42 protein-coding genes and 1 riboswitch (1 of these 43 only partly in view) are annotated in these 41,471 nt (G+C 32.7%); of the genes, 12 read left to right on the top strand and 30 right to left on the bottom strand.

Features of this window, described 5'->3' with window-relative positions; all coding sequences use genetic code 11:
- The first annotated feature begins 550 nt into the window (after positions 1 to 550).
- Positions 551 to 1,774 carry an L-lactate MFS transporter gene (locus BLV37_RS04830; RefSeq protein WP_244270470.1) on the top strand — a complete coding sequence of 408 codons (1,224 nt, stop codon included), beginning with the start codon at positions 551 to 553 and terminating at the stop codon, positions 1,772 to 1,774.
- A gap of 46 nt (positions 1,775 to 1,820) precedes the next feature.
- Here the strand turns inward: BLV37_RS04830 and BLV37_RS04825 are convergent, their stop codons facing one another.
- The 7 genes from BLV37_RS04825 to BLV37_RS04795 form a co-directional block, all read right to left on the bottom strand.
- The gene (locus tag BLV37_RS04825; protein WP_091728038.1) at positions 1,821 to 2,693 is read right to left on the bottom strand and encodes an alpha/beta hydrolase; all 873 of its coding nucleotides are present in this window, start codon (positions 2,691 to 2,693) and stop codon (positions 1,821 to 1,823) included.
- A gap of 41 nt (positions 2,694 to 2,734) precedes the next feature.
- Entirely contained in the window at positions 2,735 to 3,718 is a 984-nt protein-coding gene (locus BLV37_RS04820) for an NUDIX hydrolase (RefSeq protein ID WP_091728036.1), read from the bottom strand.
- 167 nt (positions 3,719 to 3,885) lie between these two features.
- Positions 3,886 to 4,983 carry a GerAB/ArcD/ProY family transporter gene (locus tag BLV37_RS04815; protein WP_091728035.1) on the bottom strand — a complete coding sequence of 366 codons (1,098 nt, stop codon included), beginning with the start codon at positions 4,981 to 4,983 and terminating at the stop codon, positions 3,886 to 3,888.
- 27 nt (positions 4,984 to 5,010) lie between these two features.
- Complete coding sequence (locus BLV37_RS04810) at positions 5,011 to 5,241, bottom strand: hypothetical protein (protein ID WP_091728033.1); 231 nt, start codon at positions 5,239 to 5,241, stop codon at positions 5,011 to 5,013.
- Positions 5,242 to 5,244: 3 nt separating this feature from the next.
- Positions 5,245 to 6,441, bottom strand: coding sequence for a Ger(x)C family spore germination protein (locus BLV37_RS04805; protein ID WP_091728032.1), 1,197 nt, complete (start codon positions 6,439 to 6,441; stop codon positions 5,245 to 5,247).
- A gap of 17 nt (positions 6,442 to 6,458) precedes the next feature.
- Positions 6,459 to 7,994, bottom strand: coding sequence for a spore germination protein (locus tag BLV37_RS04800; RefSeq protein WP_091728030.1), 1,536 nt, complete (start codon positions 7,992 to 7,994; stop codon positions 6,459 to 6,461).
- A gap of 144 nt (positions 7,995 to 8,138) precedes the next feature.
- Positions 8,139 to 9,632: an amidase family protein gene (locus BLV37_RS04795; protein ID WP_091728028.1), complete on the bottom strand. Its 1,494-nt coding sequence runs from the start codon at positions 9,630 to 9,632 to the stop codon at positions 8,139 to 8,141.
- A gap of 217 nt (positions 9,633 to 9,849) precedes the next feature.
- Between BLV37_RS04795 and BLV37_RS04790 the strand changes: the two genes are divergently transcribed.
- Together BLV37_RS04790 and BLV37_RS14990 are read left to right on the top strand one after the other, a co-directional pair.
- Positions 9,850 to 10,941 (top strand): XdhC family protein, encoded by a 1,092-nt coding sequence (locus BLV37_RS04790; protein WP_208975201.1) that lies wholly within the window; start codon positions 9,850 to 9,852, stop codon positions 10,939 to 10,941.
- Positions 10,942 to 10,975: 34 nt separating this feature from the next.
- Positions 10,976 to 11,128 carry a hypothetical protein gene (locus tag BLV37_RS14990; RefSeq protein ID WP_176967875.1) on the top strand — a complete coding sequence of 51 codons (153 nt, stop codon included), beginning with the start codon at positions 10,976 to 10,978 and terminating at the stop codon, positions 11,126 to 11,128.
- A 35-nt stretch (positions 11,129 to 11,163) separates the two neighbouring features.
- Here the strand turns inward: BLV37_RS14990 and BLV37_RS04785 are convergent, their stop codons facing one another.
- From BLV37_RS04785 to BLV37_RS04770, 4 genes are all read right to left on the bottom strand, one after another.
- On the bottom strand, positions 11,164 to 11,520 hold the full coding sequence (locus BLV37_RS04785) for a GIY-YIG nuclease family protein (protein ID WP_091728027.1): 357 nt from the start codon (positions 11,518 to 11,520) through the stop codon (positions 11,164 to 11,166).
- Between the two features lie 2 nt (positions 11,521 to 11,522).
- The gene (locus tag BLV37_RS04780) at positions 11,523 to 11,798 is read right to left on the bottom strand and encodes a hypothetical protein (RefSeq protein WP_091728025.1); all 276 of its coding nucleotides are present in this window, start codon (positions 11,796 to 11,798) and stop codon (positions 11,523 to 11,525) included.
- Positions 11,799 to 11,926: 128 nt separating this feature from the next.
- Entirely contained in the window at positions 11,927 to 12,763 is an 837-nt protein-coding gene (locus BLV37_RS04775) for a family 1 encapsulin nanocompartment shell protein (RefSeq protein ID WP_091728023.1), read from the bottom strand.
- A 12-nt stretch (positions 12,764 to 12,775) separates the two neighbouring features.
- Positions 12,776 to 13,141: a demethoxyubiquinone hydroxylase family protein gene (locus BLV37_RS04770; protein WP_091728020.1), complete on the bottom strand. Its 366-nt coding sequence runs from the start codon at positions 13,139 to 13,141 to the stop codon at positions 12,776 to 12,778.
- A gap of 218 nt (positions 13,142 to 13,359) precedes the next feature.
- On the opposite strand from BLV37_RS04770, the gene BLV37_RS04765 reads away from it, so the two are divergent.
- On the top strand, positions 13,360 to 14,073 hold the full coding sequence (locus BLV37_RS04765; RefSeq protein ID WP_091728018.1) for an EcsC family protein: 714 nt from the start codon (positions 13,360 to 13,362) through the stop codon (positions 14,071 to 14,073).
- On the opposite strand, the gene BLV37_RS04760 is transcribed toward BLV37_RS04765, so the two are convergent.
- The 8 genes from BLV37_RS04760 to trhA form a co-directional block, all read right to left on the bottom strand.
- Entirely contained in the window at positions 14,042 to 15,433 is a 1,392-nt protein-coding gene (locus BLV37_RS04760) for an MATE family efflux transporter (RefSeq protein ID WP_091728015.1), read from the bottom strand. The two genes, BLV37_RS04765 and BLV37_RS04760, sit on opposite strands and share 32 nt — an antisense overlap.
- A gap of 52 nt (positions 15,434 to 15,485) precedes the next feature.
- On the bottom strand, positions 15,486 to 16,190 hold the full coding sequence (gene sfsA / locus BLV37_RS04755; RefSeq protein ID WP_091728013.1) for a DNA/RNA nuclease SfsA: 705 nt from the start codon (positions 16,188 to 16,190) through the stop codon (positions 15,486 to 15,488).
- An 18-nt stretch (positions 16,191 to 16,208) separates the two neighbouring features.
- The gene (locus BLV37_RS04750; protein ID WP_091728010.1) at positions 16,209 to 17,084 is read right to left on the bottom strand and encodes a radical SAM/SPASM domain-containing protein; all 876 of its coding nucleotides are present in this window, start codon (positions 17,082 to 17,084) and stop codon (positions 16,209 to 16,211) included.
- Positions 17,085 to 17,108: 24 nt separating this feature from the next.
- Positions 17,109 to 17,657: a hydrolase gene (locus BLV37_RS04745; RefSeq protein WP_091728007.1), complete on the bottom strand. Its 549-nt coding sequence runs from the start codon at positions 17,655 to 17,657 to the stop codon at positions 17,109 to 17,111.
- A gap of 115 nt (positions 17,658 to 17,772) precedes the next feature.
- Positions 17,773 to 19,023: a DUF438 domain-containing protein gene (locus BLV37_RS04740; protein WP_091728005.1), complete on the bottom strand. Its 1,251-nt coding sequence runs from the start codon at positions 19,021 to 19,023 to the stop codon at positions 17,773 to 17,775.
- Positions 19,024 to 19,066: 43 nt separating this feature from the next.
- Entirely contained in the window at positions 19,067 to 19,294 is a 228-nt protein-coding gene (locus BLV37_RS04735; protein WP_091728002.1) for a DUF1858 domain-containing protein, read from the bottom strand.
- A gap of 158 nt (positions 19,295 to 19,452) precedes the next feature.
- Positions 19,453 to 20,265: a Nif3-like dinuclear metal center hexameric protein gene (locus BLV37_RS04730; RefSeq protein ID WP_091728000.1), complete on the bottom strand. Its 813-nt coding sequence runs from the start codon at positions 20,263 to 20,265 to the stop codon at positions 19,453 to 19,455.
- Positions 20,266 to 20,303: 38 nt separating this feature from the next.
- The gene (gene trhA / locus BLV37_RS04725; protein WP_091727997.1) at positions 20,304 to 20,990 is read right to left on the bottom strand and encodes a PAQR family membrane homeostasis protein TrhA; all 687 of its coding nucleotides are present in this window, start codon (positions 20,988 to 20,990) and stop codon (positions 20,304 to 20,306) included.
- A gap of 396 nt (positions 20,991 to 21,386) precedes the next feature.
- Here trhA and BLV37_RS04720 point away from each other — a divergent pair, with 396 nt between their 5' ends.
- Positions 21,387 to 23,492: a zinc ribbon domain-containing protein gene (locus tag BLV37_RS04720; RefSeq protein ID WP_091727994.1), complete on the top strand. Its 2,106-nt coding sequence runs from the start codon at positions 21,387 to 21,389 to the stop codon at positions 23,490 to 23,492.
- Between the two features lie 63 nt (positions 23,493 to 23,555).
- Here BLV37_RS04720 and BLV37_RS04715 read toward each other — a convergent pair whose 3' ends face one another.
- The 5 genes from BLV37_RS04715 to gcvT form a co-directional block, all read right to left on the bottom strand.
- Positions 23,556 to 23,744 (bottom strand): hypothetical protein, encoded by a 189-nt coding sequence (locus tag BLV37_RS04715; protein ID WP_091727992.1) that lies wholly within the window; start codon positions 23,742 to 23,744, stop codon positions 23,556 to 23,558.
- A gap of 185 nt (positions 23,745 to 23,929) precedes the next feature.
- Positions 23,930 to 25,387, bottom strand: coding sequence for an aminomethyl-transferring glycine dehydrogenase subunit GcvPB (gene gcvPB / locus BLV37_RS04710; RefSeq protein WP_091727989.1), 1,458 nt, complete (start codon positions 25,385 to 25,387; stop codon positions 23,930 to 23,932).
- Position 25,388: 1 nt separating this feature from the next.
- The gene (gcvPA, locus tag BLV37_RS04705; RefSeq protein WP_091727986.1) at positions 25,389 to 26,729 is read right to left on the bottom strand and encodes an aminomethyl-transferring glycine dehydrogenase subunit GcvPA; all 1,341 of its coding nucleotides are present in this window, start codon (positions 26,727 to 26,729) and stop codon (positions 25,389 to 25,391) included.
- A gap of 1 nt (position 26,730) precedes the next feature.
- Positions 26,731 to 27,114 (bottom strand): glycine cleavage system protein GcvH, encoded by a 384-nt coding sequence (gcvH, locus tag BLV37_RS04700; RefSeq protein ID WP_091727983.1) that lies wholly within the window; start codon positions 27,112 to 27,114, stop codon positions 26,731 to 26,733.
- Positions 27,115 to 27,162: 48 nt separating this feature from the next.
- Positions 27,163 to 28,269, bottom strand: coding sequence for a glycine cleavage system aminomethyltransferase GcvT (gcvT, locus tag BLV37_RS04695; RefSeq protein ID WP_091727980.1), 1,107 nt, complete (start codon positions 28,267 to 28,269; stop codon positions 27,163 to 27,165).
- Between the two features lie 223 nt (positions 28,270 to 28,492).
- A riboswitch (glycine riboswitch) is annotated at positions 28,493 to 28,584 on the bottom strand.
- Between the two features lie 501 nt (positions 28,585 to 29,085).
- Here gcvT and BLV37_RS04690 point away from each other — a divergent pair.
- Positions 29,086 to 29,472: a pyrophosphohydrolase domain-containing protein gene (locus tag BLV37_RS04690; protein WP_208975200.1), complete on the top strand. Its 387-nt coding sequence runs from the start codon at positions 29,086 to 29,088 to the stop codon at positions 29,470 to 29,472.
- A 105-nt stretch (positions 29,473 to 29,577) separates the two neighbouring features.
- On the opposite strand, the gene BLV37_RS04685 is transcribed toward BLV37_RS04690, so the two are convergent.
- Genes BLV37_RS04685 through BLV37_RS04675 form a run of 3 tightly spaced genes read right to left on the bottom strand, consistent with a single transcriptional unit; the run spans position 29,578 to position 31,007 of the window.
- Positions 29,578 to 30,096: an ECF transporter S component gene (locus BLV37_RS04685; protein WP_091727974.1), complete on the bottom strand. Its 519-nt coding sequence runs from the start codon at positions 30,094 to 30,096 to the stop codon at positions 29,578 to 29,580.
- A gap of 60 nt (positions 30,097 to 30,156) precedes the next feature.
- The gene (locus BLV37_RS04680; protein WP_091727971.1) at positions 30,157 to 30,573 is read right to left on the bottom strand and encodes a DUF3842 family protein; all 417 of its coding nucleotides are present in this window, start codon (positions 30,571 to 30,573) and stop codon (positions 30,157 to 30,159) included.
- Between the two features lie 2 nt (positions 30,574 to 30,575).
- Entirely contained in the window at positions 30,576 to 31,007 is a 432-nt protein-coding gene (locus tag BLV37_RS04675) for a DUF1893 domain-containing protein (RefSeq protein WP_091727968.1), read from the bottom strand.
- Between the two features lie 277 nt (positions 31,008 to 31,284).
- Between BLV37_RS04675 and BLV37_RS04670 the strand changes: the two genes are divergently transcribed.
- The 5 genes from BLV37_RS04670 to BLV37_RS04650 all read left to right on the top strand — a co-directional run bounded on the left by BLV37_RS04670 (position 31,285) and on the right by BLV37_RS04650 (position 37,156).
- The gene (locus tag BLV37_RS04670) at positions 31,285 to 32,418 is read left to right on the top strand and encodes a sodium/glutamate symporter (protein ID WP_091727965.1); all 1,134 of its coding nucleotides are present in this window, start codon (positions 31,285 to 31,287) and stop codon (positions 32,416 to 32,418) included.
- Between the two features lie 254 nt (positions 32,419 to 32,672).
- On the top strand, positions 32,673 to 34,118 hold the full coding sequence (cls, locus tag BLV37_RS04665; RefSeq protein WP_091727962.1) for a cardiolipin synthase: 1,446 nt from the start codon (positions 32,673 to 32,675) through the stop codon (positions 34,116 to 34,118).
- Positions 34,119 to 34,197: 79 nt separating this feature from the next.
- Positions 34,198 to 34,977 (top strand): short-chain-enoyl-CoA hydratase, encoded by a 780-nt coding sequence (locus BLV37_RS04660; RefSeq protein ID WP_091727959.1) that lies wholly within the window; start codon positions 34,198 to 34,200, stop codon positions 34,975 to 34,977.
- A 45-nt stretch (positions 34,978 to 35,022) separates the two neighbouring features.
- Complete coding sequence (locus BLV37_RS04655; RefSeq protein WP_091727957.1) at positions 35,023 to 35,868, top strand: 3-hydroxybutyryl-CoA dehydrogenase; 846 nt, start codon at positions 35,023 to 35,025, stop codon at positions 35,866 to 35,868.
- Positions 35,869 to 35,920: 52 nt separating this feature from the next.
- Positions 35,921 to 37,156: an amidohydrolase family protein gene (locus tag BLV37_RS04650; protein WP_091727954.1), complete on the top strand. Its 1,236-nt coding sequence runs from the start codon at positions 35,921 to 35,923 to the stop codon at positions 37,154 to 37,156.
- 218 nt (positions 37,157 to 37,374) lie between these two features.
- On the opposite strand, the gene BLV37_RS04645 is transcribed toward BLV37_RS04650, so the two are convergent.
- Positions 37,375 to 39,729: a bifunctional diguanylate cyclase/phosphodiesterase gene (locus tag BLV37_RS04645; protein ID WP_176967874.1), complete on the bottom strand. Its 2,355-nt coding sequence runs from the start codon at positions 39,727 to 39,729 to the stop codon at positions 37,375 to 37,377.
- A 242-nt stretch (positions 39,730 to 39,971) separates the two neighbouring features.
- Between BLV37_RS04645 and BLV37_RS04640 the strand changes: the two genes are divergently transcribed.
- Positions 39,972 to 40,724, top strand: a complete 753-nt coding sequence (locus tag BLV37_RS04640; RefSeq protein ID WP_091727949.1) for a YwaF family protein — start codon at positions 39,972 to 39,974, stop codon at positions 40,722 to 40,724.
- Positions 40,725 to 40,780: 56 nt separating this feature from the next.
- Here the strand turns inward: BLV37_RS04640 and BLV37_RS04635 are convergent, their stop codons facing one another.
- A complete protein-coding gene (locus tag BLV37_RS04635) occupies positions 40,781 to 41,437 on the bottom strand; it encodes an S-layer homology domain-containing protein (RefSeq protein ID WP_091727946.1) in 657 nt (218 codons plus the stop codon).
- Positions 41,421 to 41,471, bottom strand: partial view of a WG repeat-containing protein gene (locus BLV37_RS04630; RefSeq protein WP_091727943.1) — the 3' portion only. The gene runs 1,854 nt beyond the window's last position; only the last 51 of its 1,905 coding nucleotides appear in the window; the start codon falls outside the window, past its right edge; its stop codon occupies positions 41,421 to 41,423. The genes BLV37_RS04635 and BLV37_RS04630 overlap by 17 nt, the downstream gene beginning before the upstream one ends.

The following is a 41,471-nucleotide window of genomic DNA, read 5'->3' as shown; positions in this document are numbered from 1 at the left end:
GAATCCTATAGTACGCAATATCAATTCTATTACTAATTTAAATACTTTAGGTCATATTACACTTTTATCCTTGGCTCTTGCGGCTATTGCTGATAATCAAAAGGATAAAATTAGGTCCTTAACTAAGTTTAAAAAAGCTTCATAGTAATTTCAGAGCCTACTCTTTTGGTTTTTAGAATTCAGAAATACCAACCTTAGCTTTGCTATGCACTTTTTGTTTTATTTTCTTTTAAAATTTCCATTTTCAAGACAAAACCTATTATTTTATGTCTGTTCCAGATGAGTATATATTTGATATTTAATTTTAAAGTTTCTCTAGTCAAATTTTATTAATTATGCTCATCTCTAAATATATAGATAACTGTCTATATATAGTATATTCTTAGACATAGATAAGTGTCAATATGTTTATTTATTTTTTTATATATCTTTATCGATTATCTATTCATGGGTTTATTATCTCTTTGTAAAAAATAATAAAGATTATCTACACTTCAAACAAAATCTAGTATAATAGGAGTAAAGAATATATGATAGGTGGATTGAACATATGAGAACAATGAAAAACAAAGGATTTGTTGTTTTATGGGCAGCTGTGGGAATTAACTTTTTAACAGGTATGCTCTATACATGGAGCGTTATAAGTAAGGCCTTAATTAATGTCCTAGGCTGGACTAGTAAAGAAGCCTCTCTTCCTTACACTATATCTACTATTTTCTTTGTAATATCCATGGTCATATTTGGAAAGGTACAGGATAAAAAAGGACCTAGAGTAACTAGTACAATAGGCTCTATTTTAGTAGGATCAGGATTTATATTGTCAGGCTTTACTCACAGTCCCATAGTTATGCTTTTTACTATTGGTATCATAGCTGGCTCAGGTATTGGAATAATAACTGTATCTACAACACCTCCGACGGTAAAATGGTTTTCTCCTGAAGAAAAAGGAAGAATTACTGGAACAGTTGTGGCTGGCGTTGGTCTTTCCTCAGTTTTTTACTCACCACTAGCTAACTATCTTCTCACAAAAGTGGGTATTAATAAAACATTTATTATTATTGGTTCTTTAGTATTAGTAATTACAACAATTTTATCTCAACTATTAGCAAATCCACCAGAGGATTATGTGGTTGAATCTAACAGTTCTAAAAAATTAGTAAAAATACAAAAGGTCAAGGATTTTACAGGTAAGGAAATGTTAAGGACCCCTTATTTTTACAAGCTATGGATTATGTTTTCTTTTTCTTCATCTGCTGGACTTATGATTATAGGCCATATTTCCACAATATCTAAAACTCAAGTTAATTGGGAGGGTGGATTTATTCTAGTCATGTTTTTAGCTATTTTCAATACACTAGGCAGATTTTTGGGTGGAATATTCTCTGATAAAATCGGCAGAAATAATTTAATGAGAATAATGTTTATGCTTCAAGGACTCAATATGGGTTTGTTCCCTTTTTATAAAAGTATAACTCTTTTATTTGTAGGTGCCTCTATAGCAGGCTTATGTTATGGTGCTGGATTTTCTGTTTTCCCTTCTGCAATATCTGATACATATGGCACTAAATATTTTGGTATCAATTACGGCTTAATCTTTACAGCATGGGGAATTGGAGGGATAATAGGTCCAATGACAGGGGCTACCATATATGATTTTACAAATAATTATAATATGGCTTATTTAGTAGCAATGGTGCTATTAATAATATCTTCTGCTATAGCTTTTACTATTAAAGCTAATGAATTAGGTTCTAAAGCAATAGAGGAAGCTTAGGTGCTTTAAAACCTTGTAGAAAGAAACATCTATGATTATTTTATAATCATAGATGTTTTTTTAAAAAATCTAATACTTGCTCAAACACTTTTAAGGTTGTTGGATTTTTCATGTCATTATCGAATAAATGACCTTCTTTCTCCAGCTTTATGAATTCCGTATCTACTCCATGCTCTTCGAGCCTTTTTGCCATTTTTAGTGACTCTTCATATGGTACGTCTGTATCTTTAGCTCCATGAATCAAGAGTGTAGGAGGGAAATCTGAATTTACATTGTGTATTGGACAAAAAGGCATTATATTTTCCTTCTGGAACAGAGTATGGTATCCGCTTACCTCCCTTGTCCATATTCCTTTTTGTCTTAAATATAGATAATATAAAAATCTATCTCTTCCTCCTTCTGTTGCAGCTTTGTCTCCAATAACATTGTAAGCTTCTTCCTTTGTCACTAAGGGCATATTGCAATAATACTGACTAGGCTTTCCATACCAATCAGCAAGTATATCTCCATATCCATAAAAGGATATTATTGCATTAGGTTTGTCCTCATAGGTCCCCAAAAGCAAACCAAGATAGGCACCTGCAGAGTGTCCTACTATTGCAATTCTTTTAGGGTCTATCCCTAAAACCTTTTCTCCTTTTTCCTTAGCCCAGCTTAAAGCATCTTTAATATCTTCAAATATATCTTTTAGTTTTGTTTCAGGTGCCAATCTATAATCTATAGAAGCAACCGAATATCCTGCCTTATTGTATAATCTAATCTGTTCAGAAATAATATCCTTTCTTGAGCCAAATATTAATGCTCCACCGTGAATGTATATTATTAGAGGTGAGTTTCTAATATTGGAGCTATAATAATCTAAGCAAATAGAACAATCATCAGTTTTTTTGTAAATATATGTTTCTGTAGATTTTAGCATTTATTTACCTCCAAAATATTTCTAAGTCTATTAAGCTAATATTATATAAATATTTCTTTAATATTATATAAATTATCCCTCTTTATATAGGTTATTATAGTCATATTATCATTAATGACTTTTTTCTCTTGGCTTTGAACATATCCCATTTTCTCGTAAATATAACAGTTTCGCTTTTCAGATTGTATGGTTTCAAGCTCCCAGGATTCCGCTTGGGGATACATGCTTTCTAAACGTTTCATTACCTCTTGACAAATGCCTTTGCCTTCATATTCTTGGAATATGTTTATTATATGAAACTTCATTATGCCTAGTGCTTTTTCATAGACAAACACACTACCTACTAAAGTATTTTGAAAGAGAATCTTGTAATAATCTCCTATATCAAACCTTCTTAAAAATCTTTCCTTGCTTTGAGTTACAGGACTTGTGTCATAATCCTGATATTTTTCGTATAAGGGCATAAATATCTCTCTTTGTAAATCTAATAGGGTTTCTGCCTCATCAATTGTTGCTTTTTTTAGTACTAATCCAGAGTTTAGTAATTCATATAGTCTATCAAAATAACTATATTGTATAAATTCGCCTTCAAATGCCATTTGCTTCATTTCTTCGTAGCTAACCCATTTTACATCTGCAACCTCTTCGTATTGAAGCTTTAATTCCTTAATATCTGCATTTTGTCTAATGAGCCAAACATCATCAAATCCACGGTGAAATTTAATAGTAAATAGAAACTCTGACTTATCCATATCTAAATCTAGGCCTATTTCCTCTTTTGCTTCTCTAACTGCTGCTTCTTCACTACTCTCGCCTAATAAGGCAGAACCTGCAGCTGCGCAATCCCACATATTTGCCCAGCCTTTTTTCCAAGGCTGTCTCTTCTGTATTAGAAACTCTCCATCATCATTAACTATCCAAACATGTACAACAATATGATAATCTCCTTCTCTCATTGGATTAGATCTATCATGTGTCCTATTAGTTTTATGCCTGTATTTATTATAAATATCCCATAGCTCCATAAGGCCTTCCTCCAAGATTTTATTCTGCCTTGTCATAATATCAATTTGTAACACTCTCAAGATGTACTTTTTCATAAATTATATCATATTTAATTTGGCTAGGAAACTTGTCCGCTTTACAAGAAGCATGTTTTCTTTTATTGAGAAAATCATCTGTCCTAGATATTTTAAGCACTTTGTTTCTTTTTCTTTAATAATCCTAGAATTATTAATAGTAAAGGCAGTAACAATCCAAAAGTCATTACAATAGATATCCATGTTAAGGAATCCCATTCGTATTGATAGGCTGTATCAGGAAAGGCTATCAAGGATAAACCTAGCACAAATATTCCTAAGGGGGTAACTATATACTTATAATCTTTAAGATTAAATACATTGTATATGCCTATCAAGGCTGCATTCATATATAGGGATGTTCTGTAGAAAATTGATATCATCCACATTATAGCTATTATTGGCTCCATTCTTTGAAAGAAATTTAATACATTGACTTTTTTTGCTAAGAGATAGGTGGGAAACTCAGATTGCGCAGTTATTTTATGACCTAATACAAGTATACAAAACAGGGTAGTTATGAACATAACAGCCCCACCCATTATATAGCCCGTAATGAAGCTTTTCCTATAATTAGTTGCAGGCTCTACCCAATCAGAGGGAATCATTAATAGTATAATCAAAGGAAGACAAAGAATAGATATTTGAACTACTGCTGCACTTAAAATAGGTTTGAGACCATATTCAAAAATAGGCTGTAAATTTTCAAGCTTGGATTGAGGAGCTATCAATATAGTTACTAATATAAATAAAAAAATAATAGTAGGAAATAGAAACTGAGCAGAACGTGAAATAGTCTCTAATCCAAGTCTTGCTCCATAAATAACCACAACCGTATATATAATATGTATAGCATAAATAGGTACTTCTGTTAATACTTGAACCTTCAGAAAGTTACCTAAATACCAGATTGTTTGTGATGCTGTAATAATAAATATAATAACTAAAAAAATATTAACAGCAGTCCCTAGCCATTTACCAAATATATACAGGATTGTTTCAAAAAAGTTTTTTTGTGGATATAGCTTAGCTATAGATGTGTATAGTAATATAATTAGGACGCCCACTCCTATGCCTATTAGCGGCACCATCCATGAGTCTTGTTTTGCTCTATTAGCTACAACTCCTGGTGTTACTAAAATAGTTGTGCCTATTGTAAAAACGGCTACAATAATAGAAAATTGCTTGCTGCTTATTCTAAACCTTTCCATAAAAACATTACCTGCTTTCTCATATTACTAAAGTATTTTTGATATTAATCTATTTAAAGGATTAAACATACTTTCAAGTATGCTTGCAGTACTTGGAACCTTAATATCTAAGCTTATAAGCGAAACTAATATAATACCTGCAATGAGAAAAACCACATATAGCTTTAGCTCCTTTTTCAGGTTTTTCTTTCTCATGCTTGGTACTTCTATTGCTAAGATTATAATTCCTATAATAATGAATAATAATATTTTAAGCATATCCTACTCCATTTCTCTCTCTTCTAGTACCATAGTGGTTGTTCCTGTTTGCTTAATTTCAACATCTACAGTTATGTTTACAGTTATATTTTTAAACCTATTACTCCAATCTTCTTTTAGATCATTCCATATCTTGGGATGTTTTCTGTATATTGCCTCTCCAAACCCAAAAATATCAGTATTAAGCTCTTCTTGAGCTTTTTTTATAACTGCTCTGCATTCTCTTTGGATATTATCCTCTGCCATTTTTTCTATTTTGTTTATATTGTCCTCCTTGGTTAAATCCATATCAATCTGGATCTCCCCTATACTGGCTTTTGCTTTAATATCTACATTTATTATTGGCATACCCTCATATAACTCTACTTTTATCTTAGATTTTGCTTCCTTTATCTCTAAGGCTATATTTCCTTTCTCAAATTCCTCTAATGTTTCAATTGTGCTTTCAATGTTGCTAGTAATATATGAGTATCCCTTACATTCATCGTTTTCAAGCCAACCAACAAGCTTATCTTTTTTAAATGCCGCTAAGTATTGTAGCCTCAAAAGATCAGGTGGTGATACTTTATCTAGGGTTCTAACATCTTTTCCTTTTTCATCTTCACCTGTTTCTACAATTCCAGCTAGGACAAGACTTTGCCCTTTAAAGCTTAATATTCTAATAAGCTCATCAAGCTGAACTTCTTTAGTATGCCCCCAAACCTTTTTAGACACCTCTATCGAATCATGTATAAAGTTTGCAGGTATATTTTCTATAGGAGTTAAAGTATCTAATATATTATATGCAGTACTATTCTTAGCAACTAAAATATAAAAGTCCGTACGAAGTTCATGGTCTCTTGAAATAAAATCTATTATATTTTTAATACCACTTCTAGCTATTTCCTCTCCAAGAACTAGGACCTGAACATGAGACAAATATAGTTTTCTAGTTGCTTCCCTAGACATAGTTCGGATACCCTCAAAGATAGTTGGTGCTGTAACTGTACGAACAACTACAGGTGATTTTCCTTGGGAGTATTTTTGAGAGATTTCGCTTGGAATAATAATCTGTGCAGTTATCCTGTATTGACTATCCGCCTTATCTATTCCAATTGCAGTTATTATTGCTAGTCTGTTTATTTCGTTACTGCTTTGGCAGCCGCTTAGGCTCATGTTTAGTATAATAATTAATAAAAGAAAAACAATTCTTCTGCTCATAGTATTTCCCCTAAAGATTATTTTTTATTTCTAGGCTTATGAGGAGCATCCTCACCTTGTCTCACTAGGTTTTCCTTACTAATACTTTTAGGTCTAAGCTTCGTCTTACATATTAAGGCTCTAAATATGCTGTCCTTCATCTCATATCCAACAAAGGGGGATATAGGTGATGTATATGGTACACCAAAGGATCTTAGGCTGCATAAATGTAGCGTTAAAACTATTAACCCCATGACTATGCCATAAAGTCCAAAGGTAACAGATAGTATAATGAAAGCAAATCTCAATAATCTGGCTGATAAAGCCATTTTGTTATCAGGTGTGGCAAAGCTGCTTATAGCTGTAAGAGAAACTGTAATCACCACAAAAGCAGATATAATCCCTGCTTCTACAGCAGCTTGGCCAATAACTAATACACCTACTATGGATATGGTAGAACCAACAGTTCTAGGCATTCGTGTACTAGATTCTCTTATAATCTCAAAAGCGATTTCCATTATAAATATTTCTATGAATACAGGAAAAGGGATGCCCTCTCTTTGTGCTGCTATACTTATAAGCAGTGGAGTAGGGAGCATTTCTTGATGAAATGTAGTCATAGCAATATATAAGGCTGGAGTAAGCATGGTTAAAAGATATGCTAAATATCTTAGCATACGAATAAAAGAACTTGTGATGAAATAGTCATAATAATCCTCACTTGCCTGAAAAAATTGGATCAATACAGAAGGAGCTGTTAGTATAAAGGGAGAGCCATCAACGGCTATGGCTACCCTACCTTCGAGCAAATCAGCAACTAAGGTATCAGGTCTTTCTGTACTAAATATTGTGGGGAATGGTGTGTAAGGTTCATCCTGTATCAGCTCCTCTATATAGCCACTATCTAATATACCGTCTATATCTATTCTCCCTAAGCGAACACGTGCCTCTTCAACTATTTTTTCATCTGCAATCCCTTTTATATATACCAATCTAACATCTGTTTTTGTAATCCTTCCTATTAAGTATTTTTCTATCCTTAAGTTTTTATCCTTAACCCTTTTACGAATAAGAGACAGATTTACTCCTATATCCTCTACAAAGCCTTCCTTTGGACCACGAATAACCGGTTGAGATGTTGGCATTTCAACCTTCCTGCCTTCACTATGGCTAGTATTAATTGATATTGACTTTTCATAGCCTTCAAGCATTATAATTGTACTTCCTAATAAAATGTCTAGTATAATTTTTTCAAGGCTAAAGACTTCCTTTACTTCTCCAGCAGATAAAGGAAAAGACATTAAGTATTCTAGCAGGTTCTTTTTCATGAAGGTAGACCTATCCACATCTACTATATTATTACTAATTTCAAGCATGAAATCTTGAACAAACCTTTTATCCACTAGCCCATTTATATAAATCATAGCTGCCCTTGAATCAGAGTTTATACCTAAGTTAAATTGTCTAATAGTCAAATCACTGCTATTTCCCATCTCTTCTTTAATATATTTGATATTATTCTCAAGATTTTTACTTATGATTATACTGTTATTATTATTTTGTTTTTCTGTCATTGCTATGACCTCTTTTATATTATTTGAAAACCAGCTGTTTATTCTATTTTAGTTTTTTCATAATTAGATTTTATATTCAAAAACATAAATAACCCTACTATAAAAACCTATAGTAGGGTTATTTTTTCATTTATATCTATTTAATTAACCTTTCAAACAAGGTGTGCTAACAGGAACCTTACGATAATGTGTTGCTTGCTCAAACCCATATGCAATTTCTATTAGCTTTCCTTCATCCCATTCTCTGCCTAAAATTTCTAGTCCTACAGGAACTCCAATAGGTGCTTCTTCTGTTGGAGTTGTAAATCCAGCAGGTACTACACAAGAAGGGAATCCTGTTGCTGAGCCTAGTACACCATTTCTCTCTGCTTGTGGCTCTCCAACCTTTACTACAGGTCGTTTTTGATGAGGAAATGCTATTGCATCTAAATCGTATTCTGCCATAATCCTCATTACGAGGTCTCTAAGCTCCATTCTCTTTATAAGACGTTGATTGTATTCAGGAGTATTTATATCTAAAGTTTGGGCAAACTTAATGTTTTCCTCTATTCCTTTATGATATTTACCTGATTCTATAACATCCTCAAGAGAATTAACCTTTGCACGTGCTCCTAGATCCTTTAGGTATACATTTAGATGTGATTTTAAATCGTAAAGATGTACACTTACCTCTTTAACCAAGCTATCTGCATCTATGTTTTCTTCAATTGGCACTAAGGTTGCCCCATTTTTCTTCATTTCTTCTAATCCATTATTAACAACCTTGTTAACTTCCTCGTGTATATGACTTTTACCAAAGAAGCTTTTTAATACCCCTATCCTTTTGCCTTTTAAGCCATCTTTGTTTAAAAAAGCTGTATAGGTTTCTGGTTTATGTCCAATGGACCAAGCTGTTTGAGGATCTGCAGGGTCATATCCTGCTATTGCATCTAATACCTTAGCAGTATCTTCTACTGTACGCATAATAGGTCCAGAAGTATCTTGAGTCATTGAATAAGGTACTATTCCATCTCTACTAACTAGCCCTACAGTTGGTCTAAGTCCTACTAAGCTACAAGCTGATGCAGGAGAACGTATTGAGTTAATAGTGTCTGATCCTATACCTATAAGGCCAAAGTTTGCAGCCACTGCAGCACCTGTCCCGCCGCTAGAGCCTCCTGGTGTTCTAGTTAAATCATATGGATTTAAGGTTTGACCTAAAATAGAGCTAACTGTTTCTCCCCATACTGCAAACTCATGTAGATTTACCTTTGCAATAATAAGAGCTCCCGCTTCTTTTAATTTTTTAGTAATGAAAGCATCGTCCTCTGGAGTTACACCTTCTAAGCTAAGTGAGCCTGCTGTAGTTGGCATGTCTCCTGTATCTACATTATCCTTTAGTAATACTGGTATCCCATGAAGTGGCCCTATAAATCCTGACTCCTTAAACTTTTTATCTAGCTCATCTGCAATTTCTAGCACCTTCGGGTTTATCATAATTACTGAATTGAGAGCAGGTCCTTTTTGGTCATATGCCTCTATTCTTTCTAAATACATCTCTACCAATTGACGGCAAGTCAGCTCTCCTCTTTTCATTGCATCATGAACTGATGAAATAGTAGCTTCCTCCAAAATAAAGCCTTTTTTTTCTGTACTCATAACGTCACCTACCTAAATATATTTTTGAATCTATGTTAACAAAAAACGTTTACACCTGTCCTTACATTTATTATATATTTATTTCTCTTATATAATCAATGTTATTTGGGTACAAAAAAGGTAGAGGATACTTATAAGGTTTCCATAATAGAATAAAAATCCTATCCCCTAATTTTATTCTATGATAAGATGTTTATAATAAAATCAATTTAATTGGATGGTGAAAAAAGTGTTTAAGAATATCTATAAAAAACTATCACAGGAACTAGAATTAGGTAATGAAGTAGCTATGCTAACTTTCTTGAAGCCCACTAGTGATAAGAAGGGAGCTATTACAGATAAATATGTTTTAGTTAAAGATAACTTAGAAAATGATTCCTTCTTTAAGGAGAAGGATAAGGTTCTTAAGCAGAATATATTGAATGCATTTGAAACTGGCTATCTTCAGATTATTAATACTGAGGATGAAAATATTTTAATCGAGCCCTACTTTCCTAATCCAAGATTAGTTATTTTTGGTGGAGGCCATATTGCTAAGCCTCTAGTGGAATTTGGTGCTAAGGTAGGATTTTCTGTAGCGGTTGTAGATGATAGACTTTCTTTTGCAAATCCAGGCCGTTTTCCCCATGCAGACGAGGTTATATGTGAAAGCTTTGAAAAATCCTTCTCTAGGCTTAATATTAGAAAATCTGATTTTGTTGTAATTGTTACAAGAGGCCATAGGCATGACGGAGTCTGCTTACGTCATTCGCTAGGCCATAATCCTGCATATATAGGCATGATTGGCTCAAGGCGTAGAGTCAAAGGTGTAAAGGATGAGCTTTTAAAAGAGGGCTATTCTCAAGAAAAGCTTGATAAAGTTTATTCTCCTATTGGAGTAGATATTAATGCGGTTACTCCTGAAGAAATCGCCATTTCCATAATAGCCGAGGTTATAAGCGTTAGAAGAGCTAGAAAAAATGCTTTTATCGACGGAAATATTATTAAGTTTAATTGGCCTGAGTTCGATGGTTCTGTAATAGATGAAATGAGTAAAGAATCAGATATTCCTAGAGCTCTTATAACTATAATATCCTCCAAAGGCTCTGTGCCTAGAAAAGCAGGAGCAAAAATGATAGTTTGGCTGGATGGTAAGACTATAGGAAGTATAGGTGGAGGATGCAGTGAGGCTGATATAATAACTTTGTCTAGAAATATTATTCAAAACAAAGGGTACGCTATTGAGCATATTGACATGACAGGAGATGTGGCTGAAGATGAAGGTATGGTATGTGGTGGAATAATGGACGTACTAATAGAAGCTTTTTAAGGATATTTAATCACTATAATTAAGGGGTAAGGGTTTGGCAAACTTGTCTATACACAGCAGTCCTAGATATGTGAAGATTACTGTAGATATTGTCCATAGAATATACAAGGGAGAATTGAAGGAAGGCTTAAAGCTAAGAGATGAAAAAGCTAAAATAGAAAAGGTGTTGACCGAAAAAATTATTTAACTAAATTTGAGTTCAGGCTTTGAGGCCTGAACTCTTTATTTTTCATAAATTTGTACAAGCCCATCTTTCTTTAACTTTTCTAGCCATATCATTTTCATTAGCTCTAGTTCTTTTGTACAATCTATTTTTTCTTCTTTTTCATCATATTTCAATTCTTCTAGTACATCAAAAGAAAACACTTCTTCACCATATTCATTCCAGTCCTGTTGTAACTCCTTTGTTTTATGCATGCCCATCTTCAACTGAAATCTATGACGATTTATTATGCTTTTTAGGTCCTTGCTTACATCTATAAATATTTTTCCGCTTAAATTGTTCTTTATTATAATTGCTCCCATAGGAGGTTTCATTTCTTTATATTCCAGCTTCAATTCTTTTTTTGTTTTCATCAATATTATTCCTCTTCTTTTTTAGCTTTTCGTTCCCTGCTTCTTTGGACATTGGCACAATTTCTACATGATGTGCTACAATATTTTGCCCTGGGGTTATTAGATATGAATACATTATTGCAGTGTTGGCATCTACTAACTAATGCAGTTTCATCAGTCACTGCAAATGCATATATTGTTTCAATAGTTGTTTTAAGTGAATCAAACTGCCAAGCAATCATAGTTTTATCTAATTGATTAATTGTAAATCCTATTTTTTCTGCATGAAAGCTTCCTGCCATAATAGTAACATTTTCAGAATAAAAACGTGAGAATACAATATCTAAAACTAAAGGACATTTGCCAAAAAATTTAAATATATTAAAAAATAAATGGAGAGCAAATTGCTCTCTATTTACTCTTCTATATTTTATTCAAATATAACAATAGACTCTGGTCGTTTTATCCTTAAAATAATAGTTTCTAACATTCTAAATACATGATTAAGCTTTTCAGGTCCAATATATGCTGTTACTAAATCTTGACCTATTACAATATCCATGTTTTCCATTCCTTTTTGCAATAAAACTGCTTTATTATAGCCTAATACTGGTGTTTGATATATTTTGCCATCTATTAATTCTCTTATTCTTTCAATCTCTATTTTTCCTGTTCCTGGTTGAACTTTTTGGAGTTGAACATATAAATCAGGACTTACCACAAGAACATATGGACCATAAAAATCTTTTCTAACTAGTTTTTCTAGTCCTTTTGCAATATCTATAAACGCGTTTTCCCCTTCATTCCAATTATCTTTCTTGAAAATTTGCCTTCCATCTACATTCATTAAACCTTTATATCCCCAATCTTCGTCTCCAAAAAATATAATATGGTCTTCCTTGTGAGCACATGCTGCAGCAGTAATAGCAACAGGTGCAAGATCTAAGGGTAAACCTGTTTTTTTGCTGTTTTCTAAGTCTCTCCATGATATGAAAAAATCCTTGAATACCATAGGTATTTCAACATATTTCCGGTTTTTGACTGCTACTAATTCTATTTCCTCTTCTCCATTAGAACTTATTGTAGCATCCTTATTAGCATTTATTAAATCTATATTTATATTCTGCACTCCTGGACCTAATGGCCCATAAATTGGAATAAATTTTCTGCCTATTAATTGTTCCTTTGCTTTCCTAATTACAACTTCATCTATTTTTTCCCACAATTCTTCTCCAAATGGAGCGTCTTCCCTAAGCAAATATTCCATTCATCTTCCCTCCTATTCTTCTAAAAGACTTCCTACGGTTTTAATTCCTAATTGTGTGATATTGTTTGTTTTCTCTACAATACCTAAGTCCATAAGCATTTCTCTAACCTCTTCTTCTCCTTCCGCAAAAAGCTCTCCTTCACGTGGGTCTAGTATTCTAAGTAATGTCATTAATTCTCCTACATGTGCTTTTTCCTCGTCTCTAATGTCTGCAAGAATTTTCTTTGCTATTGGATTATCAGTTGCTTGGATATGAGCATCATAAATATATATTGCCTCTAATTCTCCAGCTATATCTAGGCGTATTGCCTGAATTAATTCTTCCTGTGTTACTTTTCTGTCCACGTTAGCACTAAATGGATTACCAAAGCTAGGCATAAAATTACACTCCTTTGTTATTTATTAATTTTATTATTGCCCTATGACTAATTATGTAATCATAGTATTACAATATATATGATTGCATATAAATTTTAATTCTAGTAATTACCTTGAAAGTTTATTTGTGTTTTTTATCCTAACATATGGGTAAGATATTTTAGTTGGTTATTAACTTTTTTATTTAGATTTCTAATAATATAAAGCTGGTGATAAAAATGGATAAGTACTATATAAATGCTATAAAAGAACTAAACAATTGGAAAAAGAAAATGCAGAAAAAACCTTCTATAATAAATAAGACTTCAAAGGGCATACAAAATAGGATAAATAATACTTTACCTGACAAATATCATGAGGTTCTTACTTTTGCTATAAAAAATATGATTAAAATTGTATTATCAGGCTCACAGTTCATGACTAAAAATCCTTATCCATCTATGCCTCTTGAAGAAAGAGAAGGTTTAGTTAAAGAAAAAATAAGCTTTTATAAAAAAACTGCTATGCTTGAAGGTGCTAGTACAGGAGCAGGCGGAATATTAATGGGACTTGCTGATTTTCCTCTACTGCTCAGCATAAAATTTAAGTTTCTGTATGATGTTGCAGCTATTTATGGCTTTGATACTAGAGATTATAAGGAAAGATTGTACATACTAAAAATATTTCAGCTTGCTTTTTCTAGTCAAGCAGTGGTTAATAAAGTATTTCATGAAATAGAAAACTGGGAAGAGTATTCTAAAGCCCTTCCCAGTGATATAAATCTATTTAATTGGAGAGAATTTCAGCAGGAATACAGGGATTATATAGACATTGCCAAACTCATGCAGATAATCCCTGGTATAGGTGCAGTTGTAGGCGCCTATACTAACTCTAAGCTTTTAAACAAGCTTGGGATCACCGCTATGAATGCTTATAGGATGAGAGTAATCTAAATACACTTAATCCCTTTGTCTCAGGATTTCTTTTTAATGAGAATATAAATAGGGTGGTTAACACAACGCCCTTAAACATACTAGATATACTTATTGCCCACCATACTCCGTTTAGGCCTAAGCTAGTTGATGAAAGTATTAGTGCTGCTGGTATCCTAAGTCCATTGAATAATATGCCTACAATTGATGGAGGAACTGTTTTGCCTAGCCCATTAAAGGCGCCTGCTGTAGTTATTTCAATACACATAAATAGCTGAGAAAGACCTAGTATTTTAAGATATACTATTCCATATCTTATAGACTCTTCCTCTGGAATAAAAATAGAGAATACGGGTCTTGCTCCAAAGACTAAAAGGCTTGTTGCAAATATTCCTATTACAGATACAATAGCTAATCCAACAAAATATCCCTTAAATACTCTATCCCATTTTTTAGCTCCATAGTTTTGTCCCACAAAGGCACTCATGGCCGTTTGAAAACCTCCTGCCGTCATCCAGGATATGGCTTCTATCTGGGAGCCTACCTTTTGTACTGCTATGGGTATAGGCCCCCACTGGGCTATGATTCTTGCTATAAACATGGCAAAAATGGTAAATAGTCCACTTTGTAGTGCTACTGGTAAGCCTAGCTTTACTATCTTTCTTATATGGTCCCTATCAGGTCCTTTTAAAAGATTGAGCTCTGAAAAAAGCTCATGTCTTTGTTTTGCTATGGTAATAAATATAATCGTTACAGTTATTTGGGCTATTATTGTTGCTATTGCTGCACCTATGACTTCAAGCCTTGGAAATGGACCTATTCCTAAAATTAATAGTGGGTCTAAAATCATATTTATTATAAGTCCTATTGTATTTATGATAAAAGGTGTCTTGCTATCTCCATATCCATTAAATATTGCTGAAAAAACTGGATTTATAAAATAAAATACTAATCCAATAGATATAATAACTAAATAATTTATTGCATTATTGATTATATCTTCTTCCCCTAAATTAAAAAATTCTATTAAGGATTTTCTAAAGATAATAAGTACAAACGCATAAAATAAAGCAAGACAAATAATCATTTGAATACTATGCTTTATATATACCTTTGCTTCCTTCATATCCTGTCTTCCTACTGATTGTGCTACTCCTACTTCTGCACCTATTTTAGGAATCAGTATAAATGCCATGGCAAGCCAGGTGAAAAAGCCTGCTGTTCCTACTGCTGCCACAGCTCTAGGCCCAACTCTTCCAACCCAAATCATATCTGTCATATTATATGCCATCTGAACAAAGGATGTGCCCATGATTGGAATGGCAAGTCTAAAAAGCGCTTTAAATATACTGCCTTTTGTTAAGTTGTTCGTGTAAATCATCTATGTCCCCCTTAAACTTCTAAATATATACTTTCTATTAAGCCCTTTAAGACTATTCTATAATTTCATCAAGTTCTATTTTAACAGGTTTGTCTAAAGATATGGTATTGTAAGACACAATGGAATCATAAACAAATATCTCTACACCATTTTCATGTGCTAGCTTAACTCCTTCTGAAAATGCTCTATCCATTTGCCAGTTTAGCTTAAATACTTTAGGTCCCTTCATCTGTATTAGAAAAAGTATTATTCCTCTGTAGCCTTGTTTAACTGCTTCAATCATTTCTAATACATGCTTAGCACCTCTTTCTGTAGGTGCATCTGGAAACATAGAAATATTATTGTTTTCTAGTGTAACTCCTTTTATTTCAATAAAGCCCTTTTCTTTTTCAGTTTCAAAATATATATCATATCTGGATTTACCAAAGGTTACTTCTCTCTTTAGATGTATTATATCCTCAAGCTCTTTAACCTTTCTCCCTTCTAGTGCTTCAAACACTACTGAATTGGGCACTTGGGAATCCATATTAACTAGCATCTTCCCTTTCCAAACTGCTATAAGTGAATATTTAGTTTTTCTAGTCATATTATGTGAGCAATCCTCTAATAACACTTTTGCTCCTGGTAAAAGCAGTTCTTTACATCTACCTGTATTTTTAACATGTACTATTTCTTCTTTTCCATCTATTAAGACCTGTGCTATGAATCTATTAGGTCTTTTTAAGAAAATTCCTTCTATTATTTTGTCATACTTCATATTTTTCTCCTTCTGATATTATCCAAACTTTTTTCTATACCCGCATTTTCTACACAATTCCTCAACTGCTTTTCTATTTGAGAAGCCATTTATAATATCTCTAGCTCTAGTACTCTCTATTATTTGGGAGAAATGAGCCTTATTTATATTACCCAAGTTAATTATTCCCTCCCCATCAAGACAACAGGGTACTACAGTTCCATCTACTAATATAGCAGCCTGATTTCTAAGTCCATAGCAAAAGCCTTTGCCCTCATCTTCCTCTTCCTTTAAATCAGGCCATTTAAATTCAATATCCTGGTTTAAATATATCCTTTCCATGATTTTAATTCCACTACCAGGTATGACTTTTTCTTCTATTTTATAGTCTAAATTAAACTCTTTCTGGATTATTTGGAGTATTTGAATGTTTCTTCTCTTTTGTAAGTTTGTTGCATTATCCCTGTCTAGATTCCATAGCCTTAAGGCTATGAAAACATTAGTCTTATCAGCTGCTTCCTTTGCAAAGGAGATAATCTCCTTAATATATTCTTCTTTATTATTATGGCTTTGGTTTCCATCAAAGCTATGCAGCGAAAAATTAACCTGCCTTAAGGCCGGCTTCATAAGTATTTTATCTTTTGCTTTACTTATAAGAGTCCCATTTGTTGTTATATTGACCATAAAGCCTTTTTCATAGCTTATGTCTAGAAATTTATCTATTTCTGGATGGAGAAGAGGCTCTCCTTTTACATGAAAATATAGATAATCTGTGTAAGGCTTTACTTCATCTAATATTTTATTGAAGACATCAAATTTCATAATTTCAGGAGATCTTTTTGTTTGTGGACAAAAGCTACAGGAAAGATTGCATACATTTGTAATTTCAATATAGAACTTTTTAAACTTTTTCATCAGCTTATACTCCAGCCTATATATTTATTTTATTAGCTTTGATAATTCTCTGAATACAGGAGTTCCTGCTTCTTTTAACAAATCAAATAGTACTGTTTCCGTATTTACAATAACAGCACCCATTTTATCCATAATAGAAAGTCCATTTAAATAATTTTCCTTTGTTCGTGAGCATACAGCGTCTTCTGCTATAAACACTTCATAACCATTGTCTAATAAATCTCTAACTGTTTGATATACACAAACATGAGTTTCCATGCCTGTAATAATAACTTTTTTTCTCTCTATTTGATTAAGAGCTGTCTTTACTTCTTCAGTATAGCCTGAAAAAGATATTTTTTCATATATATAGTCTCCATTTATATTTTCGCTTATTTCTGTTACTGTCTTGCCTAATCCCTTTGGGTATTGCTCAGTAGCTATAATAGGAATATCTAATTTTTTTGCCGTAGCTATTAAAATATTTGTATTATCAATGGTTTTTTTCCCGTGCTTCATTGCAGGTACTAGACGCTCCTGAATATCAATTATCATTAATATTGCTTCCTCTTGTCTTAATGTAAATCTATTCATTTATAAGCACTCCTTTTAATTATTAGTTTAATACCTTTATAATATCATTTTTTTAGAAATTTATCATATGAAAAAAGCCCCTTAAATATTTAGATGTCTATTTAAGGGGCTTAAGCTATTCAGATAAGAGTCTCTTTTCTCCAGTTATTTCTTGAATAGGTCTAATGTTTTGAGATACCTCTAGTGTTCCCATATAGTTTTTATTTTCATCTCTAACTGCAAAATATCTAATATAGATATATTCTCCTCTTAGTTTAATCCAGAAGCTTTCACTATCCTTCTTTCCGCTTTTGAAATCATCTAGTATTTTTTCTACTGTATTTACACTTGAATGAGGATGACAGTTTTGCACTGTACGTCCTATTACTGATTTTGTTCTTGGGAAAAACCTTTCTTCAGGCTGTGAAAAGTATTTTACTATATCGTCCTTATCTATAAATGTAATGTCAAATGGTAATGTATTTAAAATTCTTTCAAGCTCTTCAACCTTTAATATTCCTGTATCAAACTTAACATAGCCAGCAGGTCCTCCATGGGTTTCTTCCTTTGCCTTTTCTTCTACATTTTCTCTCTCTGGTCTCCATTTTTGAGTTGGTGCTACTAGGCAATAACCTATTTCTTCGCTGTCTTCTGCTATTTTAAGCCACTCATCCTCAGTAAGCACATCTAAAAGCATAGGTACCATTATGCTTTCTTCTTTAAATATCATATCGATAATTCTAGTAGATAAGGCTTCTGCTTTATTTTTTAATTCTTTTGGGTGGATTTCTCCTTCTAATAAATAGGCTTTGAATGCCTTAAGCTCTCCACGAATTTCATCATCTACACCCCACATAACCTTTGGTGGTGCTGTTATATTGTATTTCTCCATATAAGGGAATAATATATTTTCCTTTCTACTATAATGCTTTTCAATGTCGAATAGCAAATTTACGTCTCCTATAATACTATTTTTAATCTCTTCATTTTCATTTTCAACATATGCATCTACTTTAGGTAAAATATTGTTTTTTAGTAAATCCTCTATAGCAAAGTTTTCTTCTTTAAGTACTCTCACAGGATGACCTATTTTTTCCTCTTCCTTTGTTTCTGTATGGATTTCCTCTATTGAACCCTTAAATATTTCCGCATGTACATCACAAAGTCTTTGAATTTCTTCAACTGGCATTCCATCCTTTATTAGCCCTGCTTCCATTTCAGATATTTCGCTGGCAGATACTCCATCTATAAGCTTTGCAAACTGATCCTTAACTTCCTTTGGATCCTTCCCGTCATGTAATTGCATAATTATGTCCTTTAATACTGCCTGTCTCTTTTCCTTATTGGTATCCTCCATTACCTCTCTGTTGTTGATTAATTCACTCATTTTTATTCCTCCTTAATAATTAAAATTTTCTTTACAATATTCATTATTGAATTATTTCAAAGCTGTTTTCCTTTAATTTTTCTATTACCTTTTCTATATGGATATTTTTCATTTGTGTTCCTTTAGGTATGGTCATTACTCTCCCTGCAGTGTTCATCATAATTGGATTTACTATGTCTACAAAGCCTAAATCCCTTAATATTTCCTTTATTTCTGGATACTTATTACATAGCTCATATATAGTTTCGTTTAAAGAAATAACTTTATTCATATATATTCCTCCAATCCTTTCTATATATAAAATATACCCCTATTTAGGAATAAATTATGTGATTGAAATCAATTCTCAATTAAAATTATATAATATTTAAATTTATAGTTATTCCAAGACAAAACAAGGATAGCATTTGCTATCCTTAAGTCTGAAATTTATTTTATTATTCCTTTTACCGTAGTAACCTCTAAACCTTTTTCTCTTAATGCTTCTACAAAAGGATTGATTCCAACTGCATCACTAGCTATATGTCCTGATACTATAAGATTACCTTTATTCTCTTTTTTTAGCCTTATGTAATCAGGGTATGTAATGTGAATATATACAACAGTATTTACTCCATTTTCAAAGTAAGCATTTGCAACATCATATCCTCCGTTTGTGTAAGTACCATGTGCAACTACAGTTTTTCCTGCTTTCCCATTTTCATCACCTATAAGCAGCTCAACTTTAGTCCTTGCCACTTGCATTTCTTTAAAGCTACTCAGTGCTTTTATTACATCTTCAAGAGTAGCATTTTCATCTTTACAAACTTGATCAACTTTATCCTGCATAAGTCTTCTGCCTATTTCATCTAAGGGCTGATGAATATTTAAAAATGGCATATTGAGCATTTGAGCAACTGAAATTGTGCTATCATAATTTGCACTCATAGCTGATATTTTCAACATTTCATATTTATCCTCTATTGCTTTTTGGGCAGCTTCCTCAGGTACTCCATATTTATTCATTACTTTTACATGATCCTTATAGACCTCATGGGCATTTATTATACTTGCCTGTGGATGATGTGCTATTACGGCATCATATCCATTTGCCTTAGCATAGTACAAATCAGAACTATCTATGTCTATACCAAAGAGTATCTTTTTAATACCTTTTCCTTCTACATATATCTCAGAATCAGCAGGGATATAATCAAATCCTGACATATCCAGTGCTAATTTCATTATTTCATTTGTGTTCATCTCTTATCCTCCTTTAAATATAATAACTATCAAATTATTTACTTTAAATATATAAATATGCCTAAAAAATGCATTACACTTCCACCTAGTACAAACAAGTGCCATATAGCATGATTATAAGGTATTTTCTTAATTGAATAAAAAATAGTTCCCAAGGTATAAATTATACCACCTGCTAATAGCCATATGAAAAATCCCTTTGGAACCATCTGTAGCATAGGCTTTATTGCAATAACCACTATCCAGCCCATAAGTACATACATAAGCACAGAAATCATTTTAAATTTATCAAATTTATTATAGGTAAATATTTTAAAGCCAATACCAATTAATGCTATGGTCCAGACAGCTGATAATATGCCTATTCTCCAATATCCTGTCATGGACAATAGGGCAACTGGAGTATAGGTTCCTGCTATAAATAAAAATATTGAGGAATGATCAAATACTCTAAGTATCTTCTTTATCTTTTGATTTTGAAAGCTATGATATAGGGTTGATGATGTATATAGACAAATAGAACAAGCTCCATATATACTGAATGCGACTATTGATATTGGGCTTTTGTCCCATATGGCATATATCAGTAAAATAGTTAGGGTGACTATGCTAAACAAAATTCCTATACCATGAGTTATACTACTTGCTATTTCCTCTTTTAAGGAATAGGCCTTTCTCGAAATTTGGTTGACATCAAGGGCCAAGATCTTATTTTTTTCTTTCATTAACATGTACCTCCTTATAAATTTAATCCTACATATATTATATACAATGTTTCCATAGAACAAAACTATTTAATCTATTGTTTTGTCCTATGGAAGTATTTTTTGTTTAATATTTTCAGGCAGTAAATCCTTCTACAGTCGAAAAATGTAGTATATAAAGCCACTATAAGAAATTAAAAGCAAATAAGGTCTTTTTTAGCAGGTTTTTATTACTTTATGTAGAACTTTATACCTATATAATTGGAATAGACTTTTAGGGGGTGATGTAATATATAGGTTAGAGTTAAGTCTAGTTATTCTACTGGCTGTTTTTGGGCACAAGTATTAGATCCTTATTTAGGCTTTTGCATTGAATGTGTTAAAAAAACAAATTAAGTCATTTATAGGAGGCATATTATGTTTTGTTCTAATTGTGGTGAGAAAAACAATGAAAACTCTAAATTCTGTCGTATTTGTGGAAGCAAGCTTCAACCCCCTTCTAACACGAATATGGCCGTAGAGGTAAAGCAAGAAAGCAGTTTAGTTCAAAGTCAAACAGAAGCAGAAACAAATGTAGTAGCCCATAGTACTGATGAAAATAAAGCTAAAAAGAAGCTATTTCAAAAAAAAGCTCCTATTATAGCTGCAGCTCTTATACTCATATTTTTAATACCAGCTACTATTTTTTTTGCAAAGGGCCTCGGTTTGTTTAATGGGAAAAAGGCCATCTATCCTGTTGTATATATGAAGAAAAACGAATTGGTGGCAAGAGATACTAGAAAAGATAAAGCAACTCCTATTACGGATAAGCTTTGTGATGACTACACGTATGATGATATTTTTGGTTATGGTGATTTTTCATATTTTGCTACCAGTAGCAAGGATGATGCAGCTTCGTTATTTTTCAGGTTCACAAAGGATGGTAAGAAAATGCTATTTCTCCAAAATATAAGAGAAGGTGAAGGCTATGATGAAGTAGCTGACTTATATTTAAGAAATATTGTAGGTACAACTCCAAAAGGTAAGTCCACAGATAAATATGGTATTAAGATAGCATCAAATATTCTTCCTGCATTTGATATCTCATTTGATGGTAAATACATAGTTTATATGAAAAACTGGAATTATGATGATGGTGGCAGTTTGTATATAAATGATTTGAAAAAAGAAATAAAAGTTGCTGGTGATGCATACCCTGATTTTCAAATTTCAGATGATGGAAAACACATTCTTTATAGTAGAGTTAATAGTAATGTATCTGAAAGAGATTATTATATAGCCCTTACAGCTAAAGAAGATAGTACGGAAAAAATAGATTCTGATATAAATGAAATAGTTAAAGTGACTGATAATTTTGAAAAAATTTACTATACAAAAAGCAATGGTGATTCTGGTTATGATTTATACCTAAAGGAAATGGGCAAGGATAAGATTAAACTTTTTAATGATATGGATAGTTTAATCTCTATACAAGAAGATGGCTCTATAGTTTATCTTAAATCCTATGTTGAAACTGTAGACTTAAGAGAGATTGTAAATGATAATATGGCTGCTACTGATAGATTTATGACTATGCCTTATAAGGATAATTACATTTTGTATTATGATTACTACTATTATTATTCTTACCCTGTTTATGATATGGCTGCATATAATCGTGCATTAGAACAGTATTATAGAAAAGAAGAGAGAGATGAGATTAGATACTATATTGCAAACAATCCAACTCATGTTGTGAAAAAGGATTTATATATATATAGGGATGGGGAGTCTGAGAAAGTGGAATCCAGTATAGCCCAAATAATGAATGCTAGTGAAAACAGCTCTATTACTTACTTTAAGTATATTGTAGAAGAGGTGCCAAAACGTAACATCTCTGATTTTAGTAATGCATATGCTGTTGAAAACTACTATTGGGAAAATGTAAATCAGAAAAAAGATTTGTATAGATATACAAAAAGTGATGGCAATAAACTAGTATTGTCTAAAGACGATTACCTTTATATTGTTTTTTCAGAGGATAATAATTATGCATATATGAAGGATTTTGTTGAAGGCAAGGGATATTTACTTAATAAATATGATTTGTCTAACACTGACAATAAGGAGACCATTGCTACAGATGTAACCTACTTTGAGGTTTACCCTGATTCAGAAGTCATTTATCTAAAAGATGAAAAAAATAGCTTAGGTGATTTATATCTAAAGACTAATGATAGAAACGAGAAAATAGCAGAAAATGTAAATTGGTATAGTGTATTTTATGATGAGGATAATAAAGTAATCCTTTGCCTGACTGACTATAATTATGAGAGATATATGGGTAAACTTGTTAGGATTTCAAACTTTGAGAAAAAAGTAATATCTGATGATGTAAATCATTATTTCTATAGAAGTCCTAATGAAGTTTTATTTACTAAGGAATACAGAGAAAGCAGAGGAGATGCAGAGCTTTGGCTTTATAACGGTAAGGAAAAGAATATAAAAATAGATGATGATGTAACTAATCTATTGTACTACTAATTTCAAAGACATCTGTAATAAATATCAAGGGCATATCAAAACGATATGCCCTTAGCTTTTGTTTTATTTAATCACATATCTATATATCAATATGGCTTGGTCTGGTTTTATCTTTACATCACCTTTCAAGAAGGTAACTTTTGGTCCATCTTCCATCTGAATTTCTGTATCTGTTAGGCCTCTTACATAAGCTTGAACTGCTTCTGCATGTGCTAAGTCAACATTTTCCTTTACGCCCCAGGCGGTTGCCATTACAGCACCAGGGTTTCAGGTGTCACACATAGTATCTAGTCTTTCTTTAATAGAAGCAGCTATACTTTGCTTTAGTGCTTTTTCAACATCGCCATCATGTGCAAATAACATATCTTTTTTCTCCTCCTGTTCATATAATAATAGAAAAGTTCAGGTAAAGATGCTTTACCTGAACTAAGTATAAACTATTTACTCCACTTCAAGATAAGATCTTTTGCAGCTTTTGCTTCGTCTATTCTTCTAACTGGTGTATCATGTGGTGCACCTTTTAGTATTTGTGGATCTTTTTCTGCTTCTTCAGCTATTTGTATCATAGCTTCTATGAAGCTATCTAGAGTTTCCTTACTTTCAGTTTCAGTTGGCTCTACCATTATAGCCTGGTCGACTATTAATGGGAAGTAAACTGTTGGTGGATGGTATCCGTAATCTAATAGTCTCTTAGCAATATCTAATGTAGATACTTCTAAGTTATCTTCCTTTAGTCCACCTAATACAAACTCATGCTTGCAAACCTGATCTAGTGGTAAATAGAAGTGATGCTTAAGCTTATTCATCATATAGTTTGCATTTAATACAGCTACTTCGCTAGCTTCCTTAAGTCCTTCTGCTCCCATTGAAAGTATATAGGTATATGCTCTTACATTTACTCCAAAGTGCCCGTAGAAGCCTTTAACCTTTCCTATTGAATCTGGACAATCATAATCTAAAACATATTTGTCACCTTTTTTCTCTACCATTGGACAAGGAAGGAACCTAGCTAGGTCTTCTCTTACTCCAACTGGACCACTTCCAGGTCCTCCGCCACCATGTGGTGTTGAGAAGGTTTTGTGTAGATTATAATGCATTACATCAAAGCCCATATCTCCAGGTCTTGTAATTCCCATGATAGCATTCATATTTGCGCCGTCATAGTACAACAAGCCGCCAGCCTCATGTACAAGGTCAGCTATTTCTTTAATATTCTTTTCAAACAATCCAAGAGTACTTGGGTTAGTAAGCATAAGCCCTGCTATTTCATCACTTAATACAGCTTTAAGTGCTTCCATATCTACTGCACCATATTTGTCTGATTTAATCTCTACAATATCAAAACCTGCGACCTGTGCACTCGAAGGATTTGTTCCATGTGCTGAATCTGGAACTATTATCTTTGTTCTCTTTTTGTCTCCTCTTGATTCATGGTAAGCTTTTATTACCATAAGGCCTACAAGCTCTCCATGAGCACCTGCTGCTGGCTGTAAAGTAGTTCTAGCCATACCAGAAATTTCAGAAAGATATTTTTCAAGATTGTATAGAAGCTCTAGTGCTCCTTGCACAGTATCCTCAGGCTGATACGGATGAAGGTCAGCAAATTTGTCTAATGCAGCCATATCTTCATTTATTTTAGGATTATATTTCATAGTACATGAACCCAATGGATAGAATCCAGTATCTACACCATAGTTTTTATTTGAAAGATTAGTAAAGTGTCTTACTACATCTACTTCACTAACTTCTGGTAAATCAACTTCCTTTTCATTTAAAAATTGGCTTGGTATAAGAGAATCTAATGGAAGCTCATTTACATCATTTTGCGGAAGGCTATAAGCAGTTCTTCCTTCTCTGGAGATTTCAAATATTAAGCTATCATATTTTCTTAGCATACTACATCACCTCCAAAGCTTTTGCTAAACTATCAATTTCTTCTTTTGTTCTCTTTTCTGTTACGCACAAAAGAAGTCCATTACTAAATTCATTGTATTCTTTTCTAAGCTCATATCCTCCAAGAATTCCTTTGCTTAAGAGTTCCTTATTTACATTGCTAGCATCCATTTCACTAGTAACCGCAAACTCTTTAAAGAATGGTTTGTCGAATAATGGCTTGAATTTCCCTGATTTAAGGATTTCATTATATGCATAGTGAGCTTTTTGTGTGCTTTGTAGTGCTGCCTCTCTTAATCCTTGTTTGCCCATGGTTATCATGTATATTGCAGCCATAACCATGTTTAAGCCTTGGTTTGAGCATATGTTTGAGGTTGCCTTATATCTTCTTATATGCTGCTCTCTGGCTTGCAGAGTAAGAACAAATGCTCTCTTCCCATCTGTGTCTATGGATTGACCTACTATTCTTCCTGGAAGTTTTCTAACAAGCTTTGAGCTAGCAGCCAAGAATCCTAAGTATGGACCACCATAATTAAGCCTATTTCCTAAGGATTGACCTTCACCTACTACTATATCTGCACCTAAATCTCTAGGTGTTTTCAATATGCCTAGTGAAATAGGATCTACATACATGATAAAATTAGCTTTGTTTTCGTGAACTATTTTCTCTACTTCAGTTACATCTTCAATTATTCCAAAGAAGTTTGGACTTTGAACTATTACTCCAGCAGTATTTTTATCTACTAGAGATTTTAGTTTCTCTACATCTGTAACACCATCAACCATATCTACTTCTATTAGCTCTATGTTTCTTACTCCTAAATAAGTTTTCAGAACCTTTCTAGTCTCTGGATTAACTGTTTTTGATACTATAATTGAGTTACGTCTAGTACTATCACATGCCATTATAGCCGCCTCTGCTGCTGCAGTAGGTCCATCATACATAGATGCATTAGTTACATCCATGCCTGTAAGATTAGTTATCATTGTTTGATATTCAAAGATTATTTGCAATGTTCCTTGGCTTATTTCAGGCTGATAAGGAGTATAGGCAGTATAAAACTCTGATCTCATGGCAAGATGCTTTACTATAGATGGAATGTAGTGATCATAAGCTCCTGCTCCTAAAAAGCATGTCAAATCCTTTGCGCTTTTATTTTTTTCTGCAAGTCCATTCATATGAGATATAATCTCCATTTCTGACATAGCCTTGCCTATGTTAAGCTTTCTATTCAACTTTAAGTTAGCTGGTATATCGGAGAACAAGTCCTCTATAGAGCTTACACCTATACTATCCAGCATTAGCTTCTTGTCTGCCTCCGTATTTGGTATAAATCTGTGCATACTATTCCTCCTTACTACAGAAGTCTTCGTATTCCTCAGCATTCATTAATTCTTCTAATTCAGATTCATCTGTAAGTTCAATTTTTACAATCCAGTTAGCATATGGATCTTCGTTGATTAAGCCTGGTTCTCCATCTAAATCTTCATTTACCTCAACAACTCTACCTGATACAGGAAGATAAGAATCTGAAGCAGCTTTAACTGATTCAACTACAGAGAAAACATCTCCTGCATTTAGTTCGTCATCAACTTGAGGTAATTCAACATAAACGATTTCCCCTAGCTTATGTTGTGCAAAATCTGTAATTCCAATATAAGCTTCTTTTCCTTCTACTTTTATCCACTCATGATCATTTGAATATAATAGACCTTCTACTATTTTCATAAAAAACTCCTCCTTAAATTTAATCCTTTTTTATTTTTTTATATTGTTTTATTTTTTATAATGCTTTTGATAGAATGTCTTGCTTACTACCTTAGCTTTTAATGTTCTGTTTCTTACTTTGATTTCAATAGGCGTTTCTAAAGCTGTATAGTCCATATCTAGCATTGCAAAGCCTATATTTCTCTTTAAAGTAGGAGAGAAATATCCTGTAGTTACAAAGCCTATTTTCTTATCATCTGCATAAACTTCATAGCCATGTCTAGGTACGCCCTTATCTATCATTTCAATACCTACTACTTTTCTCTTTAGCCCTTCTGCTTTTTGTTTTACAAGGGCATCTTTTCCTATAAAATTATCTTTATTTAGTTTTACAAACATTCCTAGTCCTGCTTCTAATGGAGTAATATCTTGACTTATTTCGTTTCCATATAGAGGAAGTGTAGCTTCAAATCTTAATGTGTCTCTTGAGCCAAGACCCGCTGGTCTAATCCCTTCTTCTTTACCTGCTTCCATTAGCTTCTCCCATAGACTTTCTGCATGCTCATGGTCAAAGTAAATCTCAAATCCATCTTCTCCAGTATATCCAGTCCTTGAAATTAAACAATTTGCTCCAGCTACATTTACATCTCTTTTTAAATAGAAAAATCCTATTTGAGAAAGATCTGTGTCAGTAAGTTTTTGAAGAATCTTTTCTGCTTCTGGTCCTTGGATAGCAATTTCAGATATTTCATCTGAAAGATTCTTTACAGTCACATCGAAATCCTTTGCGTGTTGATTAATCCACTCTACGTCTTTTTCCACATTACTTGCATTGATAACTAGGAAGTAATGGTCTCTTGAGAACTTGTAAACTAAAAGATCGTCCACAACTCCTCCATCTGGATAACACATAAAACTATATGCTATCTGATTGTCATTAAGTACAGATACGTCATTTGTAACTAAGTACTGAATAAAATCAAATGCCTGCGGTCCTGTTACTTCTACTTCTCCCATATGGGAAACATCAAAAATCCCTGCTCTTGTTCTAACTGCTTCATGCTCCTGTGTCAAGCCCTCATATTGTACTGGTAATGCCCATCCTGCATAATCTACAATGTTACCACCATATTTCAGATGTGCATTATAAAGCGATGTTTTTCTTGGTTCTGCCAAAGTAACTCCTCCTTTCAGTTTTTGGGTTTCTTTATAATACTATAAATTAATATTAATTATGTAATAATAATTATTATGTTCGTTGTAAAAATGCACAGCATAGATATAATATACCCAATTTATTTGTAAATCTTACATCTGATATTCATAGGATTATATGGTGTAGTTAATCATAATGAAAAAGGAATACAATAGCATAAAAGCATTAGAAAGCCGTGTGCCATTATATTCCTCTGTTCTATAACCTGAGAGTTTCTGTATTATAATACATTTCTCCTTCGGTGCTGATTATTCAGACTCTTCAGAGTTCCATCTGATGACGATACTTTTGCCTGAAAGTTTCTATAAAAGATTGGCTCTTCTTATATTGCTTCTTCGGCTATCTCACTATATGTAGATATCTCACGCCACCTTCATCTGGTGCATATATATTTTTCATTTCCTCATTCGCTTAAATGATAATATATTTTCATAAAAATATCAATAATTGTTATTAAATTAACTTTAGTATTGTTAAATTTTTAACCATCGTCGTTGGAATAAGGTTATGTACACATTAAAGATGCACCTGTCTGGTTATCTAATATTGGCTTTTTATATAAGAAAGTTTTCTATTATTTAGTTATATTACTTGTATTAAATTATATTATATTTATTAATAATTAACAATGATTGTTAGGAAAATTTCACATTTATTGTTAAACCATTTTCAATATTGTTTTTAGTAATATATATTATATTTGTGATAGAATATAATTTATGTAGTAGATACACTTATTATGTCATAGGTTTATGCAAATTTTGGAGGTGGATTTTTTGAGTAATCAATGGTGGCATATGGTTAAAGATTTTCAAATGAAATTTGGGCATCCTTATAGAGATACTCCTAAACTTCTTGATTCTGATAGAGTGTCTAAAAGATACGATTGGATGCTTGAAGAAATAAACGAGTTTAAGGAAGCAAAGGATATTTATGAGCAAGCAGATGCAATGATAGACTTAATGTACTTTGCCTTAGGAACTCTGGTTGAAATGGGAGTTAAGCCTGATAAGATTTTCGAAATAGTACATAGAGCCAATATGGACAAGCTGTGGAGTGATGGCAAGCCTCATTTTAAAGAGGATGGAAAAACCATAAAGCCCGAAGGATGGGTAGATCCTTATCCAAAAATAAAGGAAGAGATAGATAGCCAGAAAGAATAATAAATACTGCTTGGAAAACTCCAAGCAGTATTTATTATTCTTATTTAAAGAGCTTGACCTCAATGAATTTAACTATAATTTAATAACACCTACATAGAAGCCCTTCTAAACTTTATTTGCTTTCTTTAGAGCATATACTAAAGAAGGTATAAGTATTAGTTGAATCCCTATGCCAGGAAGTCCTGTTATTATGCTTCCCTTGACATATGTAAGAGCATTCATTTGTACTCCAAAATATGATGATAGTACAAATACAGTAATGCCTGCTACTATTCTACCTATAATCATGGAAATAATAAGTGCTAATATAGGTGAAAGCTTTAGCTTTCTAGTAGATAATGAAGAAATAAGGCCGTAGGCTCCTAGCTCAAACATCATAATTGTTGCTATGGGAAACATAAGTGGCATTCCTGTAAGACTACTGTTCAATATAGGGGTAATCATTCCTAATAATAGTGCTAATGCAGGTGATATCAATAAGCCTCCTATTAATACAGGTATATGCATAGGTAAAAATACAGTTCCCATTATGCCTACTGTGTGAAAAATCATAGGTATTACAATCCCTAAGGCCAATAATACTCCTCCTAAGATTAAATCCCTTGTTAAAAATTTTCTATTCATAATTCCCTCCTAAAATAAAATTAACCATGAAAGCTTCTTTCTTAGAAAAACCTTCATGGTTTATATTTCTTCTAATATTATTTTTACTCTTTGAATTAATTCATCAAAAATCTGCTTTAGTTGATAGTTCTGAAGCCCTATTATCTCAAAATTACACTTGCTAATTGGCAGCAAAAGCTTTTTAGCCTTACTGCTTGCAATAGCTTCTGCCATTTTAGGACTTATTTCTCCCATCATTGAATTTGCAGCAATTATTGCCATTGGTCCAATGATTATATCTGCCTTATGGCTCATCCATACAATTGCATTTTCTCCAGTAGCACCGTCATTCCCTCCGGCTCTAAGCATATTGGCTGTAGCTTGGGAGTTCGTTCCCAATACGATGATTTCAATATCATCTTTTTTTAAAGACTTCAGTCTTTCTACTATTTGGCTGCCTATGCCTCCACCTTTTCCATCTATTACAGCTATCTTCATCTTTATGACCTCTTCTTTATGCTATCTAAAAAACTAGCTATTTTTTGAATTAGCTCTTTAGGACTTTCTGTAGTCAGTGATAGCTTTTCTACTGGACACATATCTGTTTTTTCTCTATTTTTTATATATGGTGAGCTTTCCTCAAAGATTAATTCCATATTACTATTCTGTAGAATTTTAATAGCCTCTTGAGATATAAGCTTTGTATAAAGCTTTTTAATACCTGCATACTTGCATAAAATAGCAGCAGCCTTTCCTGTAACTCTATCTGCTACACTTGCATCCTTAAGTTCTTCTTCCATTTCCAGAACCGCAGTATATATAGGCTTTATACCCTTGTCCTTGCTTGTAAATATTATCTTTTCTTCCTTTACTATTGCTAAAGTAAGCTCTTTTTCTTCAAGGAGTTTTTTTGCTAATTCTAAATCCCTCATATGCTCAGCTCCTAGTTTTGAGATATGAATATATAATATCAAAGTATTGTTTAATTTTCAATTTAAAATAGAATAGTTATTTTAAAACTTATTATACAGATAATACTTTAAGTACATTTTCAAGCTTATAGCATATTTTTAGTTATTGTTTTCACAATCCTACTTGATTGTTTGTATTATTTTGTTGTATTATGTAGATAGATATACATGTTCTCAATGTGTATATGTTTTTTTCGTGTATACAGTATGGAGTATTTAAAAATACGGGGGAGCCATTATGGAAATAGTCTTAAACACAATACAAACTATTGCATTGCTAATTGCTTTTATTCTTTTAGGGTACTTTATTAAAAGCAAAGTCCCTATTCTAAATAAATATTATATTCCTGCTCCATTTATTGGTGGACTTTTATTGGCAGTACTTATGAATCTTCTATCTTCAAAGCTAAAGCTAACTATTGACTTTTCGCTATTTACTGTTTTTTTTGCTGGTTTTTTTGCATCTGTAGGACTTCGTGTAGACAAAAAAATATTTAGAAAAGGAATATTAAAGCAACTGTTTTTTTTATTCACAGTCTTATTTGTCGCAGTAATGCAAAATATATTTATTATTATATTTGGTAGAGTTTTTGGATTGTCAAAAAGCCACATGCTTGTCTTTAGCTCTCTTAATTTAGTTGGAGATGCTTCTTTAGCACATCATGCTATTGAGTTGGTGGGAAATGACAACGGAACTTTTTTACCCATGCTTTCTGGAGTGTCGGTTTTTTGCATTATTATTGCAATATTTTCCTGTTCATTTATGTTTAAGCTTTTAGAATCAAAAACTGACTTTTCAGATGCTGTTAAGCCATCTAATCCAGTCTTTGCTTTTAAGGAGTTATTAATATATCTATTATTATTGTTCACTACAACTGGTATAGCTTATTTACCTACTCAGCTAGGTTATGGTCATTGGCTCTCACCTTTAGGTGGAGGCTTATTGGCTGGTATTGTTATTAGGCTTGTTTTGGACAAGTTTAATATTTTTAAAATTGAATTTTTCCACATGAACTTTTTAGGAAATATTTTTCTTTCACTATTATTGGTAACAGGATTTGCTTCTCTAAGACTGGCAGATTTAAAGGAAATAACCCCTTGGGCTATATTGATTGTTTTTCTTCAAATGGCTTGGTTAATGGCTTTTTCATATTTCATAGTATTTAAACTTTTTGGTAAGAATTCAATTGCTGCTTATGTAGCTACAGGACTAACTGGAATCGGTATTGGATTTCCTCCAAATTCTTTATCTAGTATTCAAAGCTTTAGTGAAGAGAATGGAGTTATACCTGATTTAATATTTATCATTCCGCCTATTGGGTCATGGCTCATAGGTGTTATAAATCCATATATAGTCCATTTGTTTTTTTAGGTATTGAGCTATAAAAAATTAGTTATTCTAGTAGCCATTTATGTAAGATATATTAATAGAGCGTTTGTAGTTTTTTATAAGGCTGCTTGAACAATATCAAGTAGTCTTATTATTTTATATAGCTTTATATTTCCATATTATAATGTTTCTATTTGTTGAATATATGGTATTTATTGAATATACTATATATACATAGGATGAAAGAGCATAGGATTTAATTACACTACAAACATAATACAAAGTGAGGTGAGCATATGAACTGGTTTGTGACAATGCTTTCTATACTGCTTATATTAAATGTAGCCTTAGCATTTATATTGATTTTTCTTGAAAGAAAGGATCCATCAGCTACATGGGCTTGGCTTATGGTTTTACTCTTAGTCCCATACCTAGGTTTTGTTCTCTATCTAGTACTAGGTCAAAACTTAAGTAGGCAAAAAATCTTCGATACTAAAACTGTTGAAGATCAATTAATAGGAAAGGTCTTATTGGAACAGCTTTCTTATATGGAAAACAATGAGATAATATTCAATGATGAAGAAATGGTTAACTATCAAGACATGATAAGAATGCAGCTTATTACAGATAACTCTATATTTACTCAGGATAATCAGGTTGAAATCTTTACAGACGGTATAGAGAAGTTCGAAGCTCTACTTGATGCAATAAATAAAGCAGAGGATCATATTCATATGCTTTATTATATTATAAAAAATGATAGCCTAAGCAAAAAAATAATTGAGGCACTTGCCAAAAAGGCCTCAGAAGGAGTTGAGGTTAGACTTCTTTATGACGCTCTTGGAGGCCGTACCCTAACTAAAAGATTTTTTAGAGACTTAACTAAGGCTGGTGGAAAGGTGGCTTCCTTCTTTCCTTCAAGAATTCCTCTTATTAACCTTAGGGTAAATTATAGAAATCATAGAAAATTGGCTATCATAGATGGAAAAATTGGATTTATTGGTGGCTTTAATATAGGAAATGAGTACATAGGATTAAACAAAAAAATGGGATATTGGAGAGATACTCATCTCAGAATTAAGGGTAGTGCAGTTCACATGATGCAGACTAGATTTTTTCTTGATTGGCACCATGCTGCAAAGAAAAAAGCAAACTATGATATCAAATATTATCCTCAGATAAAGACTAAAGGGAAGACAGGAATACAAATAGTCTCTAGCGGTCCTGACTCAGAAAAAGAACAGATTAAACACGGCTATTTAAAAATGATAAATTCAGCTAGAGAAAGTATTTACATTCAAACTCCTTATTTTGTTCCAGATCAGAGTATATTGGAAGCTCTAAGAATAGCCTTATTGTCAGGAGTGGATGTTAGATTAATGATACCAAACAGGCCTGACCATCCTTTCGTTTACTGGGCTACGTATTCATATATTGGTGAACTAATTGACGCTGGAGTTAAGGCATACACATATGAGAACGGTTTTTTACATGCAAAAACCATGGTTGTGGATGGCAAAATATCCTCTGTAGGTACTGCTAATATTGATGTTAGAAGCTTTAAGTTGAATTTTGAAGTTAACGCCTTTATTTATGATACTGAAACCTCTGTCAAACTTAAGGAAATATTTGAGGAAGATTTAAAGTTTTGTCATGAGATTACAAAGGAAAAATATTTAAACCGCTCAATAATTATTAAATTTAAAGAATCTATTTCAAGGCTATTATCACCAGTATTGTGATTTTATCATTGTTTCCTAAGTACAATGGTAAATTAAATACTGGATAATAATATATTAATACTACTCAAGGAGGGATATCATGGAATATAAGAATCTTATATTAAAAAAGGAAGGTAATGTATGCTTTTTAAGTATTAACCGTCCTAATGCTCTTAATGCTTTAAACACTCAGGTTCTTGAAGAATTGAGCATAGCAATTGATGAGGTTGAGAAAGACCAAGATGTTTATGTGTTAATTATTACGGGAGAAGGTAAGGCTTTTGTTGCAGGAGCAGACATAGTAGAAATGAAGGAAAAAAATGCTGCTGAAGCTAGGACCTTTTCTCAGCTAGGAATTGAAATTTTTAGAAAGTTAGAGCTTATGGAAAAGCCTGTTATTGCTGCGGTAAATGGATTTGCATTAGGTGGAGGCTGTGAGCTAGCTATGAGTGCTGACATTAGAATTGCAGGTGAAAAAGCTAAGTTTGGACAACCTGAAGTTGGACTTGGCATAACACCAGGTTTTGCAGGTACCCAAAGATTATCTAGACTAGTAGGTACAGCAAAGGCAAAAGAGTTAATATTTACTGCTGACATAATAAGTGCACATGAAGCAGAAAGAATTGGTTTAGTAAATAAGGTTGTGCCTCAAGAAGAGCTTCTGAGTACTGCCTTAGAAATGGGTAATAAAATAGCTTCTAAGGGTCAGCTTGCTGTAAGATATTCTAAAGCTGCTATTAATAGAGGAATAGAAACGGACATAGAAACTGGAATGACAATTGAAAGGGATTTATTTGGCCTTTGCTTTGCTACTGAAGACCAAAAAGAAGGTATGAGTGCTTTTGTTGAGAAAAGAGCACCAGAATTTAAGCTAAAGTAGTACATATAGTATAAAAATAAAGATAAAATATAAGGAGTGATATTTATGAAAGCGTTTGTATTAGGTGCAGGTACTATGGGGTCAGGTATAGTTCAAGCCTTTGCACAATCAGGCTATGAAGTGATTATGAGGGATATTGAAGATGCTTTTGTTCAAAGAGGATTAAATGGTATAAAGAAAAACCTAGACAGAAATGTTCAAAAAGAAAGGTTGACTGAAGAAGAAAGAGATTTAATATTATCTAGAATAACAGCTACTACAGATATCAGCTTAGCTAAAGAAGCAGATATTGTTGTAGAAGCTGCTGTTGAAAATATGGAGATAAAAAAAGTAATATTTAAAGAACTAGACACAATATGTAAACCAGAAGCCATACTTGCAACAAATACATCTTCTCTTTCAATTACTGAAATAGCTAGTGCTACTAATAGACCTGATAAGATTATAGGCATGCATTTCTTCAATCCTGTGCCAATGATGAAGTTAGTAGAGGTAATAAAAGGTATAGCAACATCGAACGAAACTAAGGAAAAGGTAATTGAACTAGCTAAAGCACTAGGGAAGACACCAGTAGAAGTAGAAGAAGCACCTGGTTTTGTTGTAAATAGAATTTTGATTCCTATGATAAATGAAGCAGTAGGCATATTAGGAGAAGGAGTAGCAAGTGCTAAGGATATAGATGAAGCTATGAAGCTAGGTGCTAACCATCCTATGGGTCCATTGGCATTAGCTGATTTAATAGGTAATGATGTATGCTTAGCTATTATGGAAGTATTGTATAATGAATTTGGCGACTCTAAATATAGACCTCATCCTCTTTTAAGGAAAATGGTTAGAGGTGGATTATTAGGAAGAAAATCCAGTAAAGGTTTTTATGATTATAGCAAATAATACTTTTAAATCAAAAGCTAACTATCCTTCATAGCAAAAAGGAGGTTGTAAATTGGATACAATAATAAGAAATGCAGGGCTTAGAAATAGGGAAGGACTATGGGATATAGGAATATACAATGGAAAAATAAAAACTATATCTAATTTTATTGAAGAAAAAGGGGTAACAGAAATTGAAGCAAGGGGTAATTTAGTAATTCCACCTTTCATAGACCCACACATTCACCTTGATAAGGTAAACATAGTTGACGTAGTTAGGCCAAATGTTAGTGGCACCCTCCAAGAAGCTATAGAGATTATCTGGGATAAAAAACCTACCTACACTAATGAAGATGTTGTAGCACGTTCTGAGGAAGTAATTAAAAGGGCAATATCTAATGGCACCCTTAAAATGAGAACTCATGTAGATGTAGATACTATAGGAGGTCTAAAGCCTCTCTATGGTATATTGGCTCTTAAGGAAAAATATAAGGATATAATGGATTTGCAAATAATAGCCTTTCCTCAGGAAGCAATAATTAAAGATGCGGGCTGTGAGCAGCTTATGTGGGATGCTATGGAGGCTGGTGCAGATATAGTAGGTGGAATGCCAGCCCATGAAGACTCTCCAGAGGATAGCAAAAGACATATTGAAATATGTTTTGATATAGCTCAAAAATATGATGCTAATGTAGATATGCACATAGATGAAACTGACGACCCTTTCTATAGAACTCTTGAAATGCTTGCGGATGAGACAATAAAACGGGGATGGCAGGGAAGAGTAACTGCAGGTCATACTTGTGCTTTAGCAGCTTACGATGACCATTATGCTTCCTATGTTATTGAAAAAGTTAAGCGTGCTGAAATTAATGTCATAACTAATCCTGTAACAAATCTAATGCTTCAAGGAAGAAAAGATAAACAGCCTATAAGAAGGGGGATAACAAGAGTAAAGGAACTTCTTAATGCAGGTGTAAATATGAGCTTTGGACAGGATTGTATAAAGGATACTTTTTATCCCTTTGGAAGCGCTGATATGCTTCAAGTAGCTTTAATTACAGCTCATGCAGCTCAAATGAGCTTGCCTCATGAGATAGAAAAGGTCTTTGATATGATTACCTATGATGCTGCTAAAGTATTAAGAGTTCAAAACTATGGTATAAAAGAAGGAAATGATGCAGATTTAGTCATATTGAACACAAATAATGTGAAGGATGCTATTCGTTTGCAGCCTGAAAGATTATACGTAATAAAAGGCGGCAAAATTATTGCCAAAACCCAATACATTAAAGAATTATTTCTTTAATTATATTAAATAAAAACTCCTAGAGCTAGCGGTATGCTCCCCTTATGCAAACAGATGATTAATAAATCTGCTTACTATAATAATGTGCATATTAAGCCAGGTAGGATATGGAATATTAGGTCAGCATAAATTAAGGTCAACCAATACGAAAATTTGGTTGACCTTATAAGCTTGTTTTATTATTTTCACCATCTATTTGACAGGTTGCTGTTTATTTTTTAAGATTCAGGGGTTAATTTACTATCTTCTTTAAGCATTTCTCTTATAAGGTCAGGAGCAACAGGTCTACTAAAATAATAACCCTGAATTTTGTCACAGCCTTTTTGTTTTAAATACTCTAACTGTTCTACTGTTTCTACTCCTTCTGCTATAATTTTTATCTTTATGGTTTTAGCTAAATTAATAATAGTAGTTACTATGGTTTTAGCATTTTCATCATTTAACATGTCATTAATAAATGATCGGTCTATCTTCAATGTATCTATTGGAAAACGAGTAAAATATGCTAATGAAGAATATCCTGTCCCAAAATCGTCAATTGAAATACGAACTCCCATACTTTTTAGACTTTCCATCTTTTCTAGCTTTTCATCAACTCTATCCATAGCATTTGTTTCTGTGATTTCTAATTCTAAATAGCTTGGATCCATATCTATATCTTCTAGTATTTTATTAACCATCTCTACAAAATTAGGCTGGTCAAATTGAAGTGCAGATACATTAACTGAAACTACAACAGGTGGATACCCTTCTTCCTGCCATTGTTTGTTTTGATTGCAAGCCTCTCTTAAAACCCATTCTCCTATTTCGTATATAAAACCACTTTGTTCAGCTATTTGTATTAGCACTAGGGGGGAAACACTTCCATAAACTGGGCTTGTCCACCTAAGTAGTGCTTCTACCTCTACAATCTCATTAGTATTCACATCTATGATAGGCTGATATACAAGCTTTAGCTCTTGGTTTTCAATAGCATGATATAGGGCCTTTTCCATTTCCTGCTCTTCTTTAACGAATTCGTCTAATTCATAATTATAAAACTTATAATTATGGCCTCCCATTTTTTTAACCACAAGTTTAGCTATAGTTGCCTGATTAATAGTTTCTTCTATAGACGTGACGTTACCCCCCATGATGCTGGCACCTATGCTAGTATTTAATATGAATTCATTATTTCTTATTTTAATTACTCCACTGCATAATCGCCATAGGCTTCGTACTTTTTTTTCTATAGTTAGAATATCATCTCCATATAATAATAAGACAAATTCATCTCCCAAAAATCTTGCCACAAGCTCTTTAGTATTCACAAAATTATAAAGACGCTTAGAAAACTCATGAAGCACCTCATCGCCTACATCATAGCCGTAAATACTATTTATTCGTTTAAAGTCATCAATGGATATTATTGCTATAGATATCACATCTCCTTTTGAGATAAGATTATTTATTTTATGCGGAATCTCTAGCAAGAATCCGTTGTAATTATACAAACCTGTAGTTACATCCTTATAGGTTAAATGTTTGATTCGTTCTAGCATTATATTAAAGCTTTTAGCAGCTGCACCTAGCTCATTTGATACCTGTTCATTTGCTTTGACACTAAGATTGCCATTTGCAGCTTTTTCAAAGACTTCCTTTAGCTCTAGTATTGGTCTTGATAAGCTACTAGAATAATAAACACCAAATAAAACTAATAATATTAATGCAATAATAATAGACCCTAAGATTGTGTTTTTAACCCCATTTATTTCTTTATAAATTTCATTTTCAGAAACGGAAACTATGAAGGTCCAGTCTGGTGAACCTTTTATTCTGCTGAAAAAGGCCAGCATTCTTTCTCCGCTTTTATCTATGTATTCTAAAGTTCCAGATTCAGCATCTAGAATTTCATCTAATGTTTTGCTATCGCTACTTATATAGTCTTTAATGTTTTTTTCTAAGGAAGCTTTTGGATCTGGATGTGCAACTACAAGGCCTTCTCTGTTGACTATCCAGCCATAGCCTGTCCCTTTTAAGCTCATCTCTTTAACTACTTGATTTAAAAAATCAATTTTAACTACAACATTTACTAGTCCCATTACTTCATCATTATCATTAACAACACTATGAGCAACTATTACTATTGGCTCATCTGATTCATGTATGTAGGGGCTGCGAAAGGGTTGTGAAATAGTATATTCTTTATTTTCTATGAATATCTTTCGGTACTGCTCCTGCTCTGAAATATTAAATTCATCTATTACTGTTGACCAAGCACTACCATCTGGATAAGCAATAGTCATATTCCTATACTTTTGGTCTAGTAATAAATGAGGTAGATATTCTTTTATTTTTTCTAGATCCATTGACCTTACAATAGGAGACTTAGATATTATTGTAATCTGTTCAACAAAGCTCTTTAACTCTTTGCTCACCTCATCTGATCTAGCATTTACTATTTCACTATATTGTGCTTTTATATGATCTGGCAGCTCATTTAGCTTTAGTTCAGATAGAAAAAAAACTACCCCCGCTAATACTATTGTGCCTATCACAAGATATATTAAAATTTGTGTTCTAATAGATTTCATTGCATTGCCACCCTTGTTGTTTATTCTACAAAATTCATCAAATTTCCTCTTCTCATTAGATAATATATTATATAGGTATAAAAAGGCAAGAAAATTAATATATTTGTTTTTTATACATACCCCTAAGTTTTTATGTAAAACATTACCATATAGTATTAGTGTTATTGTTAACATATTTACATTTAGAATACTTTTTGATATATTACAATAATAGTTTATAAATAATATTTTGGAGGGATAGAATGGAGGGTGTTAAATATTTTTTTAGAGGTAGTCCTGATGAAATAAATTTTAAAATGTTTGGCTTTATTCATTTAATACTTATTGCTGTGGCCTTATTAGGTGTTTATTTAATCTATGAAAATAAAAATAAACTTAAAAGAGATAATTTATCAAAATTAATAAAAAAGACTATGGCCATTATTTTGCTTAGTCAGCAAGCTATTCTTTACCTCTGGTATGCCGTTACAGGTTATTCTAATATTACAGAAAGCTTACCTTTGTATAACTGTAGGGTTGCCATTATTTGTACTGCTTTAGCCCTGCTCACAGATAAGCAAAGGTATAAAAATATAAGTGTATTCTGGGGTATATACGGTGCTGTCCTATCTCTTATAGTTGTTGAAGGCGACCCCTTTTCATTTCCTCATTATACTATGGTCTCTTTTTTTGTTGGGCATATATTATTACTATGGGGTTCTTTCTTCATATTAATAGTTGATGAATATACATTAAGCAAAGATAATTTAAAGCCTACTTTGATATTTACTAATATGTATCATCTTTTACTCTTAATATTTGATTTTTATACAGGCTCCAATTATGATTACTTAGTAGAGCCACCAGTATTTAAAAATATGTTTGCTTTAGTCCCACAGTTAGTTTATTCTTTTGTTGCTATCCTTGCATTCAATTTATTAATATTACTGTTTTATTTCCTTGCAAGCAAACTGAAAACTTATTCAGAGGGCGTTTTTGCTTCTTCTGAGTTGTAGTTCAAACAAAACAAGCGGCGAAAAATTCGCCGCTTGTTTGTGTTTATCAAGTTTTTCTATTGTGAAACTTTATTATAAAGCCTATAAACCAATAGAACGCTTTGTTCAATTGTTGCAGAGCTTTTAGGTGAAAGTGTAGTTGCAGAAGTTCCAGACATTATTTTGTTATTTGCTAATATGCCTACTCCCTGCTTCGCATAGGAGGATACACTTCCCTTATCTGTATAGCTTTCAATGCTATCATCTTTAGTCGTATATTCTTTGCCCTTTTCTTTTTCAATATAAGTGATAGCTCTGTAAAGCATAGTCGCTATTTGCTCTCTAGTTATATAATTTTTTGGTGCAAATTCGGTTTTACTTACACCGCTTACAATATTCGCACTGTATGCTTTCAAAATACTTGTTTCAGAAGTATCTGTAAAAGTTGAAGCAGGTGCTGGCGATATTTCTTTTCCAATAGCTTTTTCCACCATATTTACAACTAGCTCTGCAAACTGGCTACGGGTAATATCTTCTTTGAAGTGATTATCTGTATTTTCTGTTAGCAGTCCTGCTTTTCTTGCTGCCTCTATTTCAGGCTTTGCCCAGTTACTTGGACCATTAATTTCAGATTCATCAAGGATTTCAAAATCATAATCATTTGCAAATACAGCGGTAGAAAGCGTTAGTGACAATATAAGGCTTATTATTAATATCTTACTTAAATTCTTCATAGTTATTTCCTCCTTTTGTCAGTTTGAAATTATT

Origin of the sequence: Proteiniborus ethanoligenes, assembly GCF_900107485.1 — a bacterium.
Classification (GTDB): Bacteria; Bacillota; Clostridia; order Tissierellales; family Proteiniboraceae; genus Proteiniborus; species Proteiniborus ethanoligenes.
The sequence above is the reverse complement of the archived record's forward strand: the minus strand, read 5'-3'. Positions and strand labels throughout refer to the sequence as shown.

Excerpts from the sequence above, each read along its gene's own strand:
- BLV37_RS04805 (WP_091728032.1), bottom strand. The coding sequence starts at position 6,441 with ATGAGCAGAAGAATTGTTTTTCTTTTATTAATTATTATACTAAACATG.
- BLV37_RS04775 (WP_091728023.1), bottom strand. The coding sequence starts at position 12,763 with ATGGAATATTTGCTTAGGGAAGACGCTCCATTTGGAGAAGAATTGTGG.
- BLV37_RS04750 (WP_091728010.1), bottom strand. The coding sequence starts at position 17,084 with ATGAAAAAGTTTAAAAAGTTCTATATTGAAATTACAAATGTATGCAAT.
- BLV37_RS04635 (WP_091727946.1), bottom strand. The coding sequence starts at position 41,437 with ATGAAGAATTTAAGTAAGATATTAATAATAAGCCTTATATTGTCACTA.
- BLV37_RS04675 (WP_091727968.1), bottom strand. The coding sequence starts at position 31,007 with ATGAGGGATTTAGAATTAGCAAAAAAACTCCTTGAAGAAAAAGAGCTT.
- BLV37_RS04730 (WP_091728000.1), bottom strand. The coding sequence starts at position 20,265 with ATGAACACAAATGAAATAATGAAATTAGCACTGGATATGTCAGGATTT.
- BLV37_RS04760 (WP_091728015.1), bottom strand. The coding sequence starts at position 15,433 with ATGATTTACACGAACAACTTAACAAAAGGCAGTATATTTAAAGCGCTT.
- BLV37_RS04800 (WP_091728030.1), bottom strand. The coding sequence starts at position 7,994 with ATGACAGAAAAACAAAATAATAATAACAGTATAATCATAAGTAAAAAT.
- BLV37_RS04640 (WP_091727949.1), top strand. The coding sequence starts at position 39,972 with ATGGAGGGTGTTAAATATTTTTTTAGAGGTAGTCCTGATGAAATAAAT.
- BLV37_RS04655 (WP_091727957.1), top strand. The coding sequence starts at position 35,023 with ATGAAAGCGTTTGTATTAGGTGCAGGTACTATGGGGTCAGGTATAGTT.
- BLV37_RS04780 (WP_091728025.1), bottom strand. The coding sequence starts at position 11,798 with ATGGCAGGAAGCTTTCATGCAGAAAAAATAGGATTTACAATTAATCAA.
- BLV37_RS04660 (WP_091727959.1), top strand. The coding sequence starts at position 34,198 with ATGGAATATAAGAATCTTATATTAAAAAAGGAAGGTAATGTATGCTTT.
- BLV37_RS04670 (WP_091727965.1), top strand. The coding sequence starts at position 31,285 with ATGGAAATAGTCTTAAACACAATACAAACTATTGCATTGCTAATTGCT.
- BLV37_RS04810 (WP_091728033.1), bottom strand. The coding sequence starts at position 5,241 with ATGCTTAAAATATTATTATTCATTATTATAGGAATTATAATCTTAGCA.
- cls (WP_091727962.1), top strand. The coding sequence starts at position 32,673 with ATGAACTGGTTTGTGACAATGCTTTCTATACTGCTTATATTAAATGTA.
- BLV37_RS04685 (WP_091727974.1), bottom strand. The coding sequence starts at position 30,096 with ATGAATAGAAAATTTTTAACAAGGGATTTAATCTTAGGAGGAGTATTA.
- sfsA (WP_091728013.1), bottom strand. The coding sequence starts at position 16,190 with ATGAAGTATGACAAAATAATAGAAGGAATTTTCTTAAAAAGACCTAAT.
- BLV37_RS04790 (WP_208975201.1), top strand. The coding sequence starts at position 9,850 with ATGGTGAAAAAAGTGTTTAAGAATATCTATAAAAAACTATCACAGGAA.
- BLV37_RS04825 (WP_091728038.1), bottom strand. The coding sequence starts at position 2,693 with ATGCTAAAATCTACAGAAACATATATTTACAAAAAAACTGATGATTGT.
- BLV37_RS04830 (WP_244270470.1), top strand. The coding sequence starts at position 551 with ATGAGAACAATGAAAAACAAAGGATTTGTTGTTTTATGGGCAGCTGTG.
- BLV37_RS04745 (WP_091728007.1), bottom strand. The coding sequence starts at position 17,657 with ATGAATAGATTTACATTAAGACAAGAGGAAGCAATATTAATGATAATT.
- gcvPA (WP_091727986.1), bottom strand. The coding sequence starts at position 26,729 with ATGCACAGATTTATACCAAATACGGAGGCAGACAAGAAGCTAATGCTG.
- BLV37_RS04715 (WP_091727992.1), bottom strand. The coding sequence starts at position 23,744 with ATGGCAACCGCCTGGGGCGTAAAGGAAAATGTTGACTTAGCACATGCA.
- BLV37_RS04820 (WP_091728036.1), bottom strand. The coding sequence starts at position 3,718 with ATGGAGCTATGGGATATTTATAATAAATACAGGCATAAAACTAATAGG.
- BLV37_RS04815 (WP_091728035.1), bottom strand. The coding sequence starts at position 4,983 with ATGGAAAGGTTTAGAATAAGCAGCAAGCAATTTTCTATTATTGTAGCC.
- gcvH (WP_091727983.1), bottom strand. The coding sequence starts at position 27,114 with ATGAAAATAGTAGAAGGTCTATTATATTCAAATGATCATGAGTGGATA.
- BLV37_RS04735 (WP_091728002.1), bottom strand. The coding sequence starts at position 19,294 with ATGAATAAAGTTATTTCTTTAAACGAAACTATATATGAGCTATGTAAT.
- BLV37_RS04770 (WP_091728020.1), bottom strand. The coding sequence starts at position 13,141 with ATGCCTAGCTTTGGTAATCCATTTAGTGCTAACGTGGACAGAAAAGTA.
- BLV37_RS04645 (WP_176967874.1), bottom strand. The coding sequence starts at position 39,729 with ATGAAATCTATTAGAACACAAATTTTAATATATCTTGTGATAGGCACA.
- BLV37_RS04740 (WP_091728005.1), bottom strand. The coding sequence starts at position 19,023 with ATGAGTGAATTAATCAACAACAGAGAGGTAATGGAGGATACCAATAAG.
- BLV37_RS04765 (WP_091728018.1), top strand. The coding sequence starts at position 13,360 with ATGGATAAGTACTATATAAATGCTATAAAAGAACTAAACAATTGGAAA.
- BLV37_RS04795 (WP_091728028.1), bottom strand. The coding sequence starts at position 9,632 with ATGAGTACAGAAAAAAAAGGCTTTATTTTGGAGGAAGCTACTATTTCA.
- BLV37_RS04720 (WP_091727994.1), top strand. The coding sequence starts at position 21,387 with ATGTTTTGTTCTAATTGTGGTGAGAAAAACAATGAAAACTCTAAATTC.
- gcvPB (WP_091727989.1), bottom strand. The coding sequence starts at position 25,387 with ATGCTAAGAAAATATGATAGCTTAATATTTGAAATCTCCAGAGAAGGA.
- BLV37_RS04680 (WP_091727971.1), bottom strand. The coding sequence starts at position 30,573 with ATGAAGATAGCTGTAATAGATGGAAAAGGTGGAGGCATAGGCAGCCAA.
- trhA (WP_091727997.1), bottom strand. The coding sequence starts at position 20,990 with ATGAAAGAAAAAAATAAGATCTTGGCCCTTGATGTCAACCAAATTTCG.